This is a genomic window from Flavobacterium hydrophilum (assembly GCF_003202405.1).
Classification (GTDB): Bacteria; Bacteroidota; Bacteroidia; order Flavobacteriales; family Flavobacteriaceae; genus Flavobacterium; species Flavobacterium hydrophilum.
Genome location: NZ_QJHL01000009.1, coordinates 57672 through 110977, shown reverse-complemented (window position 1 = coordinate 110977; position 53306 = coordinate 57672). Strand labels below are relative to the sequence as shown.

Annotated in this window: 51 protein-coding genes and 3 tRNA genes (1 of these 54 only partly in view); 19 read left to right on the top strand and 35 right to left on the bottom strand. The window is 33.3% G+C overall.

Annotated features, from left to right (window positions below; translation table 11 throughout):
- Positions 1-1262: 1262 nt before the first annotated feature.
- The 16 genes from DMB68_RS22905 to mraZ all read right to left on the bottom strand — a co-directional run bounded on the left by DMB68_RS22905 (position 1263) and on the right by mraZ (position 18477).
- Entirely contained in the window at positions 1263-1442 is a 180-nt protein-coding gene (locus DMB68_RS22905) for a hypothetical protein (RefSeq protein ID WP_110348952.1), read from the bottom strand.
- 229 nt (positions 1443-1671) lie between these two features.
- Positions 1672-1745 (bottom strand) — tRNA-Arg (locus tag DMB68_RS22900).
- 77 nt (positions 1746-1822) lie between these two features.
- Positions 1823-2272, bottom strand: a complete 450-nt coding sequence (locus tag DMB68_RS22895) for a GatB/YqeY domain-containing protein (RefSeq protein ID WP_110348951.1) — start codon at positions 2270-2272, stop codon at positions 1823-1825.
- Between the two features lie 184 nt (positions 2273-2456).
- Positions 2457-4436, bottom strand: coding sequence for a cell division protein FtsZ (ftsZ, locus tag DMB68_RS22890; protein WP_110348950.1), 1980 nt, complete (start codon positions 4434-4436; stop codon positions 2457-2459).
- Positions 4437-4520: 84 nt separating this feature from the next.
- Complete coding sequence (gene ftsA, locus DMB68_RS22885; protein ID WP_110348949.1) at positions 4521-5933, bottom strand: cell division protein FtsA; 1413 nt, start codon at positions 5931-5933, stop codon at positions 4521-4523.
- A 6-nt stretch (positions 5934-5939) separates the two neighbouring features.
- A complete protein-coding gene (locus tag DMB68_RS22880; protein WP_110348948.1) occupies positions 5940-6662 on the bottom strand; it encodes a cell division protein FtsQ/DivIB in 723 nt (240 codons plus the stop codon).
- Positions 6659-7999 (bottom strand): UDP-N-acetylmuramate--L-alanine ligase, encoded by a 1341-nt coding sequence (gene murC / locus DMB68_RS22875; RefSeq protein ID WP_110348947.1) that lies wholly within the window; start codon positions 7997-7999, stop codon positions 6659-6661. Before murC ends, DMB68_RS22880 begins: the two co-directional genes overlap by 4 nt.
- Positions 8000-8155: 156 nt before the next feature.
- Positions 8156-9241, bottom strand: a complete 1086-nt coding sequence (gene murG, locus DMB68_RS22870) for an undecaprenyldiphospho-muramoylpentapeptide beta-N-acetylglucosaminyltransferase (RefSeq protein ID WP_110348946.1) — start codon at positions 9239-9241, stop codon at positions 8156-8158.
- A 42-nt stretch (positions 9242-9283) separates the two neighbouring features.
- Complete coding sequence (locus DMB68_RS22865; RefSeq protein ID WP_110348945.1) at positions 9284-10591, bottom strand: FtsW/RodA/SpoVE family cell cycle protein; 1308 nt, start codon at positions 10589-10591, stop codon at positions 9284-9286.
- A 70-nt stretch (positions 10592-10661) separates the two neighbouring features.
- On the bottom strand, positions 10662-11993 hold the full coding sequence (murD, locus tag DMB68_RS22860; protein ID WP_110348944.1) for a UDP-N-acetylmuramoyl-L-alanine--D-glutamate ligase: 1332 nt from the start codon (positions 11991-11993) through the stop codon (positions 10662-10664).
- Complete coding sequence (gene mraY, locus DMB68_RS22855; RefSeq protein WP_110348943.1) at positions 11994-13223, bottom strand: phospho-N-acetylmuramoyl-pentapeptide-transferase; 1230 nt, start codon at positions 13221-13223, stop codon at positions 11994-11996.
- 74 nt (positions 13224-13297) lie between these two features.
- Entirely contained in the window at positions 13298-14761 is a 1464-nt protein-coding gene (locus DMB68_RS22850; protein ID WP_110348942.1) for a UDP-N-acetylmuramoyl-L-alanyl-D-glutamate--2,6-diaminopimelate ligase, read from the bottom strand.
- On the bottom strand, positions 14758-16767 hold the full coding sequence (locus DMB68_RS22845) for a penicillin-binding protein (protein ID WP_110348941.1): 2010 nt from the start codon (positions 16765-16767) through the stop codon (positions 14758-14760). The genes DMB68_RS22850 and DMB68_RS22845 overlap by 4 nt, the downstream gene beginning before the upstream one ends.
- Positions 16758-17105, bottom strand: coding sequence for an FtsL-like putative cell division protein (locus DMB68_RS22840; RefSeq protein ID WP_110348940.1), 348 nt, complete (start codon positions 17103-17105; stop codon positions 16758-16760). Before DMB68_RS22840 ends, DMB68_RS22845 begins: the two co-directional genes overlap by 10 nt.
- Before the next feature lie 15 nt (positions 17106-17120).
- Positions 17121-18029, bottom strand: coding sequence for a 16S rRNA (cytosine(1402)-N(4))-methyltransferase RsmH (gene rsmH, locus DMB68_RS22835; RefSeq protein ID WP_196783718.1), 909 nt, complete (start codon positions 18027-18029; stop codon positions 17121-17123).
- Positions 18004-18477, bottom strand: a complete 474-nt coding sequence (mraZ, locus tag DMB68_RS22830; protein WP_110348939.1) for a division/cell wall cluster transcriptional repressor MraZ — start codon at positions 18475-18477, stop codon at positions 18004-18006. Before mraZ ends, rsmH begins: the two co-directional genes overlap by 26 nt.
- Before the next feature lie 378 nt (positions 18478-18855).
- Between mraZ and DMB68_RS22825 the strand changes: the two genes are divergently transcribed.
- The 3 genes from DMB68_RS22825 (at position 18856) to DMB68_RS22815 (ending at position 21110) form a co-directional block, all read left to right on the top strand.
- Positions 18856-19620, top strand: a complete 765-nt coding sequence (locus tag DMB68_RS22825; protein ID WP_110348938.1) for an alpha/beta fold hydrolase — start codon at positions 18856-18858, stop codon at positions 19618-19620.
- Positions 19621-19663: 43 nt separating this feature from the next.
- Positions 19664-20284, top strand: a complete 621-nt coding sequence (gene yihA / locus DMB68_RS22820; protein ID WP_110348937.1) for a ribosome biogenesis GTP-binding protein YihA/YsxC — start codon at positions 19664-19666, stop codon at positions 20282-20284.
- A gap of 199 nt (positions 20285-20483) precedes the next feature.
- Entirely contained in the window at positions 20484-21110 is a 627-nt protein-coding gene (locus tag DMB68_RS22815; RefSeq protein WP_124019466.1) for a hypothetical protein, read from the top strand.
- Between the two features lie 44 nt (positions 21111-21154).
- Here the strand turns inward: DMB68_RS22815 and gldC are convergent, their stop codons facing one another.
- The gene (gene gldC / locus DMB68_RS22810) at positions 21155-21490 is read right to left on the bottom strand and encodes a gliding motility protein GldC (RefSeq protein ID WP_165830196.1); all 336 of its coding nucleotides are present in this window, start codon (positions 21488-21490) and stop codon (positions 21155-21157) included.
- Entirely contained in the window at positions 21490-22446 is a 957-nt protein-coding gene (gene gldB / locus DMB68_RS22805) for a gliding motility lipoprotein GldB (protein WP_110348935.1), read from the bottom strand. Before gldB ends, gldC begins: the two co-directional genes overlap by 1 nt.
- Before the next feature lie 98 nt (positions 22447-22544).
- On the opposite strand from gldB, the gene nadE reads away from it, so the two are divergent.
- Positions 22545-23351 carry an NAD(+) synthase gene (gene nadE / locus DMB68_RS22800; protein ID WP_110348934.1) on the top strand — a complete coding sequence of 269 codons (807 nt, stop codon included), beginning with the start codon at positions 22545-22547 and terminating at the stop codon, positions 23349-23351.
- A gap of 91 nt (positions 23352-23442) precedes the next feature.
- Entirely contained in the window at positions 23443-24072 is a 630-nt protein-coding gene (locus DMB68_RS22795; RefSeq protein ID WP_007810686.1) for a response regulator transcription factor, read from the top strand.
- A 77-nt stretch (positions 24073-24149) separates the two neighbouring features.
- Here DMB68_RS22795 and dnaG read toward each other — a convergent pair whose 3' ends face one another.
- From dnaG to DMB68_RS22770, 5 genes are all read right to left on the bottom strand, one after another.
- Positions 24150-26180 (bottom strand): DNA primase, encoded by a 2031-nt coding sequence (gene dnaG / locus DMB68_RS22790; protein WP_110348933.1) that lies wholly within the window; start codon positions 26178-26180, stop codon positions 24150-24152.
- 125 nt (positions 26181-26305) lie between these two features.
- Positions 26306-27346 carry a hypothetical protein gene (locus DMB68_RS22785; RefSeq protein WP_110348932.1) on the bottom strand — a complete coding sequence of 347 codons (1041 nt, stop codon included), beginning with the start codon at positions 27344-27346 and terminating at the stop codon, positions 26306-26308.
- A gap of 102 nt (positions 27347-27448) precedes the next feature.
- Complete coding sequence (locus tag DMB68_RS22780) at positions 27449-28156, bottom strand: hypothetical protein (RefSeq protein WP_110348931.1); 708 nt, start codon at positions 28154-28156, stop codon at positions 27449-27451.
- On the bottom strand, positions 28143-28703 hold the full coding sequence (locus DMB68_RS22775; protein ID WP_110348930.1) for an RNA polymerase sigma factor: 561 nt from the start codon (positions 28701-28703) through the stop codon (positions 28143-28145). The genes DMB68_RS22780 and DMB68_RS22775 overlap by 14 nt, the downstream gene beginning before the upstream one ends.
- Before the next feature lie 191 nt (positions 28704-28894).
- Entirely contained in the window at positions 28895-29872 is a 978-nt protein-coding gene (locus DMB68_RS22770; RefSeq protein WP_110348929.1) for a polyprenyl synthetase family protein, read from the bottom strand.
- Positions 29873-30032: 160 nt separating this feature from the next.
- Here DMB68_RS22770 and DMB68_RS22765 point away from each other — a divergent pair, with 160 nt between their 5' ends.
- A complete protein-coding gene (locus DMB68_RS22765) occupies positions 30033-30893 on the top strand; it encodes a hypothetical protein (protein WP_110348928.1) in 861 nt (286 codons plus the stop codon).
- 81 nt (positions 30894-30974) lie between these two features.
- Here the strand turns inward: DMB68_RS22765 and rlmN are convergent, their stop codons facing one another.
- A complete protein-coding gene (gene rlmN / locus DMB68_RS22760) occupies positions 30975-32018 on the bottom strand; it encodes a 23S rRNA (adenine(2503)-C(2))-methyltransferase RlmN (protein WP_110348927.1) in 1044 nt (347 codons plus the stop codon).
- Positions 32019-32360: 342 nt separating this feature from the next.
- On the opposite strand from rlmN, the gene DMB68_RS22755 reads away from it, so the two are divergent.
- The 5 genes from DMB68_RS22755 (at position 32361) to DMB68_RS23765 (ending at position 35023) form a co-directional block, all read left to right on the top strand.
- The gene (locus DMB68_RS22755) at positions 32361-32957 is read left to right on the top strand and encodes a YceI family protein (protein ID WP_110348926.1); all 597 of its coding nucleotides are present in this window, start codon (positions 32361-32363) and stop codon (positions 32955-32957) included.
- Positions 32958-33175: 218 nt separating this feature from the next.
- Complete coding sequence (locus tag DMB68_RS22750) at positions 33176-33529, top strand: hypothetical protein (RefSeq protein ID WP_110348925.1); 354 nt, start codon at positions 33176-33178, stop codon at positions 33527-33529.
- A 111-nt stretch (positions 33530-33640) separates the two neighbouring features.
- On the top strand, positions 33641-34282 hold the full coding sequence (locus tag DMB68_RS22745) for an O-methyltransferase (RefSeq protein ID WP_110348924.1): 642 nt from the start codon (positions 33641-33643) through the stop codon (positions 34280-34282).
- A 46-nt stretch (positions 34283-34328) separates the two neighbouring features.
- Positions 34329-34706, top strand: coding sequence for a C2 domain-containing protein (locus DMB68_RS23770; RefSeq protein ID WP_317047383.1), 378 nt, complete (start codon positions 34329-34331; stop codon positions 34704-34706).
- Positions 34595-35023: a phytanoyl-CoA dioxygenase family protein gene (locus tag DMB68_RS23765; protein ID WP_394335926.1), complete on the top strand. Its 429-nt coding sequence runs from the start codon at positions 34595-34597 to the stop codon at positions 35021-35023. Before DMB68_RS23770 ends, DMB68_RS23765 begins: the two co-directional genes overlap by 112 nt.
- Positions 35024-35153: 130 nt before the next feature.
- Here DMB68_RS23765 and DMB68_RS22735 read toward each other — a convergent pair whose 3' ends face one another.
- From DMB68_RS22735 to DMB68_RS22705, 7 genes are all read right to left on the bottom strand, one after another.
- On the bottom strand, positions 35154-35717 hold the full coding sequence (locus DMB68_RS22735; RefSeq protein WP_110348923.1) for a phosphatase PAP2 family protein: 564 nt from the start codon (positions 35715-35717) through the stop codon (positions 35154-35156).
- Positions 35717-36064 (bottom strand): Sec-independent protein translocase subunit TatA/TatB, encoded by a 348-nt coding sequence (locus DMB68_RS22730; protein ID WP_110348922.1) that lies wholly within the window; start codon positions 36062-36064, stop codon positions 35717-35719. The genes DMB68_RS22735 and DMB68_RS22730 overlap by 1 nt, the downstream gene beginning before the upstream one ends.
- Before the next feature lie 103 nt (positions 36065-36167).
- Positions 36168-38411: a M1 family metallopeptidase gene (locus DMB68_RS22725; protein WP_110348921.1), complete on the bottom strand. Its 2244-nt coding sequence runs from the start codon at positions 38409-38411 to the stop codon at positions 36168-36170.
- Positions 38412-38476: 65 nt separating this feature from the next.
- Positions 38477-38983, bottom strand: coding sequence for a DUF6702 family protein (locus DMB68_RS22720; protein WP_110348920.1), 507 nt, complete (start codon positions 38981-38983; stop codon positions 38477-38479).
- Entirely contained in the window at positions 38980-39735 is a 756-nt protein-coding gene (locus tag DMB68_RS22715; protein WP_110348919.1) for a hypothetical protein, read from the bottom strand. Before DMB68_RS22715 ends, DMB68_RS22720 begins: the two co-directional genes overlap by 4 nt.
- Positions 39725-40450: a carboxypeptidase-like regulatory domain-containing protein gene (locus tag DMB68_RS22710; RefSeq protein WP_110348955.1), complete on the bottom strand. Its 726-nt coding sequence runs from the start codon at positions 40448-40450 to the stop codon at positions 39725-39727. Before DMB68_RS22710 ends, DMB68_RS22715 begins: the two co-directional genes overlap by 11 nt.
- The gene (locus tag DMB68_RS22705; protein WP_231131725.1) at positions 40437-41168 is read right to left on the bottom strand and encodes a carboxypeptidase-like regulatory domain-containing protein; all 732 of its coding nucleotides are present in this window, start codon (positions 41166-41168) and stop codon (positions 40437-40439) included. Before DMB68_RS22705 ends, DMB68_RS22710 begins: the two co-directional genes overlap by 14 nt.
- 195 nt (positions 41169-41363) lie before the next feature.
- Between DMB68_RS22705 and pepE the strand changes: the two genes are divergently transcribed.
- Positions 41364-42071 carry a dipeptidase PepE gene (gene pepE / locus DMB68_RS22700; RefSeq protein WP_110348917.1) on the top strand — a complete coding sequence of 236 codons (708 nt, stop codon included), beginning with the start codon at positions 41364-41366 and terminating at the stop codon, positions 42069-42071.
- Positions 42072-42118: 47 nt separating this feature from the next.
- On the opposite strand, the gene DMB68_RS22695 is transcribed toward pepE, so the two are convergent.
- Positions 42119-42191: transfer RNA gene (locus tag DMB68_RS22695), tRNA-Gly, on the bottom strand.
- Positions 42192-42284: 93 nt separating this feature from the next.
- Positions 42285-42357 (bottom strand) — tRNA-Gly (locus DMB68_RS22690).
- Between the two features lie 136 nt (positions 42358-42493).
- Here DMB68_RS22690 and DMB68_RS22685 point away from each other — a divergent pair.
- Positions 42494-42931, top strand: a complete 438-nt coding sequence (locus tag DMB68_RS22685) for a GNAT family N-acetyltransferase (RefSeq protein WP_110348916.1) — start codon at positions 42494-42496, stop codon at positions 42929-42931.
- Position 42932: 1 nt separating this feature from the next.
- Positions 42933-44516: a L,D-transpeptidase family protein gene (locus DMB68_RS22680; protein WP_110348915.1), complete on the top strand. Its 1584-nt coding sequence runs from the start codon at positions 42933-42935 to the stop codon at positions 44514-44516.
- Here the strand turns inward: DMB68_RS22680 and DMB68_RS22675 are convergent.
- On the bottom strand, positions 44505-45224 hold the full coding sequence (locus DMB68_RS22675; RefSeq protein WP_110348914.1) for a murein L,D-transpeptidase catalytic domain family protein: 720 nt from the start codon (positions 45222-45224) through the stop codon (positions 44505-44507). The genes DMB68_RS22680 and DMB68_RS22675 overlap by 12 nt on opposite strands.
- Positions 45225-45672: 448 nt before the next feature.
- On the opposite strand from DMB68_RS22675, the gene gpmI reads away from it, so the two are divergent.
- Entirely contained in the window at positions 45673-47190 is a 1518-nt protein-coding gene (gene gpmI, locus DMB68_RS22670; RefSeq protein WP_110348913.1) for a 2,3-bisphosphoglycerate-independent phosphoglycerate mutase, read from the top strand.
- A 137-nt stretch (positions 47191-47327) separates the two neighbouring features.
- Here the strand turns inward: gpmI and DMB68_RS22665 are convergent, their stop codons facing one another.
- Positions 47328-48581, bottom strand: a complete 1254-nt coding sequence (locus DMB68_RS22665) for a DUF445 domain-containing protein (protein ID WP_110348912.1) — start codon at positions 48579-48581, stop codon at positions 47328-47330.
- Positions 48582-48768: 187 nt separating this feature from the next.
- On the opposite strand from DMB68_RS22665, the gene map reads away from it, so the two are divergent.
- The 4 genes from map to DMB68_RS22645 form a co-directional block, all read left to right on the top strand.
- Entirely contained in the window at positions 48769-49587 is an 819-nt protein-coding gene (gene map / locus DMB68_RS22660; RefSeq protein ID WP_110348911.1) for a type I methionyl aminopeptidase, read from the top strand.
- A 68-nt stretch (positions 49588-49655) separates the two neighbouring features.
- Positions 49656-50060: a GxxExxY protein gene (locus tag DMB68_RS22655; RefSeq protein WP_110348910.1), complete on the top strand. Its 405-nt coding sequence runs from the start codon at positions 49656-49658 to the stop codon at positions 50058-50060.
- A gap of 43 nt (positions 50061-50103) precedes the next feature.
- On the top strand, positions 50104-50877 hold the full coding sequence (locus DMB68_RS22650) for a class I SAM-dependent methyltransferase (protein WP_110348909.1): 774 nt from the start codon (positions 50104-50106) through the stop codon (positions 50875-50877).
- Between the two features lie 124 nt (positions 50878-51001).
- Positions 51002-53306: the 5' portion of a DEAD/DEAH box helicase gene (locus DMB68_RS22645; protein WP_110348908.1), read on the top strand. The gene runs 602 nt beyond the window's last position; only the first 2305 of its 2907 coding nucleotides appear in the window; the start codon lies at positions 51002-51004; its stop codon lies beyond the right edge, outside the window.

Genomic DNA, 53306 nt, shown 5'->3' with positions numbered 1-53306 from the left:
ATGTAAAAAGCATTTTCAAATCTCGCAAGCTTTTTTGAATCTTTTTTTTAGAAAACTTCTTTTCATTTGATTCTTGTTTCTTGCCAGTATTTCCATGAACCATTTCGCTGTTGCGGGTGCAAAAGTAGCACATCTATTTACATTTCAAAGACTTTTTATTGCATAATTTAAACCTTTTTTTTAATATTTCCCTTAACTCTCTGATAAAACCCTTTTTACAAACAAAACTTTTTAATAAAAAAAACAACTACAAGTTACAATTAGGCGAAATTTTAAAAAAAATACGATATTAAAGTAATTAACATAGAAACCACTCACACAAAACACTCCTTCTTAATATATTTCAGGAACCTCTTTATCTTTGAGCCGAAAAATAATAAAAAACCATATTACTTTGAACTTTACAATAGCTTTACAACACACTATACTATTTTACAAAAATACAAAGTCTTATTTATAAAGGAGGGAATTCGCACTCAAATAGGCTAACACATCGTTAAGAGAAAAATTTGAGTAGGCATTTATATATTGTAATAAAATTCAAACACAGTACCACAAATTGAGAAAAGAAATAAACATAAATAATTTTACTTTTCTCTTTTTATGAATGAGATAATAATAAAAATGAATTTAATCTTGTAGGTTTTAAATTATCAAGGACAACCAAAAGAAAGATTAATCCAGAATTGAGGACAACACCAGCAAGGAATACAGAACACACAATTATTTTTTTCTATCCATTTTGACATTATCATTGAAACAATTTAAAAAACCAAATTAACCAAAGACCTACAAAAACACAGCTAAACAACTAAAATCAATATATTATAAAAAGACAATCAAAAATGATTGTCCTCCAAAGTGACTTGACAGTACAGAATTAGAACCATTTATTGGAAGATTTAAAAAATTAAACAATAATATTTAAGTTAATTAACAAGCCCTTCTTCTAATTTTTATTTATCATTTATTTTATCAAAAGGATAACCATAAAAATAACTTAGCTTTTAAACTATCGGAATTTCTTTAGTATTTTTTTATCCCTAAAATTATACTCTGAATAAAATAACCTTCAATATTAGTGAAGTTTTAATACCAGCATGATCCAATATTTTAAAATCATCTAATACTATCTTATCCATAATATTATTAGATATAAAATTTAAATTATCAACACCTCAATCAACATCTCTCCTTTTAGGAACAAGAATATGAATCGTATATGATATATCTTTTTGTAAACTACAATTTTATCAACATTATTATAAATTAAATTCCAAATTTTCAATTTCATTTCCTTTTTCAATCATGAATAAATCTTTAATAGTTTTTGGATAATAGCAATTTGTTAATTTATCATGATTTTGATTCTCTATGAAATCGTAATTGAAATTTTCATCCATATTCCTCACATAAAAATTATGATTAAATGCAATTTCCATTTTTAATTATTTACAAAGTTTATCTTCCAAAAACTATTATTATTTAACAAAACGAACTAATAACTTTATTTTCAATATGCAAATAAAAAATTATTCCAGAATTTTAGATCCTTGACGGAGCTAGAACTAAACCTGATACAAACACTGACATTGCAAAAAAACTCGACAATCATTTTCGAACTACAAAAAAAGCCTGAGAACAATATTCTCAGGCTTTTAAATTCTAAAGTGACCACGGAGGGGTTCGAACCCCCAACCCTCAGAGCCGAAATCTGATATTCTATCCAGTTGAACTACGTGGTCAATTAATATTAATACTCAATTTTAAATTCCAAATTCTAATTTCATAACGCATCTAATTAGAATTTTTATATTGGGAATTAAGACAGTAACTTCTTAACTATTGTAGAAATGGTTTTCCCTTCAGCAGTTCCCCCTAATTGGGCAGATGCTAATCCCATTACTTTACCCATTGAAGCAATTCCCGATGCTCCTGTTTCTGCAATAATTTTAGCAATTACAACTTCTACCTCTTCTTCACTTAATTGTGCAGGCAAAAATTTCTCGATAACTGCAACTTGTGCTAATTCCGGATCTGCTAAATCAGGGCGATTTTGCTCAGTAAAAATCCTTGCGCTCTCTTTACGGGTTTTAACTAACTTTTGAAGCAATTTCACTTCTTCATCTTCGGTTAATTCTTCTTTAGATCCTGAAGCTGTAGAAGCCAACAATAATTCAGATTTAATGGCTCGTAATGATTCTAACGCCACTGTATCTTTTGCTTTCATGGCAGTTTTTATCTCGTCCATGATTTGTGTCTGTAAACTCATTTTATTTTATTTAAATAAGCAATGCTTATAATGATTGTATAATGTAAAAAGATAAAATTTCTGCGAACTTAAATTCCTTTTATCATCAAAAGAAATCAAATTTCTAAATTCTGTGCGAAGATAAAAAAAATAACCCGAAAATTAAATCCAATTTTCGGGCTATCCTACTATTTAGATTTCAAAACTAATCTACGTTGTCGTGCAAAAATGAATTATTTGAACGCAATTGCAAATCGTTGTTACTGTCAGTTCCAACAGAAATTCTTGAATTAGCCGCATTTGATTGTGTATTCGATAAATCGATACCTAATCTTTTGTAAGCTGGTTCTTTTTCAAGCTCATCAATCCTAGACACGTTATTGTGGAATTTATAATTAAACTCTTTTAGCTTCTTTCTTCTTTCCTCAGCTCTTAAACGCAATGTTTCTTCAATTGTTAATTCCATTGGAGAAACTTCTGAAGTTGTTGTAAAATCAGGCTGACTTGCAAAATCTACTGCCGGTTTTAATGTGATGTTTAATTCTTCAGGAACAACATTTTCTATCACTTTTTCAACCGGTTTTGATCCCATTAAATCATTTTCAACCTCCATATATTCTTCCAGCGAATATTTGATGATTCCATTCTCAGACACTTCTGTTACCGGTACAAAGGAAACTGGCTCGTTTACTTTTATATTACGTGTTTCATTTGTCAATTCGAATAAAATTCTATTATCCTCAACAACCGGCTCTTTCTTTTCTTCCGGTTGAGCTCTAAAAAGAGGTAAATCAAATGAAAAAGTAGTTTGCTCTTCTCTTTCGAAAATTCTCTGCTCAACCTGTTTTGTTTCCTTAAAAGATTGCACTTCTGGACTTGAAATAGTAAAATCGATATCTGTAATTGGCGAAACAATTTCAAACGTCACATCAAGATTTTTAATAAACTCAGACATTACCACTAATTCTTCCTGGTTGATAGCTGGAGCAACTACAACTGGAGTTATTGAAGTTTGTATTGCCGGAATTGTATCTTCCATTAAATCAAAAACAATTTTCTCTTCTGATTTTACAATAGGCGTCTCAACATTTAAATCAAAAGAAGTAAGTGATCTGTTTGTCAAATTATGAACACTTCTTTGCTCATCTTCCAGTGTATGAATGATTTTTTTAGGTTCTGTATTTACGATTTCATTTTGTTGTTCAACATCAAAACCAGTAGCAATAATAGTTACTGCAATAGCTTCACCAAGAGTTTCGTCTTCACCAACCCCCATGATAATATTAGCATTGTAACCTGCTTCTGCCTGAATGTGATCATTGATTTCCCCAATTTCATCAAGCGTTATTTCGTTAGATCCAGAAACGATAAGCAACAATACGTTTTTGGCTCCTGTAATTTTATTGTCATTTAATAACGGAGAATCCAATGCAGACACTATAGCATCTTTAGCTCTGTTATCACCTTCTGAAACAGCTGATCCCATAATAGCCGTTCCGCTGTTTGCCAAAACTGTTCTGGCATCACGTAAATCGATATTTTGAGTATAGTGATGCGTAATTACCTCGGCAATTCCTCTTGAGGCTGTTGCCAAAACTTCATCCGCTTTTGAGAATCCGGCTTTAAAGCCTAAATTTCCGTAAACTTCTCTTAATTTATTATTATTGATTACAATTAGCGAATCAACCTGCTTACGTAATTTTTCTATTCCGATAAGCGCTTGTTCCTGACGTACTTTCCCTTCAAACTGAAACGGAATTGTCACTATACCAACTGTCAGGATTTCTCTCTCTTTTGATAACTGTGCGATAACCGGAGCGGCTCCTGTACCAGTTCCACCACCCATACCTGCAGTAATAAATACCATTTTGGTACCACGGTCTAACATTTTTTCAATGTCAGCGATACTTTCAATAGCAGATTGCTGACCTACATCAGGATTTGCACCTGCTCCAAGACCTTCTGTTAAATTTACACCCAACTGAATTTTGTTAGGCACTGAACTATTTTGAAGCGCTTGTGAATCTGTATTACAAACGATGAAATCAACGCCCTTAATACCTTGTTTAAACATATGATTGATAGCATTGCTACCTCCTCCACCTACACCTATTACTTTGATAACATTTGATTGGTTTTTTGGTAAATCAAATGAAATGCTTCCAAATTCTGAGTTGCTCATCATCTTTTTGGTTTTGAAATTCTTATTTAATACATTTTTTACTCTTGACTTGGGGCCAATAGTAATTCCTTTTCTCTTATTCTTTTTTTATTCTGCGTTGTCTAAAAAATCTTTGATTTTATCAACATATCGATCAAAAAATGATCTTCTAATTTTAGTTTCTGTTGACTCTGCTTCAACCTTAATACTAGTCACAACTTCTCTTGGCTCCTGAACAGTTTCTACTCTTTCAACGTAGTTTTCTTCTACTTCGTATCGTTGTTGGTTGACCGGAGGAACATTTCTGTAAACAACCTTAGGCTGTTCATTTACGATCTCCATTCTAACAGCACTTTGGGTACTATTCTCAATACTGTTCATTACCAGTCCAACAGCAGTTGCAAATAATGGGCTGGAAATTTCTTCACTGGAATTCCCTGCTAAATGCTCGTTTGGATATCCAATTCTCGTATCCATACCTGTGATATACTCTACTAATTGTTTAATATGTTTTAGTTGAGCCCCACCACCAGTAAGAACAATTCCTGCAATTAATTTTTTGCGCGGATCTTCGTGTCCATAAGCTTTAATTTCTGCAAAAACCTGTTCGATTATTTCCACCACACGTGCATGAATAATTTTGGAAAGATTTTTAAGCGAAATCTCTTTTGGCTCTCTTCCTCTTAAGCCAGGAATAGAAACAATCTCGTTATCTTTATTTTCTCCAGGCCATGCCGATCCGAATTTTATTTTTAGAAGTTCAGCCTGTTTTTCAATAATTGAACATCCTTCTTTAATATCCTCTGTAATTACATTACCTCCGAAAGGAATTACAGCAGTATGACGAATAATACCATCTTTAAAAATGGCTAAATCTGTGGTTCCGCCACCAATATCAATGAGTGCAACACCGGCTTCTTTTTCTTCCTGACTTAAAACAGCATCAGCCGAAGCCAACGGTTCTAATGTCAATCCTGACAATTCAATTCCTGAACTCTGAATACATCTTCCAACATTTCTGATTGATGATGCCTGCCCAACAACCACGTGAAAGCTGGATTCTAATCTCCCACCATACATCCCGATTGGTTCTTTTATTTCAGATTGCCCATCAATTTTAAATTCTTGTGGTAAAACATGAATAATTTCCTCTCCCGGTAACATGGCCAGTTTATTTACCTGATCAATCAAAAGCTGAATATCATTTTCACCAATTACTTCTTCTGGATTGCTTCTGCTGATGTAATCTGTATGCTGTATACTTCTGATGTGCTGTCCTGCAATACCTACAACAACATCTTTAATTTTGTAACCTGAATTTGTTTCGGCTTCAAGAATAGCTTGCTGAATCGATTGAATAGTCTGTGTAATGTTGTTTACAACACCTCTTGCCACACCCAAACTTTTGGATTTACCAATACCCAAAATTTCCAATTTTCCATACTCATTCTTCTTGCCTATCATGGCAACTATCTTGGTTGTTCCAATATCTAGACCTACTGCAATATTATCTTTTTCCATTTTCTATTATTTTGTGCACACTACTTGTTCCGTAAACCTCAGATCAATTTTTTTATATTTATATAACGAACTATCTAAAACAGCTTTTTGAAAAAAGGCTTTATAATTCCTGAATTTTTCATCCACATTCATTGTTCTTCCAAAATCAATGAAGTAATTATAATTTCTATTAAACATTTTTAAGCTACCATTAGGCATAATTTCTATTGCAATGATGTTTTTTTTCAAAAACGCATCGTCATAAATTGTGCGAAATAGAGTAGCTAAATCTTCGTTATTTTTTTTATTTATTGTCCCCGAAACAAGAGGAACCCGCGCGGTAAAATTGTCTGACAAAGGCATTTTATTCCCTTCATAGTCAATATAGAAAGAGCTCCCACCATCATAAACTCTTACTATTGGTGTTCTCTGTTTTACCTGCGCTTTGAGAACTCCATCGATACTTACAAAAACATCTGACTTTTCAATCATGTCCTGCGCATCAAGGCTTTTTTCAATTTTATTCAAATCTACTTCATCTTTTCGGATACTGGAAGCGTCTCTTTTATTTTCTATCAACAATTTATTAACCGTTTCCGGCTTCACGAAAAGCGTATTTTCTCCTACAAAAATAACCATCGATTTCTTCAGTTTTCTATCTCCGTTTCGGTGCTGTGCAAACGAATAAAGAAATAAAACCAGTCCGAAAATAACTACTAATCTAATATTTCCCCAATTAAATATTTTCATTTTAGTATTTTTTTGATTGATGGAACCATTTCTCCAATATCACCAGCTCCTATTGTTACAATTATTGGCGCATCACTGGCTTTAATCTGCGCTAATAAATCATTTTTTGCAACAATTTTTTTGTTTGGATTTGTCATTTTTCCCAACAGCCATTCTGATGTAATTCCTTCCATCGGCAATTCGCGTGCAGGATAAATATCCATTAAAAACACTTCATCAAAAGCCGATAAACTTTCTGCAAATCCATCAGCAAAATCCCTTGTTCTGCTGAATAAATGCGGCTGAAAAATCGCCAATACTTTTCGTCCCGGATACAACTCTGTAACCGCCTGGTGTACTGCATTTATTTCTGTTGGATGATGTGCATAATCATCTATATAAACTAAATTTTCTGACTTAATCTGATACGAAAAACGTCTTCTTATTCCGTTAAAAGAAGCAAGCGCTTTTGCGATAGAATCTGTTGATGTACCAAAAGTTTTTGACATTGCAACGGCCATTAATGCATTCATTAAATTATGCTTTCCGGGCAATCCAAAACGCAAATCCTTCATGATTTCTGATGGTGTCTGAACATCAAAAACATAACTTGCATTTTCAATTCTAATATTAAAAGCTTTATAAGGAGCATCTTCATTTATAGCACATTGCACACCATTAATAGGCAATTCTTTAGTTATAAAGAGATTATTTTCATCTTCAACTTTCGAGGCAAATTCTACAAAAGAAGCTTCAATAGCATCGCTTGTGCCATATATATCCAAATGGTCTGCATCCATAGATGTTACGCAGGCAATATTTGGATGTAAGTGCAAAAATGATCTGTCAAATTCATCTGCTTCGACAACTGTTACGGTTTTTCCGCTTCCAATTAAATTAGAATTATAATTTTCTACAATCCCTCCCACAAAAGCTGTTACATCTGCTCCACTTTCATACAATATATGTCCTAAAATACTGGATGTTGTAGTTTTTCCGTGCGTTCCGGCAACGGCAAAACAAAAGGTATCTTTTGTGATAATTCCTAAAACTTCAGCGCGTTTTTTAACTTGGTATTGTCTTTCTATAAAATAATTCCACTCAGAATGTGTTATAGGAACGGCCGGCGTAAAAATGACTAATGTATTTTCCACAAAATAATCATTTGGAATTAAACCAATATTATCGTCAAAATGAATATCAATACCGCTTTCAATCAATTCATTCGTTAGCATTGAAGGTGTTTTATCATATCCTGAAACCTGTTTTCCAATATATTTGAAATAACGAGCCAAAGCACTCATACCGATTCCTCCGATACCAATAAAATAAACGTTTTGTATTTGATTTAAATTCATTTCAATTTTTTAATTTTGAGCTATTTACCAGTTACTTCATTTTATAAAAAACTAGTAGTTAAGCCTTTGTATCTTTCTTATTTTAATAACTCAAAACACTTAAAAATAGCGTTCTAATTTTTTTATTCTGTTCTATAATTTTCTTTAAAAGTTATATTATAACAACTTTTTAATTTCATCAACAATAACTTTTACAGCATTTGGTCTGGCCAATTTTTTGATATTTTCACTTAATTGTTTTTGTTTTCCTTCGTCTTTCAATAAAGCTTCAAAAACAATACTAAATTGACTTTCCAATTCTGATTCTTTCAATAAAACAGCTCCTTTTGCATCTACAATTGCCTGTGCATTTTTGGTCTGATGATCTTCTGCCACATTTGGTGACGGAATAAAAATTACCGGTTTACCCACAATGCATAATTCTGAAACCGATGAAGCTCCGGCTCTTGAAATAATAACATCGGCAGCAGCATAAACAAAATCCATTCTTTCAATAAAATCAACCACTTTTACGTTTGGCTGATTGTATTTTTTATAATCTTCAAAATATAATTTCCCACATTGCCAAATAATCTGAACATCTTGTGAAAGAAAATTTTGGAGTTCTTTTTCTATTAACTGATTTACTCTTCTGGCCCCTAAACTTCCACCCAGAACCAACAATGTTTTTTTATTTGGATCTAAACCATAAAAAACAATTGCTTCATCACGTTTGCTTTCAATATCAATTAAATCCTGACGAACCGGATTGCCCGTTAAAACAATTTTTTCTTTTGGAAAAAAGCGTTCTAAGTTTTCATAAGCCACACAAATGGCATTTGCTTTTTTGCTTAATAGCTTATTAGTAATTCCCGGAAAAGAATTTTGTTCCTGAATAACAGTTGGGATTCCAGCTGAACCCGCTGCCTGTAATAATGGCCCGCTGGCAAAACCGCCTGTTCCAATTACTACATTTGGCTTAAACCGTTTGATGATTCTTCTTGATTCTAACAAACTTGTTGCTAATTTTAAAGGAAACATCATATTTTGCAATGTTAACTTTCTTTGCAAACCAGCAATCCAAAGGCCTTTTATTTCGTAACCTGCCTGAGGTACTTTTTGCATTTCCATTTTATCTTTGGCACCAACAAAAAGAAATTCAGCATCAGGAAATTGTAACTTTAACTCATTTGCAATCGCAACTGCAGGATAAATATGTCCTCCAGTTCCTCCTCCACTTAATATGAATTTATACTTTGCCATATTCTTCCATAAAGTAATAGTCTTTAACTATTCTTTTCAATTTTATTTATTTAACACTGCGTCCATTGGATTTCTGGAATTATCCTGAATAGAATACATTCCTTCTTCATATATTTCATCAGCAGGAAAATCTTCTTCAGCTAATTCTTTATCAATTAACCTTTGAAGCGCTTCTTTTCTTCTTTCTTTTTCTTGTCGTTCTTCTGCAATTTCTTCCTCTTTCTTAGTTACACTAATGATAATTCCAAGAGAGAAACAAGTCATCCAAATCGAACTTCCTCCTGAACTTATTAATGGAAGCGTCTGTCCTGTTACCGGCAACAATTCGACGGCAACTGCCATATTAATCATCGCCTGAAATATCATTGGAAAACCGAGTCCAACGACGACTAATTTTCCGAATAATGTATTGGCTTTATGTGATGCTATTACAAATCGAAACAACAACAATAAATACAATAATAATATCGAAACGCCTCCCACTAAACCATACTCTTCAACCACAATTGCGTAAATAAAATCGGAAGATGATTGTGGCAAAAAGTTTTTCTGAACACTTTTACCCGGACCTAATCCGCCTAACCTTCCTGATGCAATGGCAATTTTTGCTTTTTCAATCTGGTAATCATCTTCATCTGGTTTATCTGTGGTAAAATTTGAAATACGACTTTCCCAGGTTGAAACCCTGCTGAAGAATCTTGATTCCGGAAAAGCTTTAGCAACCAAAAGGAAAAAGGCCAACATTGCAATTCCTGAACCTATGATAAAACCAATATACTTTAATGGATATTTGCCAATAAATGCTAACATCATAACCATAGCAAAAATCAATGCTGTAGTCGAAAAGTTAGCTGGCAAAATAAGTGCCAATGTGATAAAAACCGGCAACCAAAGCTGTATCAATGAAACCTGAAAAGGTTCGTTTTCTTCTTTCTTTTTAGACAAATAACGCGCTACAAAAATGAACAAAACGATAGAAGCCAAAGTCGAAGTCTGAAATGTAATACCAATAAAAGGCACCTGAATCCATCGACTTGCGTTTGCTCCGGCGATTACAGTTCCTTTCAACAATGTATAAAGCAGTAAAAACCAAACAACCGGCAAGGCAATTTTTGAAATAGCCCTGAAATAATGATAGGGCACTTTATGCACCCAGTAAATAATCAAAAAACCGATACAAATATGAGCAAGGTGTTTGACCAGATACCCTAAAGTATTTCCGGTACCGTGACCAATATATGCTAAATTACTACTCGCACTAAAAACAGGCATAAACGAAAACAGTGCTAACAAGGCCACGAATGACCATATTACCCTATCTCCTTTTAATTTGTTAACCAGCTCTTTCATAATTCTGTTAGTTTCAGGTTTTATTTTATTTCAAGTTTCATGTTATGGAACTTAAAACTTAAAATTATCTCTACAAGTTGTGAACAGCTTGTTTAAATTGTTTTCCTCTGTCTTCATAGTTTTCGAATAAATCGAAACTGGCACAGGCTGGAGATAATAAAACAGCGTCACCTTTTTCTGTTAATCTTTGTGCCGTTTTCACAGCGTCATTCATATTGTTAACTTCTACCATAATATCAACAACATTTCCAAAAGCTTCGATAATTTTACGATTATCAATTCCTAAACAAATAATTGCTTTTACTTTTTCACGAACTAATGACATCAATTCGTTATAATCATTTCCTTTATCAACACCTCCAACAATCCAAACTGTTGGAACATTCATGCTGTCTAACGCAAAAAAAGTAGCGTTTACATTTGTTGCTTTTGAATCGTTGATGTATTGTACATTTTGAATTTTCAATACTTTTTCTAAACGATGTTCAACACCTTGAAAATTTGATAAACTTTCGCGAATTGTTGCATTTCTAATTTGCATCAATTTTGCTACAGAGCTTGCTGCCATTGCATTTTTCATATTATGTTTTCCTTCTAACGCAATGTATTCTGTTTCCATTGTAAACTCTTCCTGGTTGATCTTTATTTCCATTTTGTTGTTATTTATAGAAGCCCCTTCATCGAATGATTTAGTCAATGAAAAAGGAATTAATTTTGCTTTTGTTTTATTGTTCTTTAACCATTCTGTACTTGCTTCATCATCGGCATCGTAAATGAGATAATCGCTTTCTGTTTGATTCATTGTGATTCTAAACTTCGAATCAATATAATTCTCATATTTATAATCATATCGGTCTAAATGATCCGGACTTATATTGGTTATTATCGCAATATCCGGCCTGTATTGTATTATACCATCGAGCTGAAAACTGCTTAATTCAAGCACGTAGGCATCGTATTTATTTTCGGCTACCTGCCATGCAAAACTTTTTCCGATGTTACCCCCTAAACCAACATTTAATCCTGCGGATTTTAGCAAATGATGCGTTAACATTGTTGTGGTCGTTTTACCGTTACTTCCGGTTATTCCAATTGTCAATGCTTCGGTGTAAGGTTTTGCAAACTCAATTTCCGAAATCACTTTAATACCGGCGGCGATAAGCTTTTTTACTATCGGGGATTTTTCCGGAATTCCCGGGCTTTTCATGACAACATTGGCATTCAAAATCAGGTCTTCTGTATGTTGCTCTTCTTCCCAGGCAATTCCATTAATGATAAGAACTTCTTTATAGCTTTCTTTTATTTTTCCAAAATCAGATACAAAAACATCATATCCTTTTTTCTTTCCGAGGATTGCGGTTCCTACACCACTTTCCCCTCCTCCTAATACTACCAGCCTCATCTATCTCAATTTTAAAGTAACAATTGACAATATTGCCAGCATGACAGCAACAATCCAAAAACGTGTCACGATTTTACTCTCATGATATCCTTTTTTCTGATAATGATGATGTAATGGTGCCATCAGGAAAATTCTACGCCCCTCGCCAAAACGTTTTTTAGTATATTTAAAATAAAAAACCTGAATCACTACCGAAGCATTTTCTGCCAGGAAAATACCGCAGAATAAAACAATCAATATTTCTTTACGAACTGCAATTGCCAAAACTGCTATAATACCCCCAATTGTAAGACTTCCTGTGTCTCCCATAAAAACAGATGCGGGATAAGAATTATACCAAAGAAAACCAATCAGAGCACCTACAAAAGCAGATATAAAAACCGTCATTTCTCCCGAATTAGGTATATACATAATATTGAGATAATTCGAAAAAATAATATTACCGGAAACAAACGTAAATATCCCGAGCGCTAAGACAGATATTGCCGAAGTACCGGCAGCAAGACCATCAATTCCATCAGTTAAATTAGCTCCGTTAGAAACTGCAGTGATAATAAAAATAACAACCGGAATAAAAATTAACCATGCCCATTTTTCATAGCCTTCACCTGTCCAGGCTAAAATTTCAGCATAATCAAACTCGTTGTTTTTTATAAAAGGAATTGTAGTCGCAGTTGATTTTTCTTCAACTGGAGCGGGAAGAACAACAGTTGTATTGGTTGCTTTGAAACTTTCGCTATAACCAGTATCTGTTCTAACTGTAACAGCCGGATTAAAATAAAGAACAGCTCCAACAATAATTCCAAGACCAACCTGACCAATAACTTTAAATTTCCCTTTAAGCCCTTCCTTATCTTTTTTGAATATTTTAATATAATCATCCACAAAACCAATTGTACCCATCCAAAGTGTGGTAACAATAAGCAATACGATATAAATATTATGCAAACGCGCAAATAACAAAACAGGTATTAAGGTTGCAAAAATGATAATCAAACCTCCCATTGTGGGAGTTCCTGCTTTTTCATTTTGACCTGCAAGTCCTAATTCACGAACAGTTTCTCCAACTTGCTGTTTACGTAAAAAATTGATAATCCTTTTTCCATAAATCGTTGATAAAAGCAACGAAAGCATTAAAGCTAAAGCTGATCTGAAAGTAATATACTGGAAAACTCCTGCGCCGGGAACATCCATTGTTTTGTTTAAATATTCAAATAAGTAGTATAGCATATCTTTATTTTTTAAAATTCCAATTTTTAAATTTCAAACTCCAACGTTAATTGGATTTTGGAATTTCTATTTTTTTATTTTCTTAGTTGTTCCAAAATTTCTCTTACCGTTTCCATATCATCAAAATGATAACGAACACCATTTATTTCCTGATACGTTTCATGTCCCTTACCTGCAATTAGAATAATATCGTTTGACTGTGCTAATTGACAAGCTGTTTTAATAGCCTGCTTTCTATCTGTAATTCTCAGGATTTTTTTATAATTATGAGCTTCAATTCCCTCTTCCATTTCATTCAAAATCACTTCAGGATCTTCATTTCTCGGATTATCAGAGGTCAGAATTGCTTTATCACTTAAATTTGCAGCAATTTGTGCCATAATTGGTCTTTTGGATTTATCCCTGTTTCCGCCACAACCCACTACAGTAATTAATTGTTCATTTTTAGTTCTGATGTCATCAATTGTTTTTAAAACATTTTCCAAAGCATCAGGTGTATGTGCATAATCAACAATTGCAGTAACATTGCCTTCTGATACTATATACTGAAAACGTCCTGAAACACTCTCTAAATCAGACAATAACCGCAACGCTTCAAGACTATCTATGCCCAATTCGATTGCAGTTCCATAAATAGCTAAAATGTTATAAGCATTAAAAGTTCCGATTAGTTTAACCCAAACTTCATTGTCATTTACTTTTAATAACAAACCTGATAATTGGCTTTCTAAAATCTGCGCTTTAAAATCTGCATATGTTTTTAGGGCATACGTAAATTTTCTAGCTACTGTATTTTGCAGCATTACTGTACCGTTTTTATCATCAATATTTGATAAAGCAAAAGCGGTTTTGGGCAATGAATCAAAAAATGACTTTTTAACGTCTCTATATTCTGCGAAGGTTGGATGGTAATCTAAATGATCATGAGAAAGATTTGTAAAAATTCCACCAACAAAATGCAATGCTTCTGTTCTTTTTTGATGAATTCCGTGTGAACTCACTTCCATAAAACAGTGCGTTACTCCAGCCTCAATCATTTCATTCAAATAATGATTAATTGTAATTGAATCCGGTGTTGTATGAGTTGCTTTATATTCTGTTTCATCAACCATGATTTTGACTGTTGAGAGCAAACCAACTTTAAAACCCGCTTTTTGAAATAATTGAAATAATAAAGAAGCAATGGTTGTTTTACCATTTGTACCGGTTACTCCAACCAATTTTAATTTTTCAGAAGGATTTTCAAAATAATTTGCAGCCATAAAAGCCAAAGCCGTATTGGTATCTTTTACCTGAATGTATGTAATCCCTTTTTCAATATTTTCCGGTAAGGTATCGCAAATAATAGCAGTCGCACCTAACTGAATGGCTTTTCCAATGTAATCGTGACCATCTGAAAGGGTTCCGCGAATGGCTATAAAAACATCATTTTCTTCAATTTTTCTTGAATCAAAATCTATTTTTTGGATAGCAATATCCGTTGAACCTATAACAGATTCAATAGCTACTTTATATAATATGTCTTTTAGTATTTTCACGATAATTCTAATACTATTATTGTATTTTTATTAATATTCTGGCCTGCCTGAATCGATTGATTCTTCACTTTTCCTACTCCGTTTACTTTTACTTTCAAACCTAAATTTTCCAGTAAAGCAACAGCATCCATTCCCGGCATTCCTTTTAAATTAGGAACAGCGTTTGTTTTTTTTCTTGATTCAACATCAAATTTATCATAGCTGGTTTCCTGCTTTGCAATTTTAGAATCCAAACGTTTAATTTTATTTGTTGAAGGTGCATCAGTAAAAATCTTTTGAGCAATTCTTTTAAAAACCGGCCCTGCAACATCAGCTCCGAAATAATTATTTTTTGATGTATTAGGTTTATGAACTACCACAATACAAGAGTACTTTGGATGATCTGCCGGAAAATATCCAACAAAAGAAGATGCATAATACAACGCTGATTTCCCCTCTTTTCCTCCATAATTCATCTGAGCTGTTCCTGTTTTTCCTGCCATCGAAAAATCTTTTGAATACAACTTAGAACCTGTTCCTTTTTTAACGACATTCTGCAATACAGCTTTTACTTTTTTAAGGGTTTCTTCCGAACAAACTTTTGGGTTTATTATTTCTGTATCAAACTTCTTGATTGTTTTATTCCACTCTTTAATTTCAGAAACGAATTGTGGTTTTACCATTACACCATTATTAGCAACCGAATTATAAAATGTTAAAGTCTGCATTGGCGTAACCGAAACATTGTAACCAAAAGCCATCCAGGGAAGTGTAGTTCCTGACCAGCTCTTATCTCCCGGATGCGGAATAATTGGTCTTCCTTCTCCTTTAAAATGCAAGCCTAAAGTTTTATCCAATCCCCAATTTCTAATATGATTTACAAATTTTGACGGATTACTTTTGTAATTATCATAAACCGCCTGCACCATAACTGTATTTGAAGAAAGTTCAAATCCGCGTGCTAAAGACACTTTTCCGTAACCTCCATTGTGCGAATCACGGACGCTGCGGCCGTAATATTTTACCACTCCATTATGACTGTCAAAAACGGTACTTGTATCTGCAACCTTATCTTCTAAAATTGCCATTAGATCAACCAACTTAAAAGTCGAACCTGGCTCGTGAGATTCAGCAACAGCATAATTTGTAGTTTCGTAATAGGATCCATCCTCTGCTCTTCCTAAATTTGAAATTGCTTTTACGTAACCGGTTTCTGTTTCCATTACTACCACACAACCATGATCAGCTTCGTAATCTTCTAATTGCTTCAAAAGTGCATGATGCGCAATATCCTGAATAAAAACATCTATTGTTGAAATTACATCATAACCATCAATCGGATCAACTTCGTTTATGTCACGAATTGGTTTCCATTGGCCTTTAGCAATTTTTTGCTTTAAAATTTTACCATCTTTTCCGTTCAGATAACTTTTAAAAGCCCATTCTATTCCTTTTCCGACTTCTACGCCGGTTGCGGGATCAATTCGGTCATAACCAATTGTTCTTTCGGCAATTTTCCCTATTGGGTGTTTTCTAACTGTTTCCTGTTCAATGATAATTCCGCCTTTAAAAGCTCCTAAATTGAATAGTGGAAATCCTTTGATTCTCACATACTCAGTATAACTTAAATTACGGGCAATCAAATAATAACGATTTTTATTTTGCCTCGCCTTTCTAAGTTCATTTTGATAATAACCACTTGGTCTTCCAAGAATAGAAGACAAAGAATCTGAAAGCGGTTTTACGTATTTTTCGAAATTTTCTTCTTTTGGTGCTTTTGAATCGAATCGGATTTCATAATTAGGTATTGACGTTGCCAGTAAGCTTCCATCAGCAGAATAAATATTTCCTTTGTTTGCCGGAATTACAAAATTCCTAACTGTACGCTGCTTTGCCAGTTTTCTGTAATAATCTCCTTCTACCCATTGAATATTGGTTAATTTAACAACAATAGCAATTGCCATCAAAAAGATGAAAACTGCTACGAGGTAAATTCTGTAGGATATATGTTTATCGTCTACTGCCATATTCTTTTAAAGAAACTTTTTTCTTCTTCTTTTTTAACTTCTATTTTTGTTGGAGGAACAGTTGATGGAAAAATTTGCTTTTCGAGCATTTTATTCGATATCGTAGATTCCATTTTTAACTTCATTAACTCTGAACGTCGATCTACAAATTCAGATCTCAATTCTTTTACTTCATTATTCAGTTTTGCAATTTCAAACACCTTTTGTTCGTATCGCTGGGTATTCGCAATCATTATTATAGCAAGCAGAATGATAAAAACAATGAATCTCCAGTTTTTAATTGCGTCATCGTTAATCAGAAATCTTGCTTTTAATATGCTAAATACGCCACTTTTCATTTTCTACCTATTATATTATATCTTTTCAGCCACTCTTAGTTTTGCACTTCTGGCCCTGTTGTTTATTTTAATTTCTGCATCATCCGGAACAATTAGTTTACCGATGCTTTTAAACGGAACAGAAAAATTTCCAAAAAAATCACGTTCCGGCTCACCCTCAAACATTCCATTTTTAATGAATCTTTTTACCAGCCTGTCTTCTAAGGAATGATAAGATATCACAGAAAACCTTCCACCAGGTTTTAAAATCTCTAATGATTGCTCTATAAATTCTTTTAAAACATCCATTTCCTGATTTACTTCAATCCTGATAGCCTGATAAATCTGAGCCAGAATTTTATTTCGAACTCTTTCAGGTAAATATTTTGCCAAAACTTCCTTCAATTCATCAGTCGTTTTGATTGGGTAATGTTCCCTTGCCTCTATAATTGTTCTTGATAAAGCCGGAGCATTTTTCAACTCGCCATAATCCAGGAATACTCTTCTTAAATTTGCATCATCATATTCATTCACTACACGATATGCATTCAAATCATTTTTCTGGCTCATTCTCATATCCAGTCCTGCATCAAAACGTGTCGAAAAGCCCCTTTCAGGAACATCAAACTGATGTGACGAAACTCCCAAATCTGCTAAAATTCCGTCTACACTTTTTACTCCGTGAAAACGAAGAAATCTTTTTATAAATCTGAAATTCTCATTAATTAAGGTAAACCTTTCGTCCGGCAAGGCATTTGCCAATGCATCTTCATCCTGATCAAAAGCAAATAATTTTCCGTTTGGCCCTAATCTTCTTAAAATTTCTTTTGAATGACCACCGCCGCCAAACGTAACATCTACATATATTCCGTCAGGCTTAATATTTAAACCATCAACAGTTGGATGAAGTAAAACCGGATTATGATATCCCATTGTCGTCGTCATTAATATTTCCCATTACTTCTTCAGCTAAATCTGCAAAATCCATATCTTCGCCGCTTATTGATTTTTCATATAAATCCTTATCCCAAATCTCCACAATATTAACCGCTGATGAAAAAACCACATCTTTTGAAATATTTGAAAAAGAAACCAAATCTTTTGGAACTAACAATCTTCCTAATGCGTCAATCTCCACCACTTTAACTCCTGCGGTAAATCTTCGAATAAAATCATTGTTCTTTTTTACGAAACGATTCAGTTTGTTGATTTTTTGCATCATCAAATCCCACTCTTCCATTGGATACAACTCCAGACACGGTTGAAAAACAGAGCGCTTCAAAACAAATCCGTTTTGAAGAGACGAAGTCAATTGCTTTTTCAAAGGCGCTGGTATCATCAGCCTACCTTTTGCATCGACTTTACACTCATATGTTCCTACAATAGTGTTCAAGAAAAACTCATTAACATGTTATACAGCAAAAATATAAAAAATATTACCACATTTTACCACTATATACCACTTTGTTGATAAGTTTACCCACTTTCACATCTTCTCACTTAATTAATGGACAATCAATACTTTACACATTAATCAGTTTACAAATAAATTCAAGAAATATTTGTAAAAATTAAATAGTCATTCTCTTAAAAAAACAATTATAATGCAATGATTTTAACATTTTCAAAATTCAACAAAAAGCACTCTAAAACCTGATTTTTAAACATTTATAAATTCTACTAAAATTATGTAGTTAAAAAATGACAGCAAAAATTCATTTTTATTTATTAAACCCTATATTTGTCCAAATTGAAATTGGCATTAAATTAAATGGACAAACACTACAAAAAAGAAGGCAAATACAGCTATTTTGAAGCTGGAGAAGGAACTCCGATCGTAATTCTTCACGGATTAATGGGAGGTCTTAGTAACTTTGATGGTGTAGCACAATATTTTCCAACAAAAGGATATAAAGTTGTTATTCCGGATTTGCCAATATATACGCAGAGTATTTTAAAAACAAACGTGAAAAGTTTTGCGAAATACGTTAAGGATTTCATTAACTTTAAAGGTTTTGATAAAGTTATTTTATTAGGAAATTCATTAGGAGGACATATTGCCCTTTACCACACTAAATTATATCCTGAAAAAGTAGCAGGCCTTGTAATAACCGGAAGTTCCGGGCTTTACGAAAGCGCAATGGGAGACAGTTATCCAAGAAGAGGTGATTATGAATACATCAAAAAGAAAGCTGAAGATGTATTTTATGACCCAAAAATTGCAACTCCTGAACTTATTGATGAAGTGTATGCAACCGCTAATGACCGCATTAAACTGATTAAAACATTAACGATTGCCAAGAGCGCAATTCGTCATAATATGGCCAAAGATTTACCAAAAATGCCAGTGGAAACATGCATTATTTGGGGTAAAAATGACTCTGTGACACCTCCAAATGTTGCCGAGGAATTTGATAAATTACTGCCTAATTCAACTTTGTACTGGATAGACAAATGCGGACACGCTGCTATGATGGAACATCCTCAGGAATTCAACGAAATTCTTGAAGAATGGCTTACTAAAAAGAATTTCTAGCATCTAAACTTTCGAATTTAAGAAGGTTTTAAAACTAAAAAACATGAAAATTACTACTGCCGAATTCATTGTCAGCAATTCTGAAGTTGCAAAATGCCCGCAGGAATTTTTACCGGAATATGCTTTTATAGGAAGATCAAATGTAGGCAAATCGTCTTTGATCAACATGCTTACTAATCATAAAAATTTAGCAAAAACATCAGGGCGTCCGGGAAAAACACAACTAATCAATCATTTTAAAATTAACAGCAATTGGTTTTTGGTTGATTTACCAGGTTATGGATACGCGAAAGTTTCCAAAAAAACAAAATCTGTTTTTCAGCAATTTATTACAGATTATTTTGAAACCAGAGAACAATTGGTTTGTGCATTTGTTTTGATTGATATTCGTCACGAAGCACAAAACATCGATATTGAATTTATGTCATATATGGGCGAAAGCGAAATCCCGTTTTGCATTATTTTCACCAAAGCTGACAAGATTAGCAAGGTAAAAGTAGATTCGCATATTGCAGCATACAAAAAACAAATGTTTGCAAATAATTGGGCTGAAATGCCTCAATATTTTGTAACCTCATCAACAGAATCAACAGGAAAAGAAGAACTTTTATCTTATATTGATGACGTAAATCAGGAAGTTTTCAAAAACAACTCCGGATTTTAAATTCTAATCTTACAGATCCAATTTCCAAAAAAAAGAAGAATCGTAGATGAAAATTCCAAATTCCATTTAAATATGTAGTTTGGAATTTCTTTATTATTGATAAATATTCTTTGAACCTGATTTTTTTTATTTTACGGAATAACCGTAAGGCATTATCTTTTTTTAAATTATATTTGACCCGAATTAATTTCATTCTTTTATGAAGAAAACCCTTTACTTTTTACTTTTATTACTCTTATCTTCCTGTAATGTCACTCACTACTATTTACATAGTACAGACAGATTGAATAGTTTGGATTTTTCTAAAGGTACCTGGCTTATCGGCGATATTGAAGTTGATCAAAATACAAAAACAAAACTAACCCGTTTTGTCATGGCGGATTTTTCAAAATACTTAGGACGGAGATTAAAGTATTCGATGTCAGAACGAAAAGAATTAGCAATGAAACAAATTCCGTTGAAATTAGAAAAATCAGCAATTTTGGACCTAAAAAAGGGAGCTGATGCTGATTATTACGTAAATATAAAATGTAAAAATGCGAAAAATGAGTTTAGTAATTTTGAATTTAAAAATCATTTTTACTATAAAAAACAAATGACATACGCTGAAGTTATTTTAGAAGTGTACGATTTGAATAAAGGCGAAATAATTTACTCTAAAGCAGCCGGAGGATGTCTTGAAGAAGAACTTAGTATTACAAACCAGCCAACAACAGTAGTAATAATGGGCTGCTACAAGAAAATCATAAATGATATTAAAAAGATTGCAATCAAACCTGAAAAACGTTTACCTACATATCAGGAAAAGAAAAATTTCAAATCCTGATTGTAAATCATAGGATTTGAAATTTTATTTATTGGAATTTTGTCTTACTTGGTCAATTCCAGTTTTTCTGCAAAATAATCACAGAAATCTTTCATTGTATCTGACATTTTTTCGTCGTCAGTAGCGCGCTTGAAAGTATCCGACATCGCTACTAGAGTCTGGTGAAAGAAAATTTTCATTTCATCAACAGGCATGTCTTTTGTCCATAAATCAATTCGCATTGTTTCTTTGGCTTTGCTGTCCCAAATAGACAACATAATTGCTTTTGCTTCTTCTGCCTGAACTCCACCATCCTGAGCACTCCATGTTAGTTTTTCAGGCACACGGTTTTCGTCTAATTCTATATTGAATTTAATTTCTGAGTTTATTGTATTTGACATTATTTCTTAGGTTTGTATTTTGATTTTTCGAAAATTTCTTTTGCATTTGTTTTTAATAATTCAGGCAAAGTTACAGTATTATTTTTCATATACGAACGAACCATTTGCCATCCAATCCAGGCACCAACCCTTCCCGGCGAATCATTATCTATTTCGAGATAAAATTTAGAAAACGGAGCCGGAGCAATAAAACGGGCTGTTAGCTTAGGATCTACACTATACAACATTTCTTTTTCTATAAAATAACGCCACATATATGCTTCATTTTCTTCACACCATTTTATTTGTTCGGGTGTGTAGCCAATTTTGTCAGCATCTGCATATTCCGGCAAAAGCACATCTTTGGCATACAACTGTTTACCCTCAAAAATCATTTGAGAAAGCAGATTTTTATCGTCATAAGCTGGAATATTTCTGTATGCAAAACTCGAAACAACATCCGGCATGATTTGTTTTTCTTCAAAATTTTGTTTCAGGTAATCTGGAAACTGATAAAACCTATGTTCTTTTCCTAAATACAATTCCAGTGCAACAATAACGAGACTATCCGCATAAATAGCTTTAGCATTATAATCCATCTCGCCTATTACTGTAATAACTTTTGGTGTTTTTGTTTTTGGAAAGTAATATTTCACATGCTGAAAAAGCGTGTTAAATTCCTGACGAACAGATTCAAAATTTGAATATTTTTTCTGAACCTCTGTGTAAACTTCTCTCCAGATTGGTTCCTGCATTTTTTGAACCCAGACAGCATCATCGTTTCCTGCAGGAAAAAAGAAAGGAAACTGTTTTTTTACTTTTGCTAAATCTTCCGGTTTTGTTTCAAAAAAAACTTTATCAAAACGTTCTACCTTAATATCAACCGGAATTTCTTCAACAGCTTTTTCTACTTTATTTTTTTGATCACAGGATAAAAAAAACAGGGACAGAACCACTACAAAGCGACATATTTTCATTTTATTTTAATTAGATTTGTGTTACTTATCTTAAGTAAACATATACTTAAAAATATTTGTGCAAATATACATCCCTACATCTTAAAACTTGAATTATTATGGCTAAAAAAAGCACTATTCAAACAGAAAAAGTAAATGCTCACATTGTAGAATGGCTGAAAAATTATGCTGAGAATGCAAAAGTAAATGGTTTTGTAATTGGAATTTCCGGTGGAGTTGATTCTGCAGTTACTTCTACTTTATGTGCTCAGACCGGCTTAAAGGTTCTATGTGTTGAAATGCCAATTCATCAGGCAGAAAGTCAGGTTTCAAGAGGAAAAGAACATATTGAACAATTAAAAAAACGTTTCCCAAATGTTTCAGATGTACAAACAGATCTAACCGCAACTTTTGAAGCTTTTAAAAATGCAGTTCCTACTTCAGAAGAAGAAGCGAAAATAAATTTATCATTAGCAAATACACGTGCTCGTTTGAGAATGACTTCTTTATATTATTTAGCCGGAATTCATGGTTTGTTAGTTGCAGGTACCGGTAACAAAGTAGAAGATTTCGGTGTTGGTTTTTATACAAAATACGGAGACGGAGGAGTTGATTTGAGTCCGATTGCTGATTTAATGAAGTCTGATGTTTATGCACTTGGAGAATTTTTAACAATTCCAAACTCAATTTTAACAGCTGCTCCTACAGATGGTTTGTTTGGCGACAACAGAACCGATGAAGATCAATTAGGTGCAAGTTATGACGAACTCGAATGGGCAATGCTGGCCGAAGAAGCAGGAAATACAGCTACTGATTATAACGGCAGAGAAAAAACTGTCTTTGAAATCTATAAACGTTTAAACACCAGCAACAAGCATAAAATGGAAGAGATACCTGTGTGTATGATACCAAAAACGTTAAAATAAAATTTTTAACATTTGTCAGCTATAAACTACAGAATTTATTTATTAATTTTACAGCTCCAAAAACAATGAACAATTCTAAAAAGGTAAAATTATGATTAAAGTATGTCTAGCAGACAACCACCCTGTGACTCACTTTGGCGTTAAGTCGTATTTTAAAGACCATGACCAAATTTCAATTGTCGCCAACGTAGGTAATTTTTCAATGGTAAGAGACATTCTTCAAACGAAGGAGATTGACATCCTGATTCTGGATCTGGAATTAGAAGGTCTTTCAAGCATCTTTGAAGTTAAGTCGATTCTGAAAAATTTCCCAAAAACGAAAATTGTAATTTTCAGCGATCTGGCCGAGCAAATGTACGCTCCTAATGCAATCAAAGCTGGAGTTTCCGGGTATGTGCACAAAACAGAAAAACTTGAAACATTAGGTGTTTCAATTATTAAGGTACACGAAGGAAAAGTTATTATTAACGAAACTGTACGTAAAAACATGGCACTTATTGCTAAGCAAAGCAAAAGTGAACGTTTGTACAGAAAACTTTCTAACCGTGAAATCGAAGTTTTACGTTACTTAAGTGACGGTAAGAAAAACAATGAAATTTCTAAAATTTTAAACCTGAACGAAAAAACAATTAGTACTTATAAACTAAGACTATTGACTAAATTGAATGTAACTAATTTAGTTGACCTGGTTAATAAGGCTAAGACTTTAGAAATCATTTAAATTAATGCCATACTGATTTGCTTAAACGAATCAGAAATGTGAAAGCTCTATATTTTTCAATATAGAGCTTTTGTTTTTTATGAATGATAAGGAACGATAACCCTACCCAGTTTTTTTGAAAAATTATTAAGTAGCTTTGAATAATCAACAACCATCGATAATATTTCTGAATTGTCTTCCTTCGGATCATTCAACAAGGTATTTTTTAATTCATGGATAATTTTAGAAATTAAATACCATCTCATTGAAAAAATAGTATCAGATACATTCTGCTCTATAGTTGCATTTTTGTGTTTTGGAAAAATATTCTGTCCTTCCCAATTATGAATGGTCAGTCTTTCATCTTCCATTAAGATATTTGTTACTTCCTGAGCAAATTCAGGCTGTAGGTGCATCAAATATTTATCCAAGCTAAAAGTCTCACTCTGATTATAAAAATCAATTATATTACTAAAAATATTTTGAAATAATTGATTTGATAATTCTACCTCGTCTTCCTGCAAACTAAGGTAAACTTTCTCATAAACTTTATACTGCCTTTTTTCTGTGACCTCTTTTACATTTCCTTCTTCATCAGCTTTTAAGAAAACGTCTTCAAAATTTTCTGTAACACTTCCGTAGAGTAATAAAATTTCAATGATTTTTCTTTCTAAACCGTACAAAATATCTGTTTTTTCAGACGGCTGTTCCATATCTCCAGGAAAAGTAGGGTCATCGTAATACCTGGGGTCATCCGGCGGATAATTATTTCTATGAACTTCAAAAGCTTTTTGTTCTTGTTTTTGTTTTTTACCGGCTTCAGAAATCTCTTTTTGAGTTAACTGGGCGAGCGTACTTACAAGCACCTGCTCAGAAATATCCATAATTCGGGCGCATTCCTGAACATATACTTCACGCTGGATGCGATCCGGAATTTTAGAAATACTAGTAACCATATCGCGAATCAAATCGGCTTTTTTAATAGGATCGTTTTTTGCTTCGCCTATCAAAATGGAAGCTTTAAACTGGATAAAATCTTTACTGTTATTCTCCAGATAAGCTACTAGATCATTATGCGAATTTTTTCTGGCAAAACTATCAGGATCTTCTCCATCCGGAAATGCACATACCCTTACATTCATTCCTTCTTCAAGAATCAAATCGATCCCACGTATTGCAGCACGAAGTCCTGCAGCATCACCATCAAAGAGCACCGTAATATTTCTCGTTAATCTATTTACGAGCCTAATCTGATCAGGTGTCAGGGCTGTTCCCGATGAAGCGACTACATTCTCAATTCCGGCCTGATTAAACTGGATGACATCAGTGTAACCTTCAACCAAATAACAATTATTTTGTTTAGCGATTGACTGTTTAGCCTGAAAAATTCCGTAAAGCACTTTACTTTTATGGTAAATATCACTTTCGGGTGAATTCAGGTATTTTGCAGCTTTTTTGTCATTAGTTAAAATACGTCCTCCAAATCCCAAAACCCGTCCCGACATACTATGAATCGGAAACATTACACGTCCTTTAAAACGGTCAAAAGGTCTGTCTTCTCTTGCAATGGTTAAACCGGTACTTTCCAGAAATTCCAGTTTGTATCCTTTTCCTAATGCTTCTTTTGTAAGTGCATCCCAGGTTTCAGGAGAATATCCTAATCCAAATTTTTTAATGGTTTCATTTGTAAAGCCTCTTTCTTTAAAATAAGATAATCCAATAGCTTTACCTTCTTCAGAATTTAAAAGTGTATCATTAAAATATTTGGCAGCAAATTCTGAAACCAGATACATACTTTCACGAACATCAGTTATGGCTTTTTCTGCATCTGTCTGTTCTGTCTCTTCAATTTCAATATTGTATTTTTTGGCCAGGTACCGAATAGCTTCGGGATAGGTAAATTGTGAATGTTCCATGAGGAATTTTACAGAATTCCCTCCTTTTCCTGTGCTAAAATCTTTCCAGATTCCTTTTGCAGGCGACACCATAAACGACGGAGAACGCTCATCTGAGAATGGACTCAGACCTTTAAAGTTACTTCCGGCACGTTTTAAATTGACAAAATCACCAATAACCTCCTCTACACGAGCAGTTTCAAAAACAGTATCAATTGTATTTTGTGAAATCAAAATGTAAAAATATTTTAAAGTTGAGAGCCTGTAAAAGTACGTAAATCATCTTTTAAAACTTAATGATTTAGCATAAAAAAACACCTCTTTCGAAGTGCTTTCTATTAACTAACCAAACTGCATTCTTAATTAAAATCAAATCTCAAACCTAATGAAATATTATTTTCTTTAATTAAATTATCCTGAAATAACGGATTCAAATCATACTTCATATACAAACTCAATTCCTTGTAACCGATGTACGAACTTAATCCGTAAATGAAATTATTTACATTGTATTCGCCTTTTATTGTGGTTTTATATTTTAAATCATCTTCTTCAAATTTTAAAATTTGTTTCGATTTTACGTTAATACCGGCATAGCCTCCAACTCCAAAACGGAAACTTTTATGGGTTCTGAAATAAGTATTTCCGTTACTTTCTTTAGGTTTAGTAAAATCAAATTCTAAATGAACCGGCACAACTAAGTATACATTTCTAAAGCGTGATTCTTTTAAATTTACAGGATTGACTACTAACTCGGTCTGATCACCGTTTACTACAAAACTGCGATTATTGGTTGGACGAATATTGTTATACATTAACGAAAGTCCGTATTTGGCATGCAGCAAATTATCATTTTTCATTAATCGTGAATTATAAGTAAAACCCCATTCGTAAAAATGTGAGCCCATAAACTTATAATTAGAATCCTGCAGTTCCCCATCTGCTATTATGTTATTGAGACCCGCTGCAAAAACAAATTGGGAGGTAGTCCTTTTTTCTCCACGAATCGAGTCTTTTTTGTGCCAATCGTTTTTATCCCAATGAATTATTAATCTGCCTTTCTTTGTAGAATCCTGTTCTTTTAGTTTTCCATCGACTTTTTGCTGAACCAAATCATTAAGTTCATTTTGTGCGAGGGTTACTTTCTCTTCGATAATTACAGCTCTCGCCTCAGCCAGTTCTTTTTTGCGTTTTTCAGCCTGTTCACCGGTAATTACACCGTTTGAAAGCTGTACGTTTATTTCTTCGACTTCTTTTTTAAGGGTTTCTTTTTCCTCTTTAGTAATTTTTTCAATTTTATTTGCAATTTGTTTTGCCCTTGATTCAAAAGTTTCTTGTCCCAGCACTTTACTGACAAATAAAAAGACTAAAATAACGAGGTAAATGGTAAAATTTTTCATGATTGATTTTGATTTTTTGATTGATGATTGTTGTTATTACTATTATTATATCCTGATTTAAACTTGGTATTGAGTTTGACACTGCCATTGAGTTTGAAAAATTTATTCCTGATTTCGATTTGCAACGGCAACCTTTACAGTTTGGTAGTTTTTATTGACTTTTGAAATTACCTTTTCCCGAAACGAAAGCTCTAATTCTCCATCGACCTGATTAAGCAAATCACTGGCATTGACTTTTATTTTAGTTTTTGGCTTAGCCGAATTTTCAGCTACAATATTATTTTCAGCCGTTTGTAATAACTGATCGACATTTGAATTTTTTGGATTTTCGATAATTGCAGTTTGATTGTTGATTGATTGTTTTTCCTGATTGTTTTTGATGATGACTGAAGACTCCGCTATTTGATTTTGTTCATTTTTAATAATTTTATTTGAGATTTGATTACGCTTTTTTTGTTCTTTATTTAAATTTTCCTTTGAATATTTTTCTGTAACAGCAATTTCTGCCTCTGTTGAATTAGCATTATTCAAAACCGGTTTTTCAACGGAATCTTTTTTAGTATTCTCTTCAATAACAACTTTCTTTGGCGTTTCAACTGTATTTTTATTTTGATTAAAAAAGAAAGTTCCAGCCAATAAAAATCCCAAAACACTCGCTGCGATGTACAACCATTTTCTATTCTTTTTTGGTCTGTTTTCTTCAACAACACTCAACATTGCATCTATTCTGTCCCAGGCTTTATTGCTTGGTTCAATAGCACGCTGATTTAGTTTTTCACGGAAATCCTTTTCAAAATTATTCGGTTCCATTTTCTTGTTTTTTTAAAATAGTAATTTGTGTTTGCAGCATTTTCCTTGCATGCGATAATTGCGATTTTGATGTTCCTTCATTAATCCCCAACATCTTGGCAATTTCATTGTGTTTGTAACCTTCAATTGCATATAAATTGAAAACCATTTTATACCCATCCGGCAAAGCATCAATCAAAAACTGAATCTGATCTACGGTAAAATGACTGTCGATTTCGTTAAAGCTTTCTTCGGTAAAAAATTCATCTTCCGCAAATTTTACTTTTTTCTGAACTCTTAAATACGAAATACATTCGTTTACCATAATCCGGCGGATCCACCCTTCAAAACTTCCTTTGTGTTCAAACTTATTTAAATTGGTAAACACTTTCATAAAAGCGGTTATCATTACATCTTCTGCCAGCTGAATGTCCTTTATATATTGTCGGCACACGCTTAACATTTTAGAAGAAAACTTACTATAAATCTGCTGCTGTGCCTGTCGATTATTTTCGACAGCCAGCTTTATGATTTTGGTTTCTTCCTGATGTAACTGAATAATTTTCATTAATAAGCGTACAGATTTTGTTTTACTAACAGACTTCTATTAGCATAGACGAGATAAGTTTTAAAATGGTTGCATGAGGATGATAAAAAAAATTCCAAAATTTAAATTCCAAATTCCAACCAATAGAATATTAAACTGATTTACAACAAAGTAAATCAATTGTCTAATTTTATAATTGACAAATTATCTAATTATTTCTTTCTTTCAATAACGTAGTTCACCATCAAAATAAGTGCGTCTTTGAATTCAGAATCTGCATAATTCTCTAAAAGGGAAAGTGCTTCCTGCTGGAATTCGACCATTTTATTTTCGGCGTAAGCCAGGCCATTGTTGTTTTTTACAAAAGCAATCACTTCTTTTACACGCTTTTTGTCTTTGTTGTGGTTTTTGATGGAGTTGATCAGCCACTTTTTTTCCTGTGGGGTACAGGTATTCAAAACATGAATTAAAGGCAAAGTCATTTTTTGCTCCTTAATATCGATTCCGGTTGGTTTACCGATAGCTTCTTCGCTGTAATCGAATAAATCGTCTTTAATTTGAAAAGCCATTCCGATAAGCTCACCAAATTTACGCATATTCTCAACCTGAACATCTTCTTCAATTACCGATTTAGCGCCAAGTGCACAGCAGGCCGCAATAAGCGTAGCCGTTTTTTTTCGGATGATTTCATAATAAATATCTTCGGTAATGTCGAGTCTTCGGGCTTTTTCAATCTGAAGCAATTCACCTTCACTCATTTCACGCACGGCAACAGAAATGATTTTAAGCAAATCAAAATCCCCATTATCGATTGAAAGCAAAAGTCCTTTTGAAAGTAAATAATCACCAACCAAAACAGCAATTTTATTTTTCCAAAGTGCATTGATAGAGAAAAATCCACGGCGACGGTTACTATCATCGACCACGTCATCGTGAACTAAGGTAGCAGTATGAATCAGCTCTATTACCGATGCTCCACGATAAGTTCTTTCGTTTACAATACCTCCTGAAACCATTTTTGCAGTCAGAAAAACAAACATCGGACGCATTTGTTTTCCTTTTCGGTTTACGATGTAATAAGTGATACGGTTCAGTAATGCAACCTTTGAAGTCATCGATTCATGAAACTTTTTTTCGAAAAGTTCCATTTCATTAAAAATAGGCTGCTTTATTTGAGAAGTAATATTCATTTCGTTTTCAAATATACTATTTTAAATAAAAAAACGTTGTTTATTTTTAAGTTAGTATATGAACATTTTATATACTAATTCCAAAAACACCAAAAAAACATCTAATTCTAATACCTAATTTGAATTCGTTAATTATAAAGTAGAACTTAAATTATTTATTATGAAAACAAAATTTTTATTAATAGGAACCTGCATTACATTAACCTTTTTTGTTGGTTGTAATTCTGATGAAAATACAAATGAAGGAACAGCTAAAACAATTTCTAATGAGGAAATTATCACCAATTCTAAAATTGATGCCTCGATAGAAGACGTCACCAATATTGCCGAAAATCAATTTACCACACAACAAAACATCAGCAACAAAGCCGAAGGAACGATTAAAAACTACCTGCCAAGTTGCGCTACGATTACTACGGTTTTAACCAACAATACCTGGACAAGTACTGTTGATTTTGGTGCTGAAGGCTGTACACTTGAAAACGGAAATTCAGTAAAAGGAAAAATGGTTATTTCATTTTCGAATGATTTTTCTGCTTCAACACAAACTATCAGTTATACTTTTGAAGGATTTTATCATAATGGCAGAAAACTTCAGGGAAGCAAAAGCATCATCAGAACTAAAAAATCAACTGATCTACAAACAGAAGCACATCCGGTTTTAACAGCAGCTGTTGATTTGACCATTACTTTTGATGACGGAGGCGTTTATACCCGAAAAGGAACTTTGACCAAAGAAACCATTGCAGGATACGATACCAGGTTTAATTGGGAAGACAATGTTACTGTTGTCACAGGAAGCGGAACCACAACCTTCCCGAATGGTGATACTTTCACAGCAGAAATCACAACACCTCTTGAATTTAACGGTACCTGTAAAAAACCATTTGCGCTAAAAGGAATTTTATCCATAACAAAAAATGGAGCAAATGCCATTGTTGATTACGGAAACGGAGACTGCAATACTCTTGTAAACGTAACCAAAGATGGTATAACTACAGAAATAGATTTGAAAAAATAACCCCTTTTTTGCCCAAAAAAGAAAAGCATTAAAACAAGTACGAATCCTGTTTTAATGCTTTTATTTTTTAGTTATACAAACTTAACCTTCTTTATTTGCTAATTGTCCGCAGGCAGCATCAATATCTTTACCGCGGCTTCGGCGTACTTTTACCACTACTCCTATATTTTCCAATGCTTTTATGTAAGCCATAATGGATTCTTCTGAAGCCTGTTGAAATTCTCCATCATCAATTGGGTTGTATTCGATTAAATTTACTTTGCAGGGCACATATTTGCAAAACTTAACCAGGGCATCAACTGAAGCTTTGTCATCGTTGATACCTTTCCAAACCACGTATTCGTAAGAGATTTTGCTTTTGGTTTTTCTGTACCAATATTCCAATGCTTCACGTAAATCTTTTAAGGGAAAATTTTTGCTGAAAGGCATAATTCTCGCGCGAACATCATCAATAGCAGAATGTAACGAAACAGCTAATTTGAATTTCACATCATCATCAGCCATTTTTTTAATCATTTTCGGAATTCCGGATGTGGAAACCATGATGCGTTTTGGCGACATTCCTAAACCTTCCGGTGAAGTAATCATATCAATTGCCTTGATCACATTGTTATAATTCATCAAAGGTTCACCCATTCCCATAAAAACAATATTCGAAAGCGGATGATTGTGATACAAACGGCTTTCCTTATCGATCGCCAGAACCTGATCGTAAATTTCGCCCGGTTCCAGATTTCGCATTCTTTTTAATCTGGCTGTTGCACAGAAATTACAATCCAGGCTGCACCCAACCTGACTGGAAACACAGGCTGTAGTTCTGGTTTCAGTAGGAATCAAAACTGATTCTACGACTAATCCATCATGCAGACGAACAGCATTTTTAACAGTTCCGTCCGTGCTGCGCTGCATCGTATCAACTTTAATATGATTGATTACGAAGTTATTCTCAAGCATTGCCCTTGTAGGTTTTGCTACATTGGTCATATCCTCAAAACTGTGTGCTCCCTTACTCCATAGCCATTCATAAACCTGATTTCCACGGAAAGCTTTGTCATTATTTGCGACAAAAAAATCACGTAACTGATCTTTTGATAAGGCTCTTATATCTTTTTTCTCAATTTGCATGGTGCAAAGTTAATCACTTTTGTTATTTTTTTCCAGTTTTTGATACCATTGTTATTCCAAACTGAAAAAATTGAACATTAAACTCAATATTTATACGAACAGAAACAAACTATGGTACAATGTATTAACATTTTCAACAAATCATAATTATACATTTCAAACATCAATTGTCCTTACGATTATAAGGCTATAATACCATTTTAAGCATGATTTTTATCAGCTTCTTTGCTATGAATTCGCAATAAATTTGACTCAAGAAAAAGATACTAATTCTATAAGGTAGTAACAAAAATCTGATTATAGAAAATATCATAAATGATTTTAACTTAAATACAGCATACCATGAAAACAATCCAATTAATTTTATTGACATTAGTAATCAGCATATTGTCATTGCAAGTAAACGCACAAAAAAAATATACTATAGCAAAAGCAGTTTTTGAAGTTACCGGCACTTCAACAGTACACGACTGGTCAATGAAATCTACTGAAGGAACCGGAAATGCAAACCTCATTGTTACGGATTCTAAACTAACAGACATAAAAAGCTTAACGATTACATTAAATGCAGAAAGCATAAAAAGCAGTAAAACAAGTATGGATGAAGTCGCTTACGAGGCTTTAGATACCAAAAATCACAAAATTGTCAGATACGTTCTAAAATCTGCAGATAAAGTAAATGAAACAACGTGGGATTTCACCGGATCTTATACCATTGCCGGCGTAAGCAGAGATTTCAAAACACAGGTAAGAATAACGGCTAACGAAAATGGAAATTTTACTTTGAAGGGTTCTAACCGGGTAACTTTTGGAGATTTTGAAATGGCGCCTCCAACCGCAGCTCTTGGAGTAGTGAGAACAGGAAAAGATCTGACCATTTTATTCAATATCACTTTAACTGATTTTGCAAAAAATGAAAATATTTTAGTCATCAAATAGTAACAACGATGACTTTGATAAATTGTATTTTAAAGAAGTAAAATTATTTGCAAAAAAATCAGCTTCCAAAGTCGGAAACAAAATTTTTGGCACGGGAATTGTCTTGCACTCAAAAGAAAAATAATCTTACAAAGAGCGCTTAATTTTAAAATTTGTACTTTTATTTTTTCAGCTTTATAACCTTTATATTTTAATCAATTTAAAAACATTAATTAATCATGAAAAAACAAATTTTAAGCTTAGCAGTTATCGCTTTATTAGCATTCGGAGTTCAGTCTTGCGGAGACAAAAAAGAAACTAAACCGGAAGAAGAATTAACTCTTGGAAACAGAGTAGATTCATTGACAACAGATATTGAAGAGGTAAAAGACAGTGCAGTTGTTAAAGCAGAAAATGCAGCCGAAAAAGCAAAAGCTGCTACTGAAGAAGCAAAAGAAAAAACGAAACAAACAGTTGAAGAAGTAAAGGAAGCCACTAAAAAAGGAGCCGAAAAAGTGGAAGCTGCTGTGAAAGCTGCAAAAGACGGAACAGTGAAAACTGCAAAAGACGTAAATGAAGCCTTGAAAAAATAATTTCATCAGAATTAAAAACCAAACCATTCGCTAAACGAATGGTTTTTTTTATGCAAAAAAGTTACCCGATATTTTTTGTATTTTTGGACTTTAAATTTAGAAGATCATACCATGCATTTTATATCACAGGAATTAGAAGATTATATCGAACAACATTCTGAAAACGAACCGGAATTGTTAGCCAAACTAAACAAAGAAACATACCAAAAAATCCTTTTACCAAGAATGTTAAGCGGACATTTTCAGGGACGTGTTTTAAGCATGTTATCGAAATTAATCCGACCTGTGAATATCTTGGAAATTGGCACTTATACGGGTTATGCTGCTTTGTGTTTATGTGAAGGAATGCAGGATAACGGGCAATTGCATACGATTGATATTAAAGAAGAACTGGTTGATTTTCAGCGTAAGTATTTTGACGCATCACCTTGGGGAACACAAATTTTTCAGCATTTAGGTGAAGCAGTCGATATTATTCCAACTCTGGATGTGAAGTTTGATTTGGTTTTTATTGATGCCGATAAAGAAAACTACATTAATTACTGGGAAATGATTGTTCCTAAAATGAATAAAGGCGGAATCATTTTATCTGATAATGTTCTATGGAGCGGCAAAATCCTGGAACCGGTACATCCCAATGATGTTAGCACGAAAATACTTTTAGAATACAATTTACTTTTGAAAAATGATCCAAGAGTAGAAACGGTTTTATTACCAATTCGCGATGGATTGACAGTTTCGAGAGTACTTTAATTTCTTAGCCGCTAAGATTCTGAGATTTCCACCAAAAACTATTTTAATGAGCCATTTACACCAAATAAATTCTAACGGTTTTACAATCATAAATCAGATATACACCGAAACTGAAATTGAAAAATTAATTTCTTTGATTGAAAATAGAACTGAAAGTAATCCTGAAAATTGCATTTTCAGGAAGTCTCAGGATTTATTTGCTATCAGACAATTTCATAAAGAAGTACCTGAAACGTTGAATTTTATTTTTAATCAAAATTTAAAGGATATTATGGAAGATACTTTTGGAAAAGGCTATTTCATACCAAATCCATTTATTTCGACAAGCCTGAGAAATCAAATTGGTTTGTGGCGTATCATCAGGACCTTACTATTTCTGTCGATAAAAAAATTGAGATTGATAATTTTGAAAACTGGACTGTAAAACAAAATCAGTTTGCAGTCCAGCCTCCCGTAGCAATTCTGGAAGATAATTTTACCATCAGAATTCATATTGATAAAACCACAAAAGATAATGGCGCTTTGAAAGTGATCAATGATTCGCATTCAAAAGGAATTTTGAGACTTGAAAATATGGATTTTGAAAACGAAAAAGAAATGATTTGCGAAGTTGAAAAAGGCGGCATCATGATTATGAAACCTTTATTGTTTCATGCTTCAAATAAAACTACAAATAACGAAAGAAGAAGGGTCATTCATATTGAATTTAGCAAACAGGAACTTCCTGACGGATTGGAATGAAGTGAGAAATCGGTTCTGCAGAATTAATTCTTTAGAAAACAAATGCCCTAGCCCGGATGGAAGCGGCATCCTTTTGTGCCGGGGTTCGGCGCAAAAGATATAGCGGACTGCCGGAAATGGCTCCCGAAAATTATCCAGGAAAATACTTTGGTTTTAAATTTTGATAGATTTTGAACATTAAAAATCCGAAAAGTGCTCCGAAGAAATAACCGGTAAGAATGTCTCCCGGATAATGTAAGCCTAAATAAATTCGGCTATAAGCGAAGATTAAAGGCCATAAAAACAAGAATCCCAAATACTTGAAATGGCGTTTTAAAACCAAAAACAAAAAGGTGGCAACAGCCATAGTATTGGCAGCATGGCCTGAGAAAAAACTGTATGATTTTCGGGATTGTACTACCCTGATAATGGTATTGATTTCAGGATTGTTACAAGGCCGTAAACGCTGAAAAGTGTTTTTAAATAAATTAGTTGTCTGATCTGTAAAAGCAATTAAAACTGCTATAAAAAGCAATAAATACAAGGTTTGTTTTCCGCCAATTTTTCTATAAATAAGAAAAAACATTAATAAAAAAACAGGAGTCCAATTTAACTGACTGGTGATTATGAGCCAGAATCTATCGTATGTTTCAGAACCTAAACTGTTCAGATAAACCAGTAAATTGGTATCTAATTCTTGTATTTTTTCAAGCATTATCTTTGGCGTTTTACAGGTCCTGCAATGGAATCAATATCTTCTTTTACTTTGTCAATTTCTGTGGCTGTGTCGCCCAGTAAATTGGTAGTATCACCTAATAACCCTGACTTGGCGTCATTTATCTGAGCATTGATGTTCCCTGTTATATCTGTAAGCGATTTGGCGTCAAGACCATTTGCCTCGGCTCCTTTTTGAATTTCGCTTTTAATATCATTGGTTGCATTTTTTAACTGTGCCATTGCCTTACCCATTGTGCGGGCCATTTCAGGCACTTTGTCTGAACCAAAAAGCATTAGTACTATAAACATTATAAAAACTAATTCTCCTCCTCCTATACCAAACATATCTTTTATTTTTTTGTGTCACAAAGATATTAATTTTTGCAACGGTGAGTTTTAAAATTAACTTAAAAAAAGACTCTTTTTGAGAGTCTTTCATGTTCTGTATTTAATCAAACTTTGATTTTTGTTCCGTTTTTGGCCAGGAATTGTTTGTTGTATCAATATCAGCAGTCATTAATTTCGGGTCTATCTGAATACTTCTGATTGCTTTTTCAGTCGCATAAACCTTTTTGGCAGTTTCATTATTTTTTCTCCAGATTTGAGCCGGATACTGGTAATTGTCTTTTGTACCGTCTTCATAAGTAATTTCAACAAGAATTGGCATAATCATTCCGCCAGGCTTATTAAATTCAACTTCATAAAAATATTTAGGCGATTTTAAACTTGCTTTTTCCTCTGCCGTAAAAGTTTGGTTTACGTAATCTGAAAGTGTTTTAAAATCTTCGACTTTTAAAGCTTTTTTATTCGAAGCACTTACTTCTGCATTATCTCCTGCTACCAAATAAACAAACGGTCCTTTTTCGTAACCGAAGCGGCCTTTTCTAACTTTAACGTCTTTGATATCCGCAGTTGGAGTTTCAGAAATATAATATTGTTTTACATCCTTGATTCCGATATCTACAAAATCCGTTGAATAAAACCATCCTCTCCAAAACCAGTCCAGATCTACAGCAGATGCATCTTCCATAGTTCTGAAGAAATCTTCAGGGGTTGGATGTTTGAACTTCCATCTGTTTGCATATGTCTTAAAAGCATAATCAAACAATTCCCTTCCCATTACTACTTCTCTCAGAATATTAAGTCCTGTCGCCGGCTTTCCGTAAGCGTTATTTCCAAATTGATGAATGGTTTCAGAATTTGACATAATAGGTTCCAAAAATTTCTGATCTCCACTCATATAAGGAACAATATTTTTTGCAGGTCCGCGTCTTGAAGGAAATTTTGGGTCTAATTCCTGTTCTGCCAGATATTCCAAAAACGAGTTCAAGCCTTCATCCATCCAGGTCCATTGACGCTCATCTGAGTTTACAATCATTGGAAAGAAAGTGTGACCTACTTCGTGGATTATTACGCCAATCATTCCGTTTTTAACTTCTCTGCTTGTCACGCCATTTTCATCCGGACGTCCGTAATTCCAGCAAATCATTGGATATTCCATTCCCTGATCTTCAGCAGAAACTGAAACAGCCTTTGGATAAGGATAATCAAATGTGTGCGAAGAATAGCTTTTTAAAGTATGAGCAACAACCATTGTCGAAGTTTCTCCCCATAACGGATTTGCTTCTTTTGGATAAACGGATTCAGCCATTACGGTTCTGTTTCCAATTTTCACAGCCATTGCATCGTAAATGAATTTTCTTGAAGAAGCAATTCCGAAATCACGTACATTTTTCGCACTGAATTTCCATGTTTTTTTCTTTTCAGAAAAACCTTTTTCAGCTGCTTCAGCTTCTGCCTGAGTTACAATTACAACTGGTTTGTCAAAAGATTTTTGAGCCTGTTCGTAACGTTTTACCTGTTCCGCAGTAAAAACTTCGCTTCTGTTTGTCAATTCTCCTGTTGCATCGATAACATGATCGGCAGGAACCGTAATATTTACATCAAAATTTCCAAATGGCAAGGCGAATTCTCCGCTTCCCCAGAACTGCATATTCTGCCAGCCTTCAACATCGTTATAAACCGCCATTCTTGGATAAAATTGGGCAATAACGTATAATTTATTTCCGTCTTTTTCAAATAGTTCATAACCGGAACGTCCGCCTTCTTTTCTGTAATTATTGATATTATACCACCATTTGATAGCTAATGAAAATTTTTCTCCGGGTTTTAATGGAGAAGCCAGATTAATACGCATCATCGTTTCGTTGATGTTGTATGACATTGGATTTCCTTTAGCATCTTTTACATATTCGATATTAAAACCACGTTCTAGATCTTTCTTTAAATATTTACCCGAAAATCCTTCTAACGGCAATACCTGATTAATTTTTTCACCTTCAGCCAAAGTCGATTGCGTATTGGCTTTCGCCTGATTTTGATCCAGCTGGATCCATAAATATTCTAAGCTGTCAGGTGAATTATTAGTATAGGTTATCGTTTCAGATCCGCTTAATTTTGAATTTTTATCATCGAGTTCAATATCAATCTTGTAGTCTGCCTGTTGTTGATAGTAAGCAGGACCCGGCGCACCTGATGCTGTACGAAACATATTTGGCGTAGCCATCAAATCATACATCTGGCTAAACTTGTTCGTATCATACTTTCCTTGTTGTTTTGGAGCAACAGTCGTATTTTTCTCCTGAGCTACAAGCATAGCAGGGAAAAGCAATAGTAATGAAAGTCTTTTCATAAATATTTTTTGGAATTTTTTGATGCGGTGAAAATAGTAATTATAACAACAATCTTACCCGTTCATTAATATTTTAACACTTCTTTCCTTGAAGATTCTGTAAAAAGAACACTTCTTTTAGTGCCATATGCTGAAATATGTGTAATATTTTGCTGTTCAGCATTCCAATCAGTCAAAACAGCGTTGGAGATCTCTAATGTTTTGAATTTTTCAACTGCTGTAATTCTGGAATAACAAACGAGAACATCATCAGCTTCGAGTTCTTTTGATAAAAAAGCAATAGATCTTAGCTGCCCATTTATTTTTATACTGAAATTTTCAGAAAGGTATTTTTTTAGTAAATCAACATCAGTCTGAGTTTCCTTATCAGTCCCTATAAAGGTTTTTTTATTGTATTTTTTTTCGATTCCCTTATTCAGGTCATCAACGAATATTCTGGAAGTAATCTGTATCATTTTTTTTTCAGCCGCATAATTTACCTGAAAAACTCCCATATAGAATTTATGAAATGTAAAAGATGACAGGGATAAAAATAATATTCCGATTAGGGAATACATTACATTCTTTTTCATTTTTGACTTACCTCAGCATTTTTAAAATCTTTATTTTTATTGATCATAAAATCTATCAATTCAAATTTCTGTTCTTCTTTTAAATGTTTTTTAGATTCAGAATCATTAGAACAATACATCAAAAACAAATCGATTTCATCTTCTTTCAGCCCCAATGTTTTGGTATAAAAGTCCTTTGTAAAATTATCTTTCGCATATTCAACAAAAGCAATATCACTTATCACTTCTTCTTCAACTTCTTTATCTTTACGAAGTAACTTTTTAAGATCTTTAAAAATTCGGACAAAATCGGTTCCGTATTTAATTGTCTGATCAGAATACATTACTTTATTTTCAGGGGTAGATTGCTTGTCATCTTCAAACTGCATATCAACAATACCCTGAGAACCTCCTTGCAGTGATTTCACTTTTAACTCTTTATGAACCAAAACTTCTTTTAATTCAACATTTACTAAATCCAAAGGCACTGAAAAAAGTGTTTGCGCACAGTCTTTTTCTGTCAACACAATTTTTTTAGACTGAAATGCCATACCTGTAAACAACAATGTATCTTTAGGTCTTGCTAAAATATCAAACAATCCATTTGGACCAATAAAGGTTCTGACATTGGCATTAATATTCATCACATTACCAGTTTCAATAGCAAGAGAACCATTTATTACCTGACCATGTAAAGGCTTTCTTGAATTAGTCTGCCCAATTACAAATTGACAAAACAAACACATTACAAATAATCCTAATTTACTTTTCATGTTCTATAATTTTTAGATATTCCTGAGCTAAACCTGTTATTAGAAACATACTCATCGTTTTGTTCTTACTATTCAAAGATACAGCAAATTCAGGACTATCCACGCAATAAAGTTGAAATCCTTTAATATGTTCTAAAGGAATTTTCAGACGGTCTGTATAATATTTTTCTTCAAAAAGATATTCCATCTTTCTAAAAAGAACTTCTTTTTTCTCAATATTCACCTCTTTTTTCAACATCTTAGTTCTTCCTGAAATTGCATTTAACACTTTGTCCACAGAGGTTGATGTTGCTGTGTAAACCTTTCTTTCAGCAGGTGTGTATTTTTTTTGTCCGTGCGGAATAATCCCAAGATTTTCTGCTGTAATATGGGCATTCTCATTTACGATTACCTCTTTTAGCTCAATTTCTTTTGCTGCCATTTTTATCGTAATTGAGTTTGAAGCCAGATCCTCAGAGCTAATCCGACGTTTTAGAGGTTCAAGATTTACGGAAGAAAAAACTAAAACATCCCCTTCTTTTACCACAATAGAAAACATTCCGTTTACATCTGAAACAGCCGTAACCTGTGTATTATTGTTGATAATATTTACGCCATCGACAACAGTAGACTGCTCAAAAATCTGTCCCTGAATTTCCTTAGCAACAGGAGCTTGTCCAAAAGAAATCTGAACAATAAAAAGTATAATGATATATAAAGTATTATTTAGTTTCACTGGCAATTATTTCTTTGTATTTAACAGCTAATTCTCCTAACAAAAACTCTGTAGATGTTTTGTTTTCTGAATTCAGAATTTTTGTAAAACTTTCATTTTCTACTGCATAATATTCAAAGCCTTTTACATATTCAAGAGGAATTTTTAACCTGTTTACAAAATGATCCACCGTGAACATCTTTTCTAATAGCTTCATGAAAAATTCTTTTTTCTCAACTTCTACTTCTTTTTTCAGCATAGCGGTACGCCCTGAAAAAAAATTGAACAACGGATCAGCAGAAACAGATCCTCCTGCCATTGTTCCCGCATTTGCAGTAGCATTTAAAGCCGTAGCGGTATGTAATTTTCTCTCTGCGGCTGTATAACTTTTTTGACCGGAAGGAACAATCCCTAAAGCCACAGAATTAATATTATCGTATCTTTTAATAATCACTTCCTGCAATTGATGCATCAGGAGATTTAATTTGACTGTAAAATTAAGATTCGAAAAATTTTCCGTTGTTAACAAAACTCTGTTTTCCTTAAATTGAATTGACGAAAAAACAAGTGTATCTCCACTTTTAGCCACAATAGAAAATGATCCGTCATTAGCAGTAGCGACCATTTCTTCTGTTTGTGCATTTACCACGTAAACACCTTCAAGATCATTTGTATTAGAAACAATTTTTCCTTTTAAAACAATACGTTCCTGATCCTGAGACCAGGCTGTCTGACTCATAAACACAACAAAAAAACAGACAATCTTGTTTATCAAAATAATAAAATTAGAATTATTCTTAAAAATGTAAAAATATCCTAATGTGTTCCAAATTTAATACTAACAGCTTGGTAAAAATATGTTAATTTAAATCGCCTTTCAACATAAAAGCACCCATTTTAATACCTTTAACCTCAATAACCTGAGTTAATTTTTATGAAAAAAATCATTATCGCAAGCACTTCTACACTGCACGAGCAACTTTATTTAGAATACTTATTACCTGCTTTACAATCACATTTTAAAAATTGTAAAAGTATATTATTTATTCCCTATGCCCGTCCTGGCGGAATATCTCATGATAAATACACTCAAAAAGTAGCCGAAACTTTTCAGGTCATTAATATTTCAGTAAAAGGAATTCATGAATTTGAAAATGCTGAAACAGCCATAAAAAATGCCGAAGGAATATTTACCGGCGGGGGAAATACTTTTTTACTTGTCTCTCAATTATACAAAAATAATGTTATGCAGCTTCTTTCTCAAACTGTAAAAAATGGAACTCCTTATTTAGGAACCAGTGCCGGAAGCAATATTTGTGGTCTTTCGATGCAAACTACTAATGATATGCCCATTGTTTATCCTCCAAGTTTCCAAACTTTAGGATTGGTTTCTTTTAATCTAAATCCGCATTACTTAGACACCGACTTAGAATCGAAACACATGGGAGAAACCCGTGAGGAGCGTATAGAAGAATTTCACGCATTTAATGCAATTCCGGTTTTAGGACTACGAGAAGGCAGCTGGCTCGAAGTAAAAGGAGAAAAAATTACTTTAAAAGGAAATTTATCAGCCCGATTATTTCAAAAAAATCAGCTTCCGACAGAATTAGACCCTGAAAGCGACTTGAGCAATTTAAAATAGATGCAAAAACAAAAAATCCTCAAACGAATTGTTTGAGGATTTTGAAGAGCGAAAGACGAGGCTCGAACTCGCGACAACCAGCTTGGAAGGCTGGAGCTCTACCAACTGAGCTACTTTCGCATTAACAGGGTGCAAATATAAACAATTTAATCTTTCAACAAAATAAAAAACAAAATTATTTAAATTTAAAATCTAAAACTAAGTTTCGATTAGAGCGAAAGACGAGGCTCGAACTCGCGACAACCAGCTTGGAAGGCTGGAGCTCTACCAACTGAGCTACTTTCGCATTACTGTGGTGCAAATATAGAAAATAAGTAAGGTTTAAAACAAGCTTTTTTCGAAAAAAAATAAATTAAAAATCACTATTTATAGTAATTCATTTAAAATTAAAATGTTATAGCTTTGTTTTTTTTATTCAGAACATGACATTAATTAAAGAAATATCCGCTCAGGAAACTTTTATTGTAAGACATCCTGTACTTCGAAAGGCAAAACCTTTAGAATCCTGTGCTTTTGACGGCGATAATTTAGAGACAACACATCATTTTGGATTATTCGAAAATTCAAATTTAACAGGAATAATTTCGTTATTTCTAAAAACCAACCCTATATTTGTAGAAAATTTACAGTTTCAGATTCGCGGCATGGCTATTGCAGAATCCCATCAAAAAAAAGGTTTTGGAGAAGCTCTCGTAAAACACTGTGAAGAGTATTGCATATCAAACCATACTGATTTAATATGGTTCAATGCACGAACAGCCGCTGTTGGATTCTATAAAAAAATGGGATACGAAATCAAAGGAAATTCTTTTGATATCCCGGAAGTTGGAGAACATTATTTAATGTACAAAAAATTATAAAATGAATAAACTTTACTTTCTGTTGCTATTGTGTGTTTTCATAAGCTGTAAAAAGGAACAAGAAAATGCACTCCCTAAAATAAAAAAACCTTTACCCGCAATTGTTATTACAGATGCCCGAACTGTTGATATCGATACTGCTCTTATAAATGCTTATAAAAGCGAAACATTGAAGCTATTTTATCTTTCATCTGACAACAAAACCATTTGGGGAAATCTTAAAAAAAGAACTTACATTTTATCGCAGCTAAAAAAATCAGATGAATTAGGACTTAATCCAAATGATTATCGTGTAAAAAAGATGGATCTTTACGAAAGGCAAATCAATAAACTAAATAATCAACAACTCGCAGAATACGATTTGTTACTTACCCATAATTTTGAAAAATACGTCACACATTTATATGAAGGAAAACTAAATCCTAAATATTTATATCGTGACTGGGCACTTGAAGACAAAGACTTAGACATAAATGCAGCTTTAGTAAAAAGCTTCAACCATAACACTCTGGACAGTTTGGTTGAAAATATTCAATCAAAATCTCAGACTTACAAACAGCTATTAAAAGCCCTAAAACTTATTGATGACTTTCCTGTTGACAATATCAAACTAATAGAGTCAGCGGAGAAAATAAAACCTAATGACACCAATATAGCTTTAATCAACATTAAAAAAAGACTTTTATACTGGAATGATCTATCAGGGAAAGATAGTTTAACCAATATTTACGACAGTAAAACATTTGAAGGTGTGAAAAAATTTCAAGCCCGACACGGATTAGTTCCGGATGGCATTATTGGAGCAAGTACTATTCATGCCATGAACTTTTCTAAAGAAAAAAGAAGACATCAAATTATTGCCAATTTAGAACGCTGGAGATGGTATCCTAATGAGTTTTCAGAAAATTATTTTATCGTTAACATACCTAATTTTAGCTTACAGGTAGTAGAGAACAACGATACGACAGCTGTTAGAAATGTGGTTGTTGGAACAAGTAAAAGAAGAACACCTGTTTTGACGTCTACACTTAAAAGCATCGTTTTCAATCCAACATGGACAGTACCTCCAACTATCTTAAAGGAAGACGTAGTTCCAGCTATGAAACGCAACCGAAATTATTTAAAAAACAAAAACATCACCATTTACGACACCGCCGGACATGAAGTAGACCCGGCAAATTGGAACATTAACAAACCGCGAAGCTACAGGTACATTCAAAAACCGGGTTATTATAATTCTTTGGGATTAATCAAGATTATGTTCCCTAATAATTATAGTGTATATTTACACGATACCAATCACCGAAACTATTTTGAAAGAAGCAATCGATCTCTAAGTTCCGGCTGTGTTCGTGTAGAAAACCCACTGGAATTGGCCCAGCATATTTTAGATGATGCTAAAAATTGGTCTAAAGACAAAATAGATACCATTATTGCCCGTAAAAAAACAACGAGTATAAAAATTACCAAAAAATACAAATTGTATCAATGGTACTGGACAGCGTGGACCGAAAAAAATCAATTAATTTTCAGATATGATGTCTATGATCTCGACGAAGACTTGTATTCTAAATTACGAAATTAGCTGCTCAATAGGGAAACTTCTTGACGGATGGTAGATATACAGACATGATTTGCCTTTTATAGCCTGAATAATTTCATCAGTTAATTCAACAGGAATAGCAGGACAACCCTGGCTTCTGCCTAATCTTTTGTGATCTCTGATAAAAGATTCAGAAACATAATCGGCACCATGCATAACTACACCTCTATTGCGGGCCTGATCATTTATACCTTTTTCTAAACCGTCTAAACGCAAAGAAGCACCATGTTTTCCCTGGTAAATTTCTCCGGTAGCATAAAAACCTAAGCTGCTTTTAAAAGAAGAATTAACATTTGAAAATGCTGTAGCAAACTCTTCTCCGGTATTTCTTCCATGCGCCACAAGAGATTGAAATAGAATAGTATGAGTAGATAAATCAATAACCCACAGGCGTTTTAAATTTGATGACAAACTAAAATCTACCAGAGTTAAAATATCTTTTTGAATAAAACCTTTTTCTTTCAATAAGTAAAAACCTTTTAAGGCTTCTGTGAAAGTTTTTAGTTCAGGAAGAACAAAACTGTTCGTGTTTAATGTGTTATAAATATTTTCAATTTTAGCATCAATAGCCAGCTTTTCAATTTTGGCAATGCTTCGTACTGTTACTTCTTTAGCTTCAGTATTATTTTTAGTATCTGTACCAAAGGACAAAAATAAAAATAAAATTGCGGGATAAATCTTATAAATCATTGATTTCGTTTAGGTTATACTTGATTTGAGGTAGAGCAAATGTAAAACTTATTTATAATTATGTAACTTAATATCACTAAATTAGGTGATATTTATTCAAACTTTAACAGTTAATCACAACATAAGTTAAAGAAAATTAAACATATGATTGTTTTTTGCAGGAATTTACCTTGTTTTTTGAAGAATGTTTTTTTTATTAACTATAATTACTTCTTGCATAAAAGAAGTACTTCCAGACATATTAAGTCACATAATTAAATAATTTATTACCTAATAATCAGTCTTAAAGTTAAATTCAAACCTAAGTTGGTCTGCATTAATTTTAAAAAACAAAGCCTTCTTTAAACAAATTATTATTTTTTCATACGCTTCCTTTTATAAAACATAATTGTAGCAATCCCTTCTTGCGTATTTTATAAATGGTTTATCTTTGCCAAAAACTAAAACCATGAATAAAAAAGTTATCCTAATGATTTTAGATGGTTGGGGGAAATCTCCTGACCCTAAAGTATCAGCAATAGACAATGCAAATGTTCCTTTTATAAATAGTCTTTACCAGAATTTCCCGAGCGCTCAGCTTCGTACTGACGGATTAAACGTTGGTTTACCTGAAGGTCAGATGGGAAACAGTGAAGTAGGCCACATGAATCTTGGTGCCGGAAGAATTGTTTACCAGGATTTAGCCAAAATAAATTTAGCAGTAGCGCATCAAACACTTGCCAAAGAACAAGTTCTTGTTGACGCTTTTACTTATGCTAAAGAAAACAATAAAAAAGTACACTTTTTAGGATTGGTTTCTGATGGAGGTGTTCACTCACATACATCACATTTACGCGGACTTATCGATGCTTCTCAGGAATACGGTTTAGAAAACGTATTCGTTCATGCTTTTACTGATGGTCGTGATGTTGATCCAAAATCGGGAGCTAAATACATTCAGGATTTAGAAAATCATATTAAAGATACTCCGGTAAAAATCGCCTCAATTGTTGGCCGCTATTACGCTATGGACCGTGACAAACGTTGGGAGCGTGTAAAACTTGCTTATGATTTGGTTGTAAATGCAATAGGTACTCCGTCAAAAAATGCTGTTGCGAGTATTCTTGAGAGCTATTCAAAAGAAGTAACCGATGAATTTATTGAACCAATCGTAATGGTTGATGAAAACGAGAAACCATTGGCAACCATTGTAGAAGGTGATGTTGTAATATTCTTCAATTTCAGAACAGACAGAGGCCGTGAGCTTACTGAAGCACTTTCTCAACAGGACTTCCATGAGCAAAACATGCATAAATTAAACTTGTATTATGTAACGCTTACCAACTACGATGAAACTTATCTAAACGTAAAAGTTGTTTACAATAAAGATAATATTACCGAAACTCTGGGTGAAGTTTTAGAAAAAGCAGGAAAGAAACAAATTCGTATCGCTGAAACGGAGAAATATCCACACGTGACTTTTTTCTTCTCAGGCGGAAGAGAAGTCCCTTTTGAAGGAGAATCACGTATTTTAAGAAATTCCCCTAAAGTAGCCACTTATGATTTACAGCCGGAAATGAGTGCTTACGAACTTACAAGTGCACTTGTTCCTGAACTAAATAAAGGCGAAGTAGATTTTGTATGTCTGAATTTTGCAAATGGTGACATGGTAGGACATACAGGAATTATGGAAGCTGCAATTAAGGCTTGCGAGGCTGTTGACACTTGTGCACAACAAGTTATCGAAGCTGCCCTTGCCAATAATTATACCACTATCGTAATTGCCGATCACGGAAACTGCGAAACGATGATTAACCCTGACGGAAGTCCAAATACAGCGCACACAACAAATCCGGTGCCAATTATTTTGGTTGATAAAGAGTTAAAAAATATTCAAAATGGTGTTTTAGGCGATATTGCCCCAACTATTTTAGAATTAATGGGCGTTCCACAGCCTGAAGCAATGACTTGTCATTCATTATTATAGAAAACCACTTTTTTTAATAGAAGAGAGACAAGTTTTAGGATTTGTCTCTTTTTGCTTTTTATGTCAACTTCCATCCTGAGCGGAGTCAAAGGATAATTGAACAAAAATGGCTTGGCTCCGCTCAGCCTGACATTATATCATATCACAAAATAATGATAGGTCCATTCAACACCATAAATTATAAGTCCAATAAATCCGCCGACTAAAGTTCCGTTAATTCTGATGTACTGAAGGTCTTTTCCAATTTCCAATTCTAGTTTTTCAGAAACTTCTTTACCATCCCAGCTTTTTACAGTTGAAGAAATTAAATCCCCAATTACTTTTTTATTATTCATAAGAACAGAAAGCAAATCGATTTTAATAAAATTATTGATTTTATTACTCATAACAGCATCTTCTTTAAGGCCATTTCCAAAAACCTGAATTAAATTTGATACACTTTTTTTGATGGAAGAATCGTCACCTTTTTCCAAATCAGTTGTGATAGACAATTTTATTTCATCCCAAATTCCATTAATATAATCCTGAACTTCTTTTTTGCCAACGAAATTTAAAATCATATCGTTGATTTTAGTTCTCATTTCCTCTGAGTTTTTAACTTTTTCAAGGAAATTAAAAATATATTCATCAATTTTGATGCGTACCTCGCTATCCGGATTTTTAGCTTCATTTAAAAAATCCTGCAAGCCGTTAAAAACACCCTCAGTAATACTTTTGTCAGCGAGCCCGAAACTTAAAAACGGAGTTGAAGCCTTGACTTTTTGTCGAATCAAATCTTTGTTGTTAGTAAGCTCACTGCTCATTACTTCGAGAAGGTTCGTCAGCATTTGATCTTTCAAATCTCCTTTCTGCAAAGGTTCTAATGCCACTGCAACCCAATTGCCAAAATTGACTCCTTCCAGTTTTTCCTTAAACTGAACCTGAATGAATCTCTTTATATCTTCATCTTTAATAGCTTTTAATATTCCCGGAATAACATTTACGGCAACTGCATTTGCGATATTGTCTGCATTTTCTTCTTGCGAAAGCCAGTCAGAAGCTTTTGAAGCCAAATTAAATTCATCTAGTTTCCCTTCCAGTTTTTCACGATCAAGAAACTCTTCAGAAACAAAATTTCCCAGATTCTCCCCTATTTCATTTTTCTTAGTTGGAATAATAGCTGTATGCCAAATTGGGATTCCAAGCGGATGACGAAATAATGCCACAACTGCAAACCAATCGGCAATTCCCCCTACCATTGCTGCTTCACTAAAAGCCTGTAGCATCGGAATTTTAAAATAAATCGCAATTATAAACAGAAGTACTGCTACACCCAAAAGTGCCAAAGCATTTCTCTTCATTCTTTTAAGAGCCTGCATTTTGACTATATCCTGATCTATAATAGTTTCCATAATTTCAAACGTTTTACTACTAATTTATGGCTTTTTTCTGAAACGCACATTTAAAAAAATGTTAGAATTCAACAGAGACTTTGATTTTTAGATGAAATATTGAAATTTTAGTTCTAATTAATTTCAAAATCAACTTTAAAAAAATAAGATTAAAATTGTACTTTTGCGAACTGAAAATCTGAAAAATATGATTATCCAAAAAACCCGTGAGGAAATCGAATTAATGCGCGAAAGTGCTTTGATCGTATCAAAAACATTAGGAATGATTGCTTCTGAAATAAAAGAAGGAGTTACTACATTATATCTTGACAAATTAGCCGAAGAATTTATTCGTGATCACGGTGCGGTTCCAAGTTTTCTTGGCTTGTATGATTTCCCGAATTCACTTTGTATGAGTCCGAATGCTCAGGTTGTTCACGGAATTCCGAACAATACACCTTTGCAAAATGGAGATGTTATCTCAGTAGATTGCGGTGCTTTCAAAAATGGCTATCATGGAGATCATGCCTATAGTTTTGAAATTGGAGAAGTTGCACCGGAAACCAAAAAGCTTTTGCAGGTAACCAAAGAATCCCTTTACGTAGGAATCAGAGAATTTAAAGCCGGAAACCGCGTTGAAGATGTTGGAAATGCAATTCAGAAATATACAGAATCTCATGGATACGGAGTAGTACGTGAATTAGTAGGTCATGGTTTAGGACAAAAAATGCACGAAGCACCTGAAATGCCAAATTATGGCAAGAAAGGAAGAGGAAAACTTTTTGTTGAAGGAATGGTTGTTGCTATTGAACCTATGATTAACATGGGAACCAAAAACATCAAACAGCTTAAAGACGGCTGGACTATTTTAACTGCTGACGGAAAACCAAGTGCACATTTTGAACATGATGTTGCTTTAATTGATGGAAAACCAGAAATCTTGTCTACCTTCTATTATATCTACAAAGCGTTAGGAATCGAAAGCACTGAAGAAGATGAATTTAGAAAAGTGCCGTTAGTATTGTAGTTATTCCACAAAGATTCGCAAAGATATACTCCAAGATTCACAAAGTTATTTATTTTACACGCCTTTAAATGTTTGAAGAAAACAATGAATCTCGTAATAAATTAGATGCAATTACATATAAAATTATTGGTTTAGCTATTGAAGTTCACAAACAGCTTGGTCCGGGTTTATTGGAATCAGCCTATCAAGAATGTTTATTTTATGAAATTGTAAATTCTGGTTTGATCGTTGAAAAAGAAAAAATCTTACCAATAATTTATAAAGATATCAAACTTGATCATGGATATAGAATTGATTTACTGATTGAGAATACAATTGTGATTGAGTTGAAAACTGTTGAAGCTTTTACGGATGTACATTTTGCGCAGATATTGACCTATTTAAAACTTGGCAATTATCCATTAGGCCTTCTTATTAATTTTGATTCAAAAATTTTAAAAAACAATATAAAAAGATTTATAAACACTTTGTGAAACTCTGTGTATCCTTTGTGTAACTCTGCGAAATAGCCCCCTCATGAAAAAATTATTCAAATTAGTACTTAATACAATCCCCCGTCCATTATTAATTCGTTTGAGTTATGTGGCACGCCCTATTTTGGCATTATCATTAAGAGGAAATAAATTTACTGATCCTATTGACGGAAAAAGTTTCAGGTCGTTTTTACCTTACGGATATGGGAAGCAGCGTAACAATGTACTTTCGCCTAGTACACTTTCATTAGAAAGACATCGTTTACTTTGGTTGTACTTAAATGATCAGACTGATTTTTTTACTGCACCGAAAAAAGTACTGCATTTTGCTCCGGAACAGGCATTTTATAAATTATTCCGCAAGCAGAAAAACCTGGACTACACCACAACCGATTTACTTTCGCCTTTGGCAGACGTAAAAGCAGATATCTGTAATTTGCCTTTCAAAGACAATGAATATGATGTTATTTTATGCAATCACGTTTTAGAACATATTCCGGATGATACCAAAGCGATGCAGGAATTATACCGTGTTTTAAAACCAGGCGGAATGGCGATTTTGCAGATTCCACAGGATTTAAACAGAGAAGTTACTTTTGCGGACGATTCAATTACAGACCAAAAAGAACGCGCCAGAATATTTGGACAATACGATCACGTTCGTATCTATGGAAGAGATTATTTTGACAAACTAAGAAGCATTGGTTTTATCGTAATTGAAGAAGATTATACCAACAAAATTGCTCCTGAATTAGTTGAAAAATATTGTCTGGCAAAAGGGGAAATTATTCCGCTTTGCTTTAAACAGGAAAACTAATTTCTTTTTCACCATATAAGTGATATAAGTTCATTTAAAAAAACGTTTTCAAAATAGAAATAATTTGAAAACGCTTTTTTTTAGCACAATTCCCAAATTACAAGCCTAACCAAATCTTTAAATCTTGGAACCTACAAAATCATTTCAGTTTTGTTTTGACATCAGTTTTGATAAAAATCTGAATGCTTATATTCCAACGTCCTATATTGTCGGGAACACAAGCGATATTAAATACTTAGACAAAAAGGCAACTAAAGATATCATTGAAAGTTTTGGAATTGATTTTGAAAATTTAGATTCCAATACTAAAAAAATCATGACAGCCTGTGAATCTTTAAAACCTGAATTCATTTTCAAAAAGTTCAGTGCCAAAATCAAATCGGCTAAAACCATTGCTGATTTACAAAAAGATTCTAAAATTGATTTTGCAATCCGTCAGTATTTAAATTTCAATTTAAGTTCCTTTTACGATTTGATTGTGAAGGAACAATTCCCACTATCTTTGAATTTGGGACCTGAAAAAGACTTTTATCGTTCAAGAGTTGCTATCGAACCTCTTTATTTTGAACCTCAGATTCAATTTGATAAACATTCCGAAGGCATTACTTATACCCTTTCTTTAAAAGAAAACAAAAATACTTTTTTACCCATGAATAGTAGTGTTACCATTCTTTTAGATGAACCGGGCTGGTTAATTATCAATAAAAAATTAGGGCGATTAAAAGAACTCAATTCTAAAAAACTAACCCCTTTTCTGAAGAAAAAATCAATCGAAATTCCTTCAAAACTGGTTGATAATTATTTTAAAGGCTTTATTCCTGAAATAGCAAAAAAAATCGATATTGAAGCGACGGGTTTTGAAATGGAAGTTCGTGACAAAATTATTTCAAGTACAATTCAGCCTGTTTATGATTTCTTTAAAAATTGTTATTACCTCAACCTTTATTTCGATTATAACGGCTATTTATTTGACGCCGGTAAAACTAAAAAAACACATTCTTTTGTGGATTTCAGCATTGCTAATGAACCCAAAATAATTCAGTTTAAAAGAAGTGCTGTCGAAATTTTATATACAAAAAAACTACTCGAAATTGGTTTAGTAAAAATCAAAAACGAATTGTTTGGACTGGATAAGGATTCAGAAATCAATGATCCTTATATCAATATCCAATTAATTATTGACAATAAAGAAAAGCTTGAGAGTTTAGGTTTTACAATCCAAAATTTAAAACTGGAAAGCAAAGAAATCATCACAGAAAGCAATACGATTTCAATTGCAAAAGAAACAAAAGCAGACTGGTTTGATATTAAAATAATTATTACGATTGGTAATTATAAAATCAATTTCAGCGAAATCATACCCAATATAAAAAGCAAGGAAAGACTTTTTATGCTGCCTGACGGAAATTATTTTTTAATTCCGTTAGAATGGTTCAGTAAATATGGCTCTCTGGCAAAATTAGCCAAAACAGAAAATGGAGAATTGCTTTTACGCAAAAGCAATTTTACAGCTTTAGACGGAATTTCAGAAATCGAAAATGATTTGGACCAAATTCACAAAGCCGAATTTACATCTTCAGATTTACTAAAAGCAACTTTAAGACCGTATCAAATTGATGGCGTAAAATGGCTTTTAGGTCATTTCAACTCTAATCTTGGAGCCTGCCTGGCCGATGATATGGGACTTGGAAAAACACTTCAGACTTTAGCCGTTTTGGTATCAGTTCAGGAACAATTAGGTTTTACTACCAAAACCTCTAATTTTGATTTGTTTGCAAACGAAACAACCATTGAAAGAGAGCCGCTTAAAGCTTTGATTGTGCTTCCTTCTTCATTGGTTTTTAACTGGTTTAATGAAGCTGGGAAGTTTACTCCGCATTTTTCGAAAATGCAGTACGTGGGCAATGACCGAAAATTATTAGCCGGCAGAATAAATTCAACCGATTTGATTTTTACCAGTTATAGCATTGTTCATCGTGATATTTCAATTTTAGAAAAATACGATTTCCGCTATTTAATTTTGGACGAAAGTCAATACATCAAAAACAAAAATTCTAAGATTTTTAAAGCAATTAACAAAATAAATACGGTTCATAAAATCGCTTTAAGCGGAACGCCGATCGAAAATTCGCTTGACGACTTATGGTCTCAAATGGAGTTTATAAATCCTGAAATTTTGGGGAGTTACAGCTTTTTTGCAGAAAATTTTAAAATTCCTATTGAGAAAAAACAGGATGAAAATATTTTAGCAGAATTAAAAAATCTTATACACCCTTATATTTTACGAAGAACAAAAGAGCAGGTTTTAAAGGATTTGCCTGAATTGACAGAGCAGATTTATTATTGTGATATGGATCCTGAACAGGAAAAACTATACGAGAAAGAAAAATCAAAAGCTCGTAATTTCCTGCTTAAAACGGACGGATCAA

Bases quoted from the DNA above. Each gene is read 5' to 3' on its own strand.
- DMB68_RS22905 (WP_110348952.1), bottom strand. From the start codon at position 1,442: ATGGAAATTGCATTTAATCATAATTTTTATGTGAGGAATATGGATGAA.
- DMB68_RS22895 (WP_110348951.1), bottom strand. From the start codon at position 2,272: ATGAGTTTACAGACACAAATCATGGACGAGATAAAAACTGCCATGAAA.
- ftsZ (WP_110348950.1), bottom strand. From the start codon at position 4,436: ATGATGAGCAACTCAGAATTTGGAAGCATTTCATTTGATTTACCAAAA.
- ftsA (WP_110348949.1), bottom strand. From the start codon at position 5,933: ATGGAAAAAGATAATATTGCAGTAGGTCTAGATATTGGAACAACCAAG.
- DMB68_RS22880 (WP_110348948.1), bottom strand. From the start codon at position 6,662: ATGAAAATATTTAATTGGGGAAATATTAGATTAGTAGTTATTTTCGGA.
- murC (WP_110348947.1), bottom strand. From the start codon at position 7,999: ATGAATTTAAATCAAATACAAAACGTTTATTTTATTGGTATCGGAGGA.
- murG (WP_110348946.1), bottom strand. From the start codon at position 9,241: ATGGCAAAGTATAAATTCATATTAAGTGGAGGAGGAACTGGAGGACAT.
- DMB68_RS22865 (WP_110348945.1), bottom strand. From the start codon at position 10,591: ATGAAAGAGCTGGTTAACAAATTAAAAGGAGATAGGGTAATATGGTCA.
- murD (WP_110348944.1), bottom strand. From the start codon at position 11,993: ATGAGGCTGGTAGTATTAGGAGGAGGGGAAAGTGGTGTAGGAACCGCA.
- mraY (WP_110348943.1), bottom strand. From the start codon at position 13,223: ATGCTATACTACTTATTTGAATATTTAAACAAAACAATGGATGTTCCC.
- DMB68_RS22845 (WP_110348941.1), bottom strand. From the start codon at position 16,767: ATGGCAGTAGACGATAAACATATATCCTACAGAATTTACCTCGTAGCA.
- DMB68_RS22840 (WP_110348940.1), bottom strand. From the start codon at position 17,105: ATGAAAAGTGGCGTATTTAGCATATTAAAAGCAAGATTTCTGATTAAC.
- rsmH (WP_196783718.1), bottom strand. From the start codon at position 18,029: ATGACGACGACAATGGGATATCATAATCCGGTTTTACTTCATCCAACT.
- DMB68_RS22825 (WP_110348938.1), top strand. From the start codon at position 18,856: ATGGACAAACACTACAAAAAAGAAGGCAAATACAGCTATTTTGAAGCT.
- yihA (WP_110348937.1), top strand. From the start codon at position 19,664: ATGAAAATTACTACTGCCGAATTCATTGTCAGCAATTCTGAAGTTGCA.
- DMB68_RS22815 (WP_124019466.1), top strand. From the start codon at position 20,484: ATGAAGAAAACCCTTTACTTTTTACTTTTATTACTCTTATCTTCCTGT.
- gldC (WP_165830196.1), bottom strand. From the start codon at position 21,490: ATGTCAAATACAATAAACTCAGAAATTAAATTCAATATAGAATTAGAC.
- gldB (WP_110348935.1), bottom strand. From the start codon at position 22,446: ATGAAAATATGTCGCTTTGTAGTGGTTCTGTCCCTGTTTTTTTTATCC.
- nadE (WP_110348934.1), top strand. From the start codon at position 22,545: ATGGCTAAAAAAAGCACTATTCAAACAGAAAAAGTAAATGCTCACATT.
- DMB68_RS22795 (WP_007810686.1), top strand. From the start codon at position 23,443: ATGATTAAAGTATGTCTAGCAGACAACCACCCTGTGACTCACTTTGGC.
- DMB68_RS22785 (WP_110348932.1), bottom strand. From the start codon at position 27,346: ATGAAAAATTTTACCATTTACCTCGTTATTTTAGTCTTTTTATTTGTC.
- DMB68_RS22780 (WP_110348931.1), bottom strand. From the start codon at position 28,156: ATGGAACCGAATAATTTTGAAAAGGATTTCCGTGAAAAACTAAATCAG.
- DMB68_RS22775 (WP_110348930.1), bottom strand. From the start codon at position 28,703: ATGAAAATTATTCAGTTACATCAGGAAGAAACCAAAATCATAAAGCTG.
- DMB68_RS22770 (WP_110348929.1), bottom strand. From the start codon at position 29,872: ATGAATATTACTTCTCAAATAAAGCAGCCTATTTTTAATGAAATGGAA.
- DMB68_RS22765 (WP_110348928.1), top strand. From the start codon at position 30,033: ATGAAAACAAAATTTTTATTAATAGGAACCTGCATTACATTAACCTTT.
- rlmN (WP_110348927.1), bottom strand. From the start codon at position 32,018: ATGCAAATTGAGAAAAAAGATATAAGAGCCTTATCAAAAGATCAGTTA.
- DMB68_RS22755 (WP_110348926.1), top strand. From the start codon at position 32,361: ATGAAAACAATCCAATTAATTTTATTGACATTAGTAATCAGCATATTG.
- DMB68_RS22750 (WP_110348925.1), top strand. From the start codon at position 33,176: ATGAAAAAACAAATTTTAAGCTTAGCAGTTATCGCTTTATTAGCATTC.
- DMB68_RS22745 (WP_110348924.1), top strand. From the start codon at position 33,641: ATGCATTTTATATCACAGGAATTAGAAGATTATATCGAACAACATTCT.
- DMB68_RS23770 (WP_317047383.1), top strand. From the start codon at position 34,329: ATGAGCCATTTACACCAAATAAATTCTAACGGTTTTACAATCATAAAT.
- DMB68_RS22735 (WP_110348923.1), bottom strand. From the start codon at position 35,717: ATGCTTGAAAAAATACAAGAATTAGATACCAATTTACTGGTTTATCTG.
- DMB68_RS22730 (WP_110348922.1), bottom strand. From the start codon at position 36,064: ATGTTTGGTATAGGAGGAGGAGAATTAGTTTTTATAATGTTTATAGTA.
- DMB68_RS22725 (WP_110348921.1), bottom strand. From the start codon at position 38,411: ATGAAAAGACTTTCATTACTATTGCTTTTCCCTGCTATGCTTGTAGCT.
- DMB68_RS22720 (WP_110348920.1), bottom strand. From the start codon at position 38,983: ATGAAAAAGAATGTAATGTATTCCCTAATCGGAATATTATTTTTATCC.
- DMB68_RS22715 (WP_110348919.1), bottom strand. From the start codon at position 39,735: ATGAAAAGTAAATTAGGATTATTTGTAATGTGTTTGTTTTGTCAATTT.
- DMB68_RS22705 (WP_231131725.1), bottom strand. From the start codon at position 41,168: ATGAGTCAGACAGCCTGGTCTCAGGATCAGGAACGTATTGTTTTAAAA.
- pepE (WP_110348917.1), top strand. From the start codon at position 41,364: ATGAAAAAAATCATTATCGCAAGCACTTCTACACTGCACGAGCAACTT.
- DMB68_RS22685 (WP_110348916.1), top strand. From the start codon at position 42,494: ATGACATTAATTAAAGAAATATCCGCTCAGGAAACTTTTATTGTAAGA.
- DMB68_RS22680 (WP_110348915.1), top strand. From the start codon at position 42,933: ATGAATAAACTTTACTTTCTGTTGCTATTGTGTGTTTTCATAAGCTGT.
- DMB68_RS22675 (WP_110348914.1), bottom strand. From the start codon at position 45,224: ATGATTTATAAGATTTATCCCGCAATTTTATTTTTATTTTTGTCCTTT.
- gpmI (WP_110348913.1), top strand. From the start codon at position 45,673: ATGAATAAAAAAGTTATCCTAATGATTTTAGATGGTTGGGGGAAATCT.
- DMB68_RS22665 (WP_110348912.1), bottom strand. From the start codon at position 48,581: ATGGAAACTATTATAGATCAGGATATAGTCAAAATGCAGGCTCTTAAA.
- map (WP_110348911.1), top strand. From the start codon at position 48,769: ATGATTATCCAAAAAACCCGTGAGGAAATCGAATTAATGCGCGAAAGT.
- DMB68_RS22655 (WP_110348910.1), top strand. From the start codon at position 49,656: ATGTTTGAAGAAAACAATGAATCTCGTAATAAATTAGATGCAATTACA.
- DMB68_RS22650 (WP_110348909.1), top strand. From the start codon at position 50,104: ATGAAAAAATTATTCAAATTAGTACTTAATACAATCCCCCGTCCATTA.